The organism is Xanthomonas sp. Leaf148 (assembly GCF_001423585.1).
In the GTDB taxonomy this organism is placed as follows: Bacteria; Pseudomonadota; Gammaproteobacteria; order Xanthomonadales; family Xanthomonadaceae; genus Xanthomonas.
Genome location: NZ_LMOP01000015.1, coordinates 1 through 57671, shown reverse-complemented (window position 1 = coordinate 57671; position 57671 = coordinate 1). Strand labels below are relative to the sequence as shown.

39 protein-coding genes, 2 tRNA genes and 3 pseudogenes (1 of these 44 running past the window's edge) are annotated in these 57671 nt (G+C 63.0%); 19 read left to right on the top strand and 25 right to left on the bottom strand.

The genetic code is table 11. The features are described from left to right. Positions 1–3893: pseudogene (locus ASF90_RS21035) on the bottom strand (hemagglutinin repeat-containing protein); its annotated part reaches 7601 nt to the left of the window's first position; the annotation flags it as partial. 70 nt (positions 3894–3963) lie between these two features. Continuing rightward, on the bottom strand, positions 3964–5664 hold the full coding sequence (locus tag ASF90_RS21030) for a ShlB/FhaC/HecB family hemolysin secretion/activation protein (RefSeq protein ID WP_055854867.1): 1701 nt from the start codon (positions 5662–5664) through the stop codon (positions 3964–3966). 816 nt (positions 5665–6480) lie between these two features. Here ASF90_RS21030 and ASF90_RS21025 point away from each other — a divergent pair. From ASF90_RS21025 to pgaD, 4 genes are read left to right on the top strand one after another with little or no spacing between them, the layout of a single operon-like run. Then, entirely contained in the window at positions 6481–8439 is a 1959-nt protein-coding gene (locus tag ASF90_RS21025) for a tetratricopeptide repeat protein (protein WP_055854864.1), read from the top strand. Continuing rightward, positions 8421–10319 (top strand): poly-beta-1,6-N-acetyl-D-glucosamine N-deacetylase PgaB, encoded by a 1899-nt coding sequence (gene pgaB, locus ASF90_RS21020; RefSeq protein WP_055854861.1) that lies wholly within the window; start codon positions 8421–8423, stop codon positions 10317–10319. Before ASF90_RS21025 ends, pgaB begins: the two co-directional genes overlap by 19 nt. Positions 10320–10322: 3 nt before the next feature. Then, on the top strand, positions 10323–11576 hold the full coding sequence (gene pgaC / locus ASF90_RS21015) for a poly-beta-1,6-N-acetyl-D-glucosamine synthase (protein WP_055854858.1): 1254 nt from the start codon (positions 10323–10325) through the stop codon (positions 11574–11576). Continuing rightward, on the top strand, positions 11573–12019 hold the full coding sequence (pgaD, locus tag ASF90_RS21010; protein ID WP_055854855.1) for a poly-beta-1,6-N-acetyl-D-glucosamine biosynthesis protein PgaD: 447 nt from the start codon (positions 11573–11575) through the stop codon (positions 12017–12019). Before pgaC ends, pgaD begins: the two co-directional genes overlap by 4 nt. A gap of 91 nt (positions 12020–12110) precedes the next feature. On the opposite strand, the gene ASF90_RS21005 is transcribed toward pgaD, so the two are convergent. From ASF90_RS21005 to ASF90_RS20990, 5 genes and pseudogenes are all read right to left on the bottom strand, one after another. Next, positions 12111–12341 carry a hypothetical protein gene (locus tag ASF90_RS21005; RefSeq protein ID WP_055854851.1) on the bottom strand — a complete coding sequence of 77 codons (231 nt, stop codon included), beginning with the start codon at positions 12339–12341 and terminating at the stop codon, positions 12111–12113. 34 nt (positions 12342–12375) lie between these two features. Further along, positions 12376–13552: pseudogene (locus ASF90_RS21000) on the bottom strand (RHS repeat protein); the annotation flags it as partial. A gap of 79 nt (positions 13553–13631) precedes the next feature. After that, on the bottom strand, positions 13632–14069 hold the full coding sequence (locus tag ASF90_RS23740; RefSeq protein WP_153066544.1) for a hypothetical protein: 438 nt from the start codon (positions 14067–14069) through the stop codon (positions 13632–13634). 1 nt (position 14070) lies between these two features. Then, positions 14071–18648: a DUF6531 domain-containing protein gene (locus ASF90_RS20995; protein ID WP_330218882.1), complete on the bottom strand. Its 4578-nt coding sequence runs from the start codon at positions 18646–18648 to the stop codon at positions 14071–14073. Positions 18649–19230: 582 nt separating this feature from the next. After that, positions 19231–19307, bottom strand: a tRNA-Arg gene (locus ASF90_RS20990). Positions 19308–19450: 143 nt separating this feature from the next. Between ASF90_RS20990 and ASF90_RS20985 the strand changes: the two genes are divergently transcribed. The 8 genes from ASF90_RS20985 (at position 19451) to ASF90_RS20950 (ending at position 27729) form a co-directional block, all read left to right on the top strand. Beyond that, a complete protein-coding gene (locus ASF90_RS20985; RefSeq protein WP_055854848.1) occupies positions 19451–20983 on the top strand; it encodes an aldehyde dehydrogenase family protein in 1533 nt (510 codons plus the stop codon). 333 nt (positions 20984–21316) lie between these two features. After that, entirely contained in the window at positions 21317–21601 is a 285-nt protein-coding gene (locus tag ASF90_RS20980) for a DUF4190 domain-containing protein (RefSeq protein WP_055854845.1), read from the top strand. 2 nt (positions 21602–21603) lie between these two features. Next, positions 21604–22371: a class I SAM-dependent methyltransferase gene (locus ASF90_RS20975; RefSeq protein WP_055854842.1), complete on the top strand. Its 768-nt coding sequence runs from the start codon at positions 21604–21606 to the stop codon at positions 22369–22371. A 4-nt stretch (positions 22372–22375) separates the two neighbouring features. Continuing rightward, entirely contained in the window at positions 22376–23431 is a 1056-nt protein-coding gene (locus ASF90_RS20970; protein ID WP_055854839.1) for a quinone-dependent dihydroorotate dehydrogenase, read from the top strand. Continuing rightward, complete coding sequence (gene murB, locus ASF90_RS20965; protein ID WP_055854837.1) at positions 23428–24480, top strand: UDP-N-acetylmuramate dehydrogenase; 1053 nt, start codon at positions 23428–23430, stop codon at positions 24478–24480. The genes ASF90_RS20970 and murB overlap by 4 nt, the downstream gene beginning before the upstream one ends. Continuing rightward, complete coding sequence (locus ASF90_RS20960) at positions 24474–25385, top strand: DMT family transporter (protein WP_055854833.1); 912 nt, start codon at positions 24474–24476, stop codon at positions 25383–25385. The genes murB and ASF90_RS20960 overlap by 7 nt, the downstream gene beginning before the upstream one ends. A gap of 148 nt (positions 25386–25533) precedes the next feature. Then, positions 25534–26262, top strand: a complete 729-nt coding sequence (locus ASF90_RS20955; RefSeq protein ID WP_082473649.1) for an aspartate/glutamate racemase family protein — start codon at positions 25534–25536, stop codon at positions 26260–26262. A gap of 162 nt (positions 26263–26424) precedes the next feature. Then, entirely contained in the window at positions 26425–27729 is a 1305-nt protein-coding gene (locus tag ASF90_RS20950) for an MFS transporter (protein WP_055854830.1), read from the top strand. A gap of 133 nt (positions 27730–27862) precedes the next feature. Here ASF90_RS20950 and ASF90_RS20945 read toward each other — a convergent pair whose 3' ends face one another. Together ASF90_RS20945 and ispG are read right to left on the bottom strand one after the other, a co-directional pair. Then, positions 27863–28561 (bottom strand): phosphatase PAP2 family protein, encoded by a 699-nt coding sequence (locus ASF90_RS20945; RefSeq protein WP_055854827.1) that lies wholly within the window; start codon positions 28559–28561, stop codon positions 27863–27865. After that, positions 28542–29807: a flavodoxin-dependent (E)-4-hydroxy-3-methylbut-2-enyl-diphosphate synthase gene (ispG, locus tag ASF90_RS20940; RefSeq protein WP_055854823.1), complete on the bottom strand. Its 1266-nt coding sequence runs from the start codon at positions 29805–29807 to the stop codon at positions 28542–28544. Before ispG ends, ASF90_RS20945 begins: the two co-directional genes overlap by 20 nt. Before the next feature lie 120 nt (positions 29808–29927). Here ispG and ASF90_RS20935 point away from each other — a divergent pair, with 120 nt between their 5' ends. Together ASF90_RS20935 and ASF90_RS20930 are read left to right on the top strand one after the other, a co-directional pair. Then, entirely contained in the window at positions 29928–31154 is a 1227-nt protein-coding gene (locus ASF90_RS20935) for an ATP-binding protein (protein ID WP_055854820.1), read from the top strand. Further along, positions 31151–31717 carry a response regulator transcription factor gene (locus ASF90_RS20930; protein ID WP_055854817.1) on the top strand — a complete coding sequence of 189 codons (567 nt, stop codon included), beginning with the start codon at positions 31151–31153 and terminating at the stop codon, positions 31715–31717. The genes ASF90_RS20935 and ASF90_RS20930 overlap by 4 nt, the downstream gene beginning before the upstream one ends. A gap of 54 nt (positions 31718–31771) precedes the next feature. Here the strand turns inward: ASF90_RS20930 and ASF90_RS20925 are convergent, their stop codons facing one another. Then, positions 31772–32764, bottom strand: a complete 993-nt coding sequence (locus ASF90_RS20925) for a glycoside hydrolase family 5 protein (protein ID WP_055854873.1) — start codon at positions 32762–32764, stop codon at positions 31772–31774. Between the two features lie 426 nt (positions 32765–33190). Between ASF90_RS20925 and ASF90_RS20920 the strand changes: the two genes are divergently transcribed. Continuing rightward, on the top strand, positions 33191–35044 hold the full coding sequence (locus tag ASF90_RS20920; protein WP_055854815.1) for an EAL domain-containing protein: 1854 nt from the start codon (positions 33191–33193) through the stop codon (positions 35042–35044). A gap of 205 nt (positions 35045–35249) precedes the next feature. Here ASF90_RS20920 and ASF90_RS20915 read toward each other — a convergent pair whose 3' ends face one another. Together ASF90_RS20915 and ASF90_RS20910 are read right to left on the bottom strand one after the other, a co-directional pair. Further along, complete coding sequence (locus ASF90_RS20915) at positions 35250–36812, bottom strand: sodium/sugar symporter (RefSeq protein WP_055854870.1); 1563 nt, start codon at positions 36810–36812, stop codon at positions 35250–35252. A 259-nt stretch (positions 36813–37071) separates the two neighbouring features. Next, complete coding sequence (locus ASF90_RS20910; RefSeq protein WP_055854811.1) at positions 37072–39684, bottom strand: exo 1,3/1,4-beta-D-glucan glucohydrolase; 2613 nt, start codon at positions 39682–39684, stop codon at positions 37072–37074. Positions 39685–40119: 435 nt separating this feature from the next. On the opposite strand from ASF90_RS20910, the gene ASF90_RS20905 reads away from it, so the two are divergent. Next, positions 40120–42075, top strand: coding sequence for an alkaline phosphatase PhoX (locus tag ASF90_RS20905; RefSeq protein ID WP_055854807.1), 1956 nt, complete (start codon positions 40120–40122; stop codon positions 42073–42075). A gap of 1024 nt (positions 42076–43099) precedes the next feature. Here ASF90_RS20905 and ASF90_RS20900 read toward each other — a convergent pair. From ASF90_RS20900 to pcnB, 8 genes are all read right to left on the bottom strand, one after another. Beyond that, positions 43100–43726, bottom strand: coding sequence for an AAA family ATPase (locus ASF90_RS20900; protein WP_055854804.1), 627 nt, complete (start codon positions 43724–43726; stop codon positions 43100–43102). Between the two features lie 3 nt (positions 43727–43729). Next, positions 43730–44074, bottom strand: coding sequence for a type II toxin-antitoxin system prevent-host-death family antitoxin (locus ASF90_RS20895; RefSeq protein ID WP_055854802.1), 345 nt, complete (start codon positions 44072–44074; stop codon positions 43730–43732). A 287-nt stretch (positions 44075–44361) separates the two neighbouring features. Next, positions 44362–45876: a glucose-6-phosphate isomerase gene (gene pgi / locus ASF90_RS20890; protein WP_055854799.1), complete on the bottom strand. Its 1515-nt coding sequence runs from the start codon at positions 45874–45876 to the stop codon at positions 44362–44364. After that, complete coding sequence (gene panD / locus ASF90_RS20885; RefSeq protein WP_055854797.1) at positions 45873–46253, bottom strand: aspartate 1-decarboxylase; 381 nt, start codon at positions 46251–46253, stop codon at positions 45873–45875. Before panD ends, pgi begins: the two co-directional genes overlap by 4 nt. 177 nt (positions 46254–46430) lie before the next feature. Beyond that, on the bottom strand, positions 46431–47273 hold the full coding sequence (panC, locus tag ASF90_RS20880; protein WP_055854794.1) for a pantoate--beta-alanine ligase: 843 nt from the start codon (positions 47271–47273) through the stop codon (positions 46431–46433). Continuing rightward, positions 47270–48085, bottom strand: coding sequence for a 3-methyl-2-oxobutanoate hydroxymethyltransferase (gene panB, locus ASF90_RS20875; protein WP_055854791.1), 816 nt, complete (start codon positions 48083–48085; stop codon positions 47270–47272). Before panB ends, panC begins: the two co-directional genes overlap by 4 nt. A 35-nt stretch (positions 48086–48120) precedes the next feature. After that, positions 48121–48606 (bottom strand): 2-amino-4-hydroxy-6-hydroxymethyldihydropteridine diphosphokinase, encoded by a 486-nt coding sequence (gene folK / locus ASF90_RS20870; protein WP_055854789.1) that lies wholly within the window; start codon positions 48604–48606, stop codon positions 48121–48123. Positions 48607–48609: 3 nt separating this feature from the next. Next, positions 48610–49977 carry a polynucleotide adenylyltransferase PcnB gene (gene pcnB / locus ASF90_RS20865; RefSeq protein ID WP_055854786.1) on the bottom strand — a complete coding sequence of 456 codons (1368 nt, stop codon included), beginning with the start codon at positions 49975–49977 and terminating at the stop codon, positions 48610–48612. Positions 49978–50026: 49 nt separating this feature from the next. Between pcnB and ASF90_RS20860 the strand changes: the two genes are divergently transcribed. Continuing rightward, positions 50027–50101, top strand: a tRNA-Glu gene (locus tag ASF90_RS20860). A 443-nt stretch (positions 50102–50544) separates the two neighbouring features. On the opposite strand, the gene folE2 is transcribed toward ASF90_RS20860, so the two are convergent. Next, positions 50545–51468 (bottom strand): GTP cyclohydrolase FolE2, encoded by a 924-nt coding sequence (folE2, locus tag ASF90_RS20855; RefSeq protein ID WP_055854783.1) that lies wholly within the window; start codon positions 51466–51468, stop codon positions 50545–50547. Positions 51469–51504: 36 nt separating this feature from the next. Next, positions 51505–52656, bottom strand: a complete 1152-nt coding sequence (locus tag ASF90_RS20850) for an N-acetylmuramoyl-L-alanine amidase (protein ID WP_055854780.1) — start codon at positions 52654–52656, stop codon at positions 51505–51507. 231 nt (positions 52657–52887) lie between these two features. On the opposite strand from ASF90_RS20850, the gene ASF90_RS20845 reads away from it, so the two are divergent. Next, on the top strand, positions 52888–53109 hold the full coding sequence (locus ASF90_RS20845; RefSeq protein WP_055854778.1) for a hypothetical protein: 222 nt from the start codon (positions 52888–52890) through the stop codon (positions 53107–53109). Positions 53110–53311: 202 nt separating this feature from the next. Continuing rightward, on the top strand, positions 53312–53779 hold the full coding sequence (locus tag ASF90_RS23110) for a hypothetical protein (RefSeq protein ID WP_082473648.1): 468 nt from the start codon (positions 53312–53314) through the stop codon (positions 53777–53779). Here ASF90_RS23110 and ASF90_RS20840 read toward each other — a convergent pair. The 3 genes and pseudogenes from ASF90_RS20840 to ASF90_RS20830 form a co-directional block, all read right to left on the bottom strand. Then, on the bottom strand, positions 53718–55268 hold the full coding sequence (locus tag ASF90_RS20840) for an MASE1 domain-containing protein (RefSeq protein WP_055854776.1): 1551 nt from the start codon (positions 55266–55268) through the stop codon (positions 53718–53720). The two genes, ASF90_RS23110 and ASF90_RS20840, sit on opposite strands and share 62 nt — an antisense overlap. Positions 55269–55618: 350 nt before the next feature. Continuing rightward, positions 55619–57046 (bottom strand): sugar porter family MFS transporter, encoded by a 1428-nt coding sequence (locus ASF90_RS20835; protein ID WP_055854773.1) that lies wholly within the window; start codon positions 57044–57046, stop codon positions 55619–55621. Between the two features lie 256 nt (positions 57047–57302). Beyond that, positions 57303–57671: pseudogene (locus tag ASF90_RS20830) on the bottom strand (xylose isomerase); the annotation flags it as partial.

The window sequence follows — 57671 nt, the reverse complement described above, 5'->3', positions numbered from 1 at the left end:
AAGTACCGCTATTGTCCAGTGCGCCAGCGATCTCGACACGCAGATCGCGCATCGCACCCAGCGTCGCATTCGTCAGGTTTTCGGCGCTGGCCGCCTGCACACTGAGGTCGCGTGCGGCGACAACTTGCGCGCCATTACGCAATGCACCAGTAGCGGTCAGCGCGACGTCACGTCCGGCCTGAGCGATACCGCCCAATGTCAGATCGCCTGCGCTAACCACGCTCAGATCGGTCGCTGCATCGAGCGAGCCACGGCTATCGATCGCTGCGCCATCCAGGGTGATGTTGGCACCGCTCTGTAGGACAGCCGTGCCACCAGTGGCGATGGTTGCGCCCTTGAGGACGGCGCTGCCCGCGCTCGCTGCCTGGCCATTCAAGGCCAGCGTGCGCTGGGCCTGCAGATCCAGGGTGGATGCAGAATTCAGGGTGCCGCGGAGAGTGAGATCGCGGCCAGCCTGCAGTGCAATGGACTGCCCGTTGAGCACGCCGGCTTGCTCAAGAGCACTGCCGGCGGTAGCGCGCAACGTGGTTGCCGCGGCGACCACGCCGCCCAGCTGCATGACGCCCTGGCTCGCCAACGTGACATCGGCACGTTCGCTGCCCAATTGCCCGGTGCTGCGCAGCGTGCCTGCATCGATCTGCATCGCATCCTTGGCAATCAGCGTGCCGCGATTGTCCAGCGTGCCCGCTACCGCAACCGTCATTGCCTTGCCTGCAGACACGCTGCCGCTCTGGTCCAGTGCTGCCGCGGTGAGCTGCATATCGCCACCGGCCTGCACGCGGCCGGCGGTGTTGAGCTGCGCCGTGGTCGTCAGGGACACATTGCCCTCGCCTGCCAATACGCCAGCGGCGGTGTTGTCCAGTCGTTGCGCCTGCACTGTCAGATTGCGGCCTGCGACGACCTGCGCGGCATTGCTGACGGCGTTGGCCGCGCTTAGACGCACATCACGTCCGCTCTGTGCAATGCCAGCCAGGGACAGATCGCCATCGCTGCGCATTTGCAGATCGCTGCCTGCGTCGAGTGTGCCGCGGCTATCGATTGCGGCGCCGTCCAACGCGATCGCACCGCCAGCCTGCAACACCGCACCCTGGCTGTTAATCACGGTGGCTGCACGCAATGCAGCATCGCCGCCCACCTGACCTTGTGCGGCAAACGTCAGTGTGCGCTGCGCCTGCATATCCAGCGTGGATGCAGCACGCAAGGTGCCGGCCGCAGTAAGATCGCGACCGGCAGCGAGGACCATGGTTTGCGCGGTCGCGGAACCTGCTTGTTGCAGATCGCCACCGGCCGTGGCCTGCAGCGACGTCCCCGCAGCGACCACACCCTGCAATGCGATGTCGCCATCGGTGGTCAGGCGCACCTCTGCCGCTTCGCTGCCGAGTTGACCGGTGCTGCGCAAGCTACCGGCCTCGATCTGCAAGGCGTTCTTGGCCACGATGTTGCCAGTGTTGTCGAGCGCACCTGCTACCGACGCCGACAGCGTATTGCCCGAACCGACCCGGCCACTCTGGGTCAGCGTGTCAGCGGCGAGCTGGAGTGCATTGCCGGCATAGAGGCTGCCGGCGTTATCGAAGCTACCCGTGCTGCGCAGACGCGCATTGGCATCGGACGAAAATGCCGCACCCTGAGCATTACGCAGCGACGCAGCATCCACCTGCAGTGCACCTGCTGCAACCACGTTGGCGCGATTGTCCAGCAGCCCACCTGCCTGCAAGGTAGCAGCGCCTGCGCTCTGCACCGTGCCGCTCAGGGCCAGACCATTAGTGCTTGCAATCCGCAGATCGCCGCCTGCATCGATCACGCCATCATGATCGACCGTGGAGCCGCGCAATTGCAGCGCGCCGCCACTGCGCAGCTGCCCACGTTGACGCAATGCACCGTTCGCCTGCAGGTCGAGCACACCAGCCGACTGCACGATGGCATCACTGCTCAACGCGCCGCCGGTGGCGATACTCAGTGCACCACGCGTGCTCTGCAACGTGCCGGACACCGCCGCATCGCCGCCGCTGCGTAGGTTCACGCTGGCGGCATTCACCGCACCGGCAATCCGTGCATCCGTGCCGGCATCGAGTGCCAGCGTGCCGCCTGCCACCGTGTTGCCGCTCAAGCTCAAGCCAGCGCGGCTGCGCAGCGTGGCGTCGCCGCGTTGGCTACCAATGTCGCCGCGGCTTTCCAGCTGTGTGGCGTCCACGGTCAATGCATTGCCGGCGACGATGGTCCCGGCGTTGACCAGCCCGCTAACCACCGTTGCCTGCACGTCACGCGCGGCAGACACGCTGCCGGTGGTGGTCAGATTGTTGGCCTGAACACGCAAGTCGCGCCCCGCATAGCCGCTGCCGGCATTGCTCAACGCGCCGGCGCTGCGCAGATCCAGATCCGTGCCAGCCGAGACGGCGCCGCGTTGCGCAATATCGATCGCAGCGGCGTTGAGCACGAGCGTATCGGCAGCGATCAGCCGACCCTGCACATCCAGGCGGCCACCGGCCTGTATCTCTGCACCCTGCCCGGCCTGGGCCAAACCGCCCATGCGCACATCACCGCTGCCGACCGCACGCAGTGCGGACGCTGCATCCAGCGTCCCCAGCGCATCGATGCTGGCTGCGTTCAATGCAATGGCGCTACCGCTCTGCAGCGGTGCCGGACAATGCAATGCGATTCGCGCGCAGCGTTGCACCCGTGCCGCCATAGGCCACACCGCCGCTGCGCAACACGCCGTCAGCGCCAAGCTCCAGCGCGCCGGTGGTATGCAGGCTGCCATCGGCGGTCAATTCGGAGCCGAACAGGCGGATCGCCCCCGCGCTGCTACGCCCGGTATGGCTCAACGCACCGTCGGCCTGCGCAGTCAACGCGCCAGCGGCCACCAGGTCGCCGGCAAGACGCATGCCTGCGCCACGCAGGCTGACATCACCCTGCTGCGAGCCAAGCACGCCGCGCTGGTCCAGATCACCGCTTGCCCGCACGTTCAAGCCATCGCGTGCCACGGCGGTGCCGCTCAGACTCACCTGACCAGCGCTGTCGATCTGCAGATCGCCGCTCTGCGCGGCCAGGGTGCCGCGGCTGACCACGCCCACGCCGGCTTCGGTAGCGATCAGGCGGATGCGGTCGGCATACATGCCGCCCAGTTGCGCGACATCGATGCCGATCGACGGCGCAGCACCATCGGTACCAGGCAGCACGTCGAGCAACATGCCGTCGTAGTTGACGCGCCCTGCGCCCGCGCTCGCGACCAATTCCCTGGTCCAGATCGACCCATTGACGCTGAGCTGACGCGACAGCAGATCCAGACGATCCACATTGAAGGCGTCAAGACCATTGCTGCCAATGCTGAGCGCACCGCCGGTAATGGTGAAACCAGTCAATGCGCCATCGCCGCCCAGGTTGGGCGTGCCGGTGGTCAGCGTGACGCGCGAGGTATTGAGAAATCCGCAGCCATCGCAGGAAATGCCATTGGGATTGGCAATGACCAATTGCGCCTTGGCGCCGGCGATTTCGGTGTAGCCCTGGAGGCGGCTGCTGGCAGAGGTGACCTCGTTGAGGATCAACGATGCCGCACCACTGCGCTGCAGATTGTTGTTGCCGGCCACATAGCCGCCCAGCTCGGTCTTGGATATCTGCGCGCTGTTGTTGAGGATCAACCCGTTCGGGCCGACGTTGAAATTGCTATAGCGATTGTGCGAAATGCCGCGCGCATTGGGGGCGACGATATCCACCACCGGCACACCGTTGGCTGCTACCTGCTGGCCGGGTGTCTGACCACCGGGGTTGGCCGTCGGCGCAACCTGCGCCCACGTCGGAAACGATGTCCAGGTCACGGTGAAGCACAGCAGCAGCGCCAACGCGCGCTTGCTTTGTTCGGCTACGTAACCACGCACGCTCATCGCTTCGGTGTCCATCGTTTCTCTCTCGCCGCCCGCAGGCGTCATCAATCAACAAGCGCGCCGCCGGCTGGCAGCGCGATCCATGTCAAAACTGGTAGATCACACGCGCGCCGTAGGCCGGCTGCGCACTTCCAAATCCATCGGGCCGGTGGATCGCCCAACCGGCAAATGCATCGATGCTGGCGCCGAACCAGCCGCCGCGCAGCCCCACCGCGCCACCGACCAGACTGCGACTGCGCAGCCCGCTGGCGCTGGTGCCATCGATGCGTCCAGCGTCCAAACCCAGGTAAGGCGTGAGCCCGATCTGCTGCATCGGAAAACTCAAGGTATTGCGCCAATACGCGCCTTTTTCCGCACCCAGGGTCGCTTCGCCATCGAAGCCGCGCACGCTGTACCGGCCACCGATCGTGAAGAATTCCGAGCCAAGCAACAGTTCGCCTGCGGTCTGCGCGCGCAGGCTGCTTTCCCAGGCCATGGGCACCGACCCCAGTTTGAACGGCAGCGCAGTGCTCACATCCAGCGTGGTCACGCCATACCGAAAGCTGGGGAAACCGATTTGCGGGTCATAGCCGGTCCATTGGCTGTTGAACCACGGCGTGCCGCGTCGGTGTGCGATGCGCACATCCAGCTGCATCGCGCCCAGGTAACGCCGATGCGTGAAATAGAACTCGGCACTACTGGTATCGCGCCGCTGGATGCCGATCTCCACGCCGTCCAGATAGCTGCGCGCACGTCGCCGCCCCACTGTCACCCCAGCAGAAGTCTTGCTGGTGCCATCGCGATGCAAGACGCGCTGGATGTCCAGCTGGGCATTACTGGATTCGCCGCTGGACTGGAAGGTCTGCAAGAACCCGTCCACGCGCTGGTGATAGCGGTACGACGACGCCGAGAGCGCAACCGTCCACCAGCCCCACGGCAGGCTGTAGCTCAGACTGTTGCCGCGGGTGCCGCGCTCTTCATCGCGTGTCGCCAGATCGTGGCTGTAGCCGACACTGAGCAGGTCGTTGAGCCCCAACGGATTGTCTAGCGACACATCCAGCCCGCCCTGCACGCGGCCGGTGGCTTCCACGCCCGAATCCTCGGCGTTGACCACACCGCGCCAACGCCGCCCATGCTGCAAGGTGATGACCAGATCCGATTCGCCTGGCGCTTCGCCCGGTGCGATATCGATCTTGGCGTCCTGCGATGGCAGGCGCTTGAACTGCTCCACGGCTTGTTCGATCGCGCGCAAATCCAGCAGATCGCCAGTGCGCAATGGCAAGGCGGTCTTCCAGTGCGCACCGTCGGTATCAGACACCACACGTACCGCACGCAAACGGCCCGGCATCAGTTCGAAGCGCAACTCTCCGCGCGATAAATCCTGTTCGGGCACGCCGATGCGCGTTGTAACAAAACCGCGCGCGACCAGCCGATCCAGTGCGCGACGGCGCATGACATCAATGCCGATGCGGCCGATGCAGCGCCCCTCGTAACGGCGCAGCGATTTCCACAGCCAAGCGAACCGCGCAGCATCCTGGCCCGCGCCCGACAGGCGCACACGCGTGATCGAAAAACACAGCGCCTCTTCGGGAAGCACAGTACTGCGTACGTCCACGCGCTCGGCATCCTCGCGCGGGCCGGCGAAAGGCGCCTGGCGCTCCTGCTCCTGCCGACGCTGAATCTCTTCGGCTTGGCGCAGTTGCTCCTGCCGGTCCAGGCTGGTCGGTGCCGATTGTTGTGCAGCCGCCAGCCCGGCGACCGCCCATAGGCAAGCCGCCAGCGCCAACGGAGCCGATCGCATCCACATCTGTCATGCCCCCTGTGCAACGGTCAGACCTGGGCCTGCCGTTGCTCACATCGCCGCACCTGGCTGCCAAAACGGCAGCACAACCCTTGGGCACGGCGAATGCGGCGCCACTGTGCTGCAGCGTTAAGAGCAGGTCAACGCAGCGTGTAGGGGCCACCCTGTAAGAAAATGCCGACAAATGCATTTATGTGACGGAAATCACTTAAATACCGGACGCCACCGTAAGACGGCCGGCACGCCATCGTGCAGTCAATGCCGCTCAGGGGCGACAAGTTCCGCCAACGCGCATCTATTTATGCAATTACAGGGATGCCTTGAGATGCATATTAATGCGCGGTTGGCAGTTTGCTGGGCTCCGGGCTTACCAGCCCGCTTGCTCCAACGCGGCAACTGCGTCGGACTCAGCGTGATGCTCCACCTTGTACTTTAACCATGCGCTCAGCGCCGGATGTCCTTTCAACAGGCGAATCCGAGCGTTGCGTCGGCTCCGTGCTGCACGCGTGCACCCGCAACCTCCGTTTGTGCCGAACTGCGCATTTATGCCAACCGATCTCAAGTAATGAAGATCTCATCAACATAGTGATGACACTCGCTTTACACGGGCATACGCAGTATCGCCGCACTTCATAGCTGGATCGCTTGTGAACTTCTCTTCCCCCCTGTTTGCACATGCACGTGCAGCGCGGTCGTCCTGACCGTACAGGCGCACTCACTCCCCTGATCAGCCTTGCCTTGTTTGCCGCATGTGTGCCCCTGGCGCACAGCGGCGAAGTGCGGTCGACAGATGTGACTGGCGCCTCCATCGCCCTTACGCCCATGCAGCAAGCCGAGCAATTGCGCGGCCAGCAGCGCTATGCGGAAGCGCTTGCCATCTACGAGCGCGTGTTGCGTGCAGACCCGCGCGACAAAGGCGCGTACACGCTGCGTGCGCTCACGCTCAGCGATCTGGGCAGCGCGCAGCTTGCCGCAGAAGCGATGTGGCGCCACCCGGACTGGTTTTCGCAGCAGGAGCGCGAGCGCATCGACAACGATCGCGTCGCGCGCATGATCGGCTGGGCCAGCGCCGAGCCGGTCGATGCCGCGCACCGCTATGCCGAGACCGATCAGGCGTTGGTCAATGTGGCACGCATCGAGCGCGACGCACCACCACAGGTGGCCTGGGAAGCGACACGGTTGCGCATCGACAGCCTGGTTGCCCTCAATCAGCGTCAGCGCCATCGCGACGTGGTTGCCAACTATCAAGCATTGCGTGCGGAAGGCATTGAGGTGCCCAGCTACGTGCTGCCGACCGTTGGCGATTCGCTGATGGGGCTGCGTCGCCCTGCCGAAGCCGAAACCGTGCTGCGGCAAGCGCTGCAACACAGCCCGGACGACTTCAACACGCAACTACTGCTCGGCTACGCATTGCTGGAGCAAGAACGCTTCGATCAGGCGATGCCGTTGTTCGAGCAGCTGGCCGCGACGCAAGCGCCGTGGCCACGTCGCGCCGGCGCAACCAGCGGCTACGAAAACTGGGACCGCTTCAGCGCCGATGTCGCACTCGCCACCGCGCGCTCTGCAGCCAACGACAACCGAGGTGCAGATCAGGTATTGCGCGAGCGCATCGCAATTGGGTCCGATAATGCCGAGCTGCAAGCGGCACTGGCATCGATCGAATCGCGCCGCGGACACACCACGCAAGCCCTGCAACGCAATCAGATCGCGCTGACGCTGGACCCGCATCAAAAGCAGGCACGCAGCGGCGTGGTCGAAAACCAGCGCGATCTCGATCGCCTGGATCTGGCCGATGCGCAGTTCAAGACCTTGCGCACCGAGTACCCCGATGATGTCGGACTGCAACGGCTGGGTGCGTCGCTGGAGCGCCAACGCGGCTGGCAGGTGCATCTGAGCCATGCGTGGGGACGCAGCAACAACGACAACAGCGCCACCGCAACCTCGCCGCTCGGCAATCATTTCGGCAGCTCGCTGCTGGAAGCCGAATCGCCGCTGCTGGGCGAGCGCTGGCGCGTGGGCTTGCGCGCGCGCGACGACTGGGCCGATTTTCAGGACACCCGCGTGCGCTATCGCAGCTTCTGGCTGGGCACGCACTACCGCTACGACCGGCTGGATCTGAGCGCCTACGGTGGCCGTGCGCTCGATGATTTCGATCGCGATGGCACCGCCTGGGCACTGGACGCGGGTTGGCGATTCTCCAATGCGTGGTACGGCAGCGTTGCCTGGCGCACACGCGACCCGGAGGCATCGTTGCAAGCGCGTCGGTTGGGCATCACCGGCGACAGCATCGGCGCAACGCTGCGCTGGACACCCAGCGATGAAACGCGCTGGGACCTGCAGGCACGCCAGCTGCGTTACAGCGATGGCAATCGGCGTAACCAGCTCGATCTGTCGGGCAGCCAACGCCTGTGGGCACGGCCGCATGCACTGGTCGATGGGCTGATTTCCGCATCCGCCGGGCGTGCCGAAGACGACCGCGTGGTCGATTACTTCAACCCACGCCGCAGCACAGGCGTGGCTGCGGGTGTGCGGATCGAACAGATCGGCTGGCGGCGTTACGACTACGCCTTTCGGCAGCGTCTGGAAGTCACCGCCGGCCCGACCTACCAATCCGGCTTTGGCAGCCAATGGGTGCCCGCGCTGGCCTATCGGCATCTGTGGTCGCTCGGCGATGGCAGCGCGTTGACGTATGGCGTGAGCTGGTCGCGCCCGGTCTACGACGGCCGGCGCGAACAACAACTTGGATTGGACCTGGATTTCCGATGGGGAGGTACGCCTTGATCCGCCTGCCGCTGTTGCTGCTCGCACTGCTGCTGATGACCTTCGCGTCGTCGGCGCATGCGGGTCTGCTGGTGCTCAGCTACCACGATATTCGCGACGACGTCGCCGCCAAAGGCGACCCGGATCGCTACGCAGTGTCCACCAGCAACTTCGCCGCGCATCTGGATTGGCTGCGCTCGCACGCGTATCACCCGGTGAGCGTGCAGCAGGTGCTGGATGCACGCGCCGGCCGGCGCGCCCTGCCCTCGCGGCCGGTGTTGCTCACCTTCGATGACGGCTTGCGCAGCGTCTATACGCGAGTATTTCCGCTGTTGCAGGCCTACGGCTACCCCGCCCTGGTCGCGCCGGTAACCAGCTGGGTCGAACTGCCTGCGGGCAAGGTGGTGCCGTACGGCCCGCGCGATTTCACCCGCGACGACTTCGTCACCTGGGCACAATTGCGCGAGATGCAGGACAGCGGCCTGGTCGAGATCGGCTCGCACAGCGACGACCTGCACCAGGGTATTGCCGCCAATCCGTTCGGCAACCAGACCCCTGCGGCAGTCACCCGGCTGTGGGATGCGAGCAGCGGCTACGAAAACGAAGCCGACTATCGCCAGCGCATCGAAACCGATCTGCGGCATAGCCGCGATGCCATCGTGGCGCATCTGGGCAAGCCGCCGCGCACGATGGTGTGGCCGTATGCCGCCTACAACCGCGCCAGCAACGCCATTGCCGCGCAACTGGGCATGACGCTCAGTTTCGATCTGGAAGGCCGCTCGCACGAAGCCGATATCGGCCAGCAAGGCCGCGACCGCGTGGATGGGCAATCTCTGGCCAGCCTCGGGCGCTTGTTGTTGTTCAACAACCCCGACGTGCGCGACCTGGCCGGCGAACTGCGCCGCGATCTGTCGCGCGATGGGCTGCGCGCCATCCAGATCGACCTGGATTACGTCTACGACCCGGACCCCGCACAGCTGGCGCGCAACCTCGACATCCTGGTTCAGCGCGTCAAGGACATCGGGCCCAGCCACGTCTTCCTGCAGGCCTTTGCCGACCCGGATGGCGATGGCGCGGCCGATGCGCTGTATTTCCCCAACCGGCATCTGCCGATGCGTGCGGATCTGTTCGGGCGTGTCGCCTGGCAGTTGCGTACCCGTGCAGGCGTGCGCGTATTCGCCTGGTTGCCGGTGCTCGGCTTCCATCTACCCGACGCGCAGCAACAGGCCGCATTGCAGATCCATGCGAACGACCCGAAGGATGTGCCGCGTCTGGACCCGGGCAACCCGCGCACCCGCCAATTGGTGGCCGACGTCTACGAAGACCTTGCCGCGAATGCCTACTTTGAAGGCCTGCTGTTCCATGACGATGCCTACCTGCGCGATGACGACGTGCCGGCCTACGGCGGCGGCGATCCGGCCAAGCGCACGCAGGCGCTGATCGACTTCACTCAGCAGCTCAAGGTCGCCGCAGAGCGCTGGCGCCCCAAGCTGGTCACGGTGCGCAATTTGTTCGCGCAGCCGGTGCTGGAGCCGCACAGCGAAGCGTGGTTTGCGCAGCGTCTGGACGCTTTTTCTGCCGCCTACGACTACACCGCGCTGATGGCGATGCCCTACATGGAAAAAGCCGACGACCCGCAGCAGTGGCTCACGCAACTGGCCACGCGCGTCGGTCAGCAGCCACATGGTTTCGACAAGACCATCTTCGAACTGCAGACCGTGGATTGGCGCAGCGGCAAGCCGCTACCTGATGGCGTGCTACTGGCGCATTCCAGGTTGCTGCTGGCGGCCGGCGTGCGTCATCTGGCGTATTACCCCGACGATTTCATTGGCGGCCATCCGTCCCTGCCCGAAGCGCGCGAAGCCATCTCGGCCCGCCAATTCCCCTATATCGAGCGATGACCGATGACGACCAGCCTCTTACTGGCCGCCCTGTTCAACTTCGCGTTTTACTACCCGATCATCATGGCGTTTTTCTGGATGATCGGCGGTATCTACTACTACCTGCGGCGCGAACGCGGCACGCCAGGGCCGTCCAAGCCGCCGCCGATGGCCAGCGAGCCGTTCGTGTCGTTGCTGATGCCTTGCTACAACGAGGCCAAGCATGTCGCCGAAACCATCGCAGCGATGAGTGCGCAGCACTACGCGGACTTCGAGATCATTGCCATCAACGACGGCAGTACCGACCGCACCGCCGAAGTCCTCGACGACCTCACGCATCATCATCCGCGCTTGCGGGTGGTGCATCTTGAGCAGAACCACGGCAAGGCCAACGCCTTGCGGGTCGGCACGCTTGCGGCGCGGTCCGATTATCTTGTGTGCGTGGATGCCGATGCGATTCTCGATCCGCATGCAACGCGCTGGATGGTGGGTCACCTGATTTCCGGCCCCCGCGTCGGCGGCGTTACCGGCAACCCGCGCGTGCGCAATCGCACCACGCTGATGGGCCGCATGCAGGTCGGCGAGTTCTCCGCGATCGTGGGCCTGATCAAGCGCGCCCAACGCGTGTACGGCCGCCTGTTCACCGTGTCCGGTGTGATCTGCGCGTTTCGTCGCTCGGCCCTGCACCACGTCGGCTTTTGGTCCGACAACATGGTCACCGAAGACATCGACATCTCCTGGCGCCTGCAGCTCGATGGCTGGGACATCCGTTACGAGCCCAACGCGCTGTGCTGGATCCTGATGCCCGAAACCTTCGGCGGCCTGTGGATGCAGCGCCTGCGCTGGGCGCGCGGTGGCGTCGAGGTACTGCTGAGCCATGGCCGCCGCGCACTGGCCTGGCGCAGCCGGCGCATGTGGGCAGTGCTGCTGGAATACACGCTGAGCCTGATCTGGGCCTACGTGATGTTGTTCATCATCGTGCTGTGGGTGCTCGGCAAGTTCATCGCGATGCCGCCTGCGTTGTATGTCGACACCATCCTGCCGCGTTGGCACGGCCTGGTGCTGGCAGTGGTCTGCCTGCTGCAGTTCGGCACCAGCCTGATCATCGAACGTCGCTACGAAAAAGGCCTGGCACGCCAGTTTTTCTGGGTGATCTGGTACCCCGCTGCCTTCTGGATGATCGGCATGCTCACTGCCGTCATCGCCTTCCCCCGCGCTCTCATCGCACGCCGCAATAAACGCGCGCGATGGAAGAGCCCCGACCGAGGAATCCAATGACCCCGCCCATCATCAACCTGCCGCAACGCCTCGGCCGCTCGCGCCGTCTCGCCTACGGCGCCGCCACCGCCGGCGCCTGGATGGTCTATTTCTATCTCTGGGCACCGCTGGCCACGCTGATCGCCTGGTTCTTCGGCCTGCGCAGCGCGTACACCGAGCTCTATCTGCAGCACAACGCCATCGACCCGTTCGCCCTCGGCGCACTGCCAGTTATCGCGCTGATGGCCGCCATCACCACGGTCGGCTGGGCCGAATACAACCGCCTACGCTTCGCCAATGCCGACAAGCGCAAACGCCCCCGCACCGTCGCCGAACTGGAAGTGGACCAGCGCCTGGGCGCCACCGAACAACTCGGCACCCTGCTCCGCCACAGCCGTATCTCGTCGGTGTCGATGGATAAGTCCGCACGGCCGGTGGGGGTGCGGGTGTTGAGGCATAGGTGAGAAAGGTAGCGTTTGCGTAACGACAAACGAGCTAGTGCCTATTTTGCGCGGGCAGGCCCTGCCTCCCAAGCACTCCTCAGACAAGCACTACTCAGAAAGGTATCGGAATGCCTTCACCGGTGACGCCCCGAATCTTGGCAATAACACGCTCAGCGTGTTCTCTCGCCTCACGTTCACTGCGAAATTTGAAGCCACGCAGCCAGAGTATGTGACGTGTCCGGCCTTCGATGCGCCTACTCAAAATGCCGGCCAAGGACTTGCCCTTTTCATCAGTCTCCACATGGGCGGTCACCGTCCATCCATCAATTTCGCGCATGGTCATATCAATCTCTCCTTAGATGTAGCGGAGGCTGCTTGGCCGCACCATCGCCATCAGGATCCTGATTCGGCGCGGTGTTGCCGAAGGCCTCGCCCTTCAAGCTCCAACTCCACACCGCGACATCGCGGGTGGGGTCGATCACCACGCGTGGGCGGCCTAGGTGATCGGGTTCGATGTAGTGCAGTTTGTTCGCGTTGGCAAGCAGGCCGACCGGCAGGTCATCCTGCCAGATCGCCTGTCTTTCGAATGCGCCGTTGCTGTCACCCAGCCAGTGGCTGGCTTCATCGTAGAGCGTGTACGTGTTGGTGGTGCCGAGGAAGCGGCGCACCTGCTCGCCACGGCCGTTGTGGCGGTAGTTCATGGTCACCGCGCCGGCGCGGCGGGCCTGGGTCATGCGGCTGGTGGTGTCGTAGGTGTACTGGCGGGCGGTGCCGCCGATGGCGGTGGTGCTGCCGGTGGCATCGTAAGTCCGGACCACACTAGCGACGGCGTTAAGGCGACAACTGTCGGTCGGATAGGCGTAGGTCTGCGTGGCAGTACCAACTTTGGCACTGAGGCGGTTACCGGTGGCGTTGTAGCTGTAGCCTTCTATCACCATGACGACCGGGCCTTCCTTGAACGCGGTCAGTCGGCCCAGTGCATCGTAGTCTAGGCTGACCACCGGAGCGGTATTGCCTGCTGCGGTCAGGGCGCTGAAGTTACCGGCCGGGTCGAAGCTGAAGCCGGTGCTCAGGCTGCCGCTGCTGGTGTCGTTGATGGCTAATGGGCGATAGTCCTGGTTCAGCACGCGCTGCATCGGGCGGCCGTTGCCGTAGGACCAGCTCGCCACCGGACCGAACGGGTAGTGTGGCATTGCCCAGCACCACCTGGCGGCTGCCGCCAGCCGGGGTGACGCCCACTTCCGTGGTCTGGCCCTGGGCGTTGCGAACATGATCCACCGCCGCGGCGTCGGGATAGGTAAGGCAGCTCAGTTGGCCGGCTTTGGTGTAGGCATAACGCAACACGAATACCTTGCCGTCGGTGGTCTGTACCTTGCACACCAGTATTACCGAAGCGGGCGTAGCAATAGTCGATGCTGCCGCTACGGTCTTGCATGCCGACCAGGCGGCCTATGGCGTAGGTCTGACCGCTAGCGCACGTGGCCTGGCTACGTCATAGGCATAGGCATAGGCATAGGCATAGGTGACGCTAAGGCTGCTGGTCGGATGGGCTACATAGTCAGCTGGCCCAGGGCGTTGTATCTGCATGAGATATCCCCACAGCTTTTTCCTTGATCTTTCCCCAGGCGAATTGTCAAAACCAATTACTTTTTTCCGGCGGGCTTTCAATTATTTGCAGAAGGTCATCGTGCTTTCTAGTGTACTTTATTGTTGCAAACGTCCCCATATAAGTCATCGCACCAGAATCAGGACTTGCGGAAAATATAAAAAAATTCCCCTTTTCTGGCTGAACTCCAATCTTCCCCAGAAATAGCTGAACATCAAGTATTTGTGAAATTTTCGCTCGCGGGCTAGCTAGAATCACAGTCTTACGGGCACAATTTTTGAAAAAAACATCGAATGACTCTCGCCCTTTGACGGGACGTTCGTTCACTTTCATAACCTCAACCCCTTTAACCAGGTCAAGTTCCACTATAACCAAATCCCTGGAATCGCAAGAGGTTGAAGCTGCAACACATGAAGCGTAAAGAATCCCAGCAACGCCAATAGCTACAGCAGCCAAGTGCCTCATTTTAGTCTCCCGTATAACGTAAAACGGTCGAGCCTTCGGGGAATTGATCAACTCCGGCAGGTCCAACGTATATGTCGTGCGCCCCCATCGTAGTGACGCCGCCATTCGTTCCTGGAACTACTATAGCAGTATGCCCCGTCGAGTTTGGACCCACATTTCTGTTTGCTGCAATGTCCCCGGGCATTCTTTCTTCGTACTTGCCCAGCCGCCTCCAATCTGGAATGTATCCTTTTGCCAGTTCGGCGGCAGTGGCGCACCTATCTGTCTGTTGATCATTTTTACTTCTGATCGCAACAGTCGTTGGCGCTCCTGCAGCCGAGGCCGCATCACAAACAAATGACGAGCACTTCCAAGACTCTGCGGGATATTGGATAGATCTAGACTGGTAAAAACCGTAAACAGTTGATCCTACCTTTTGCATCGCCCAACTCGATATATTGTTGCGCTTCTGCAAATTGGTTGAGCTTCCCTCAACAAGACCAAGCACGTCAAATTTTTCCAGGGAACTACCACCAGCATATGAAAAAGTACTGAGTCCGCCCAATAGACCGATTGGGTCACTCTGCACGTATCGACCAGTCCCCGGCTCATAATCCCGGAAGTAGTTCTGATTCAAGCCACTCGCCGCATCGTACCGCTGCCCCGGAAAGCGCGTATCCAACACCAACGCCGCACCATCCCCGTCAGGGTCCTGATTCGGCGCGGTATTGCCAAAGGCTTCGCCCTTCAAGCTCCACGTCCATACCGCCACATCGCGCGTGGGGTCGATCACCACGCGCGGGCTGCCCAGGTGATCGGGTTCGATGTAGTGCAGTTTGTTAGCGTTGGCGAGCAGGCCGACCGGTAGATCGTCCAGCCAGATCGCTTGTTGCTTGGGAGTGCCATTGGTGTCGTAGTCGCCCAGCCAGTGGCCGGACTCGTCATAGATGGTGTAGGTGTTAGCTGTGCCGAGGAATCGGCGGACTTGCTCGCCCTTCCCGTTGTAGCGGTACTCGCGAGCCACCGCGCCATTGCGCTTGACCTGACTCATGCGGCCGGTTACGTCGTAAACGAATTCGCGCTCAGTTCCGTTGATCGAGGTTGTGTCGCCTACGGCGTTGTAGACACGTGGTATTGCACCCACTTTCGTTAGCCGATGGCTGTTCGCTTCATAGGTGTAAGCGACCTCGCCGGCGGCCGACTTACTGCTCTGCCGGTTGCCGGTCTTGTCGTAGCTGTAGCCATCCAGCACCGTGCCGGTCACGCCGTCCTTGAACTCGGTCAACCGGCCAAGCGGGTCATAGCCCAGCGTGACATCCGCAACAGTGCCGCCGGCAGGGGTCAGCTTGGACAAATTGCCGACCGGATCGAAGCCAAAGCCGACATCCAGACCTCCGGCGCTGGTGTCCTGAATTGCTTTCGGGCGATAGTCCTGATCATAGGCGCGTGTCAGTACGCGGCCATTGCCATAGGTCCAGCCTGCGATCGGGCCAAGCGGCAGATAGCTGATGTTCTTCAGCAGGATCTGGCGGGTACCTGCCGCAGGCGTATAGCCCACTTCTGTGACCTGCCCCAGCCTGTTGCGGACATAGTCCACCTTGGCGCCATCGGGATAGACCACGCTGGTCAGGCGACCAGCTGCGGTGTAGGCATAGCGCAGCGCCAAGGCCTTGCCATTGGTGGTCTGCAACTTACGCACAACCTCACCGAAGCGGTTGTAGCAATACTCTGTCGTCCCGCTGCTGTCCTTGATGGAAGCAAGGCGGCCTGTTGCAAAGGTCTCTCCTGACTGGCAACTGGCGGGCGCGGAATCGTAGCTATAAGTAATGTTGAAAGCGCTAGTCGGATAGCTCAGCTTGGTCAATCGTCCCAACGCGTCGTAGCTTGAACTGATTTTGACCCCGCGGGCAGTCGCTTCGAGTGTACGGTTACCGGCAGCATCGTAGCTGTAGGTCGTTGCGCCGGTATCCGGACTAGTCAGCTTGCTGAGGTCGCCGAGGCTGTTGTAATCGTAACGAGTAGTCAGGCCCTTAGGATCGATGAAAGCGGTCACGCGGTCCAGCGCATCCATTTGTTGCGTTGTTTCCACCGCCAGCCCGCCTACATCCTGAAGCGTATGTGCGATACGGCGCAAAGGATCGGGATCCAATTGTGTCTTGCGACCCAGTGCATCGGTCATCAATTTTAGATCACCGTTGAGATCATACGAAAAATCAGTCGGATTAGCAGACGCATCCGCCTGTGTCTGCAATTGCCCTAGCTTGTTGTAAATGCGAGTTAGAGTTTTCTTGACATTGCCGGATGGATCTTTGACATCTTCCTTCAGCCGATTTCCTGCAACATCCAGCGAATAATGCAAATTATTACCAGCACCGTCAGTTATGTCTGTCAAACGGTGCGCCGCATCATAGTCATACGTTACTATGTCGCCATCAGGCCCGATAACCTGACTGACGTTGCCTGTCTCGTCATACTTGATCATCGTTACACGATCCTGGGCAGAAGCACCGCCACTGGCATCGGACCTGGTGATCTTGGACGTCAGCCATCCGCGAGGCGAGTAGCCAAAGTCAGTCGTGACCCCGTTTGAATCGAGAACCCGTGCCGGCCTCCCATTGCTGTCATATGACGCATAAGTGGTGACCTGCCCTAACGCATCTGTGATTTGAAAGATGTCACCAACCCGGTGGCATTGCCCGCCTACCGTGCCACATCCAGATTCATCACTAGAGCTGAAATAGCGGTATGCTTTGACATCGCTCACATCTGTACGAGGCCCGTCTACCGAGAGAACCAAACCGACCTGCGGACAATTGACTGCGTCGACTTTTTCACAGTAGCTTGTGCGCCACTGACGGACGCCAGCAGGTGCATTTGCCGCGCTTCCACACACGTATGAAACAGCTGTCGTCACAGCGGTGTTGATCTCGCAGCTGGCGGTCTGCAAACCGCTGACGCTGTAAGCCCATTTCGATTTCGCCTTGACTGCATTACTAGCGTCAAGAACAGTTCGTTCAAGCGGTTCACGGATAGTCGTGTCCCAGACAGTATTCATAGTTCTCTGTTGCGCAGAGCCTACCGCATCAATCTGCTGCTGAAGCAAACCATTGGTATCGAAGCTGGTCTGCGTCTTGTTACCCTGAAAATCCATCGTAGACGCGATGTAACCATTCGCATCATATGTAATGGCCTTGTACGGTTGATTGCATTGCGTGCCGCACGGCAAACCAGAGCTTGCAAAGCGGATTGCGCCAGTCGCAGCATCAACAAACTTCAAGTAACTACGCACACCTAAGGGGCCAATCACAGAAGAATTGACTATTCCGTTAGTGGAATATGCGTCGTAATCAATTTTCGTAGTGTCAACTCCACCAGCAAATGATGCAGAGGTTGCTTTTCTCGATGATTGATATGTGATCGTTTCATACCTAACACCTTTTTCATCAATTACGCCAGTCAGCACGCCAGGAAGCTTATTCCCCGCCGTAAAGCTGCTCTCATTGTAAAGATAGCCGATCGATTTCCCATCTGGGTATTTCACCGAAGCAAGGTATCCATTTGCGTCATATGAGTAAAATATCCTGCCTTTATCAGGTAGCGTTACTCCTGCCAATTTTGACGCACTATCGTAATCAAAGAGAATTTGCCGACCGCTTCTATCGGCCACACTCAAAAGAATTCCGCCGCCCACACCTGTAGCATCAGGGAGGCTGTAGGTCAGTAAATACACCCTCTGACCTGCCTTATCGTAGACCTCCTGCAAGAGACCCTTTGCGTCATAAATCTCTGTCTGCTGCGTCGCTGAAATCGCCAATGCGAAGCCTGCTCCGTCGGGCCGTTCGACAAGCGTCTCTGAGTAATCGGCACTAGCCTTCCATACTCCGTTAGTCAGCTGGAACGTCACCGAGCTTCCATCTGGACGATAAGCATTGATCGCTTGAGTGTCAGTTACCGCGCTCGTGGAGCGCTGAATCTCCAGACTCCGATCAAAGAAATGGCGCCACTGCTGTCCCATTGAAGTCGAGGAAACCGACAACGAGCTATTGTAAAATCGACGAAACACAAGACCACTCGGGTTATCGTAGTCTGTATCTTGACGATAAAAATTTCCTGTCGCGGTATTGATTGGATCGCCTTCAAAAACTGATCCAGGTTTGTTCGCGACGGCAGCACTATCACGGCTACCGCGTGGGCCAGTTCCGTCCCTGCCAGCGCCAAGACCGCCGCTACAGGGCATGCTGCAGCTGCCAAGATTTTTCTTTGGCGAGCCGACGGCATACTTTGTCGCTTCCACGAAATAGCCCAGTCCGGTTGGGTCATTGGGCCACATCACAAACGCGCCTGTTGTGGTTGCGCTATATTTGACAACTGGCCAAGACGAACAACCCTGAGGTTTCGACATGCAACCTTTGGTCATTTGCCCAACCAGCCACTCGGCGCCCGCGCTCGCTGAACCAAATGAACGATTTCCATAGATCGAATTAACGTAATACGGCGCGCCGTAGTAAGACGCAGCACTCACGTCAACTGACGTTACCGATAACAAACCTATTAGCATTAGAACGAACAGGCGAAAAGCCTTAATACCTTCCGATGGCATGATATTCACATCACTCTCCCTGTGATTAAAATTTTATTTTATTGTTTGCTCGATACTACCTAGGATAGATGTCGGAAATTTGACACTACTGTGTACGCAGCCTACTGACCCGCTTGGCGCGCGTCAATGCGTGCAGCGATGGTTAGGCAGATGCAGACATTCACTCCCCCACTGCGTTAGCTGTTTCGACGAAACCGGCCTGGTGCAGTTAGGCACCCGGCATTTCCCGAACGTCGTTGCCCTAAACTCGCACGATAGTGCCTTTGCTGAGGAGCCTGCGCGACAAACCTGCCCCCGAGTAGCAAGCCAGGTACGCAACGAGCGCCTTCACCCTCTCCACCGTGCACTACAAAGATCGCGAGCGCACCAGCCTTGCCAACGACCTAAAATTCTTGGCCAAGCGCAGACGTAAGGTGTAGAAGCTGAGAGCTATGCGGCGCGTAATAGTATTTCGCGCCGCGAGGTCATGATGGGCGGATTGGCAAAAACTGCGTGTACGAGACACGGAGGCGTGCGCAAGCTAGTCAGTCCCATCCTAACGTGACCAATGTTGCCGGTGCAGCGCACCAAGTGCTTGATTCCTGGTGACCCCGGCCCGATTCGAACGGGCGACCTTCCCCTTAGGAGGGGGACGCTCTATCCAGCTGAGCTACGGGGCCAAGGGCGGCATTGTCGCATGTTCAGCCAGCTTGCCAAGCCGGCCGGGGGTGGGTGGGTGGGTGGAGCCTGCTAAAATCGGCGGCTACCCGTGTCGCTGCAGGCCTTGGCTGCCGCGCGACCGCCACCGTTTCCAGGAGATTCCATGTCCGCTGACCTGCTCAAGGCGCTCGACCTCGCTGCGTCCAATTCCGGCACTTACCTCGGCGAGGCGACCTGGTCGCAGGCCACCGGCGCCGGCGTGCTGCAGCCGCTCAATCCGACCACCAATGCGGTCATCGCCGATGTGCAGGCGACCACGCCGGACGACTACGAGCTGATCGTGGCGCGCGCGCAGGCGGCCTTTAAGGTATGGCGGACCACGCCTGCGCCGCGCCGTGGCGAAGCCGTTCGCCTGTGTGGCGAGGCGCTGCGCAAGCACAAGGATGCGCTCGGTTCGCTGGTGGCCTTGGAAATGGGCAAGAGCAAGCCCGAAGGCGATGGCGAAGTGCAGGAGATGATCGACATCGCCGACTTTGCCGTGGGCCAGAGCCGCATGCTCTATGGCTACACCATGCATTCGGAGCGTCCCGGTCACCGCATGTATGAGCAGTACCAACCGCTGGGGCTGGTGGGCATCATCAGCGCGTTCAACTTCCCGGTGGCGGTGTGGGCGTGGAATGCGTTTTTGGCGGCGATTTGCGGCGATATCTGCATCTGGAAGCCGTCCAACAAGACGCCGCTGACCGCGATCGCCACGATGAAGATCTGCAATGCGGCGTTGAAAGACGCCGGTTTCCCGGACATCTTCTTCCTGATCAACGATGCCGGCACTTCCCTGTCGGAAAAGCTGGTCGAAGACACCCGCATCCCGCTGATCAGCTTCACCGGCTCGACCCAGATCGGTCGTGTGGTGGCCGAGAAGGTTGCGCACCGCCTGGGCCGTTGCCTGCTGGAGCTGGGCGGCAACAACGCCATCATCCTGGACGACACCGCCGACCTGAAGCTTGCGATCCCCGGCATTGTGTTCGGCGCGGTCGGCACTGCCGGGCAGCGCTGCACCACCACGCGCCGCCTGATCGTGCATGCGTCCATCTACGACAACGTGCTGGCCACGCTGGTCAAGGCGTACAAGCAGCTCGACAGCAAGATCGGCGACCCCACCGACCCGGCAAACCTGATGGGCCCGCTCAACAGCCGCGGCGCGGTGGAGCAGTTTCTGGCCTCGATCGCCAAGGCCAAGGCCGCTGGCGGCACGGTGGAAGTGGGCGGCACCGCGATCGATCGCCCGGGCAACTTCGTGTTGCCGGCGATTGTCACCGGGCTGCAGAACAGCGACGCGGTGGTGCAGCACGAGACCTTCGCACCCATCCTGTACGTGATGAAGTACAGCACGCTGGATGAGGCGATCGACCTGCAGAACGGCGTGCCGCAGGGCCTGTCGTCGTCGATCTTTACCCAGGACCTGAAAGCGGCCGAGAAGTTCCTGTCCGCTGCGGGCAGCGATTGCGGCATTGCCAATGTCAACATCGGCACCTCCGGTGCGGAGATCGGCGGCGCGTTCGGTGGCGAGAAGGAAACCGGCGGCGGTCGCGAGTCCGGCTCGGATGCGTGGAAGGTCTACATGCGTCGCCAGACCAACACCATTAATTACTCCGACTCGCTGCCGCTGGCACAGGGCATCAAGTTCGATCTGTAATCGATCACATCGCAGCGCGCCCGGCCATGGCCGGCGCGCTGCAGGCGTCGCATGGACACCCTCTGCTACGGGCGGCCTGCAATCGCGATAGAGAGAGCGGTACGCGCCACCCCGCAGCGGTTCGCCAAGGGCCGCTGACGTCTCGGCCGGGACCGGAGCCCATTCGGTAACGCCTCCCTGCCCCACGCAATCAGACAGTTCAGGCCCCTCTTCCCGGCCACTGATGGCCCGACGATCGCGTTTCCGCCGCAGACGGCACGCCATTCGGGCGGCCGCTCTGGGATAATCGGGCCACGCCAGCCCTCTGCTGCCGCCAATCTCTAGGAGTTCATGATGAACGTTGTCGTTCGACAGACCAGTGCCATGGCGATCGTCAGCCTGGTCGCAGGCATTCTCGGCTGGACGCTGATCCCGTTCCTCGGCAGCGTGTGCGCCATCATCACCGGCCACCTGGCGCGCGCAGAAATCCGCCGCAACCCGCAGGGGCTGGAAGGCGACGGCTTGGCGATCGGCGGGCTGATCCTCGGCTGGCTGGCAGCGGCCATGTGGCTGATCGGCATTGCAATCTTTGTCCTGTTCTTTGGCGGCATGGCCTGGCTTGCGGCCGCAAACAGTTGAGCATGGCCGCGCCCTCCTCGGCCCAGCGTTTCAACGACCGCGTGGCGGCCTATGTGCGCTACCGGCCCAGTTATCCGCCGCAGTTGCTGCGCTGGCTGCATGACGAACTTGGCATCACCCCAGCGACCGCGGTGGCCGATATCGGCGCCGGCACCGGCATTTCCAGCCGGCTATTCCTGGAAGCCGGCTATGCGGTCACGGCAGTGGAGCCGAATCCGGCCATGCGTGAAGCCGCGCAGCAATGGCTGGCGGGTTTCCCCAAGTTTCAGGCCATCGATGGCACGGCCGAAGCCACCGGGCTGGCCGATGCCAGCATGGGTCTGGTTTCTGCCGCGCAGGCCTTTCATTGGTTCGACACCCAGGCCATCCGTGCCGAATGGGCGCGCGTGCTGCGGCCCGATGGGCTGGCGGTGATCTACTGGAACTCGCGCGAGCTGGATACCACCGCCTTCTTGCGCGGCTACGAGCAACTATTGCTGGACTACGGCACCGACTACTCGGCAGTGGCAGAGCGCTATCAGGACGATGCGACCATGCAGGCGTGGTTCGGCGATGGGTTCCGTGCGATGGCGCGCTTTCCCAATGTGCAACGACTGGATTTCGACGCACTGCGCGGCCGCCTGTTGTCGTCTTCGTACGCGCCGCTCGCACACGACCCACGCCATGCGCCGATGCTCGCCGCGCTGCGCACGCTGTTCGACGCGCATGCACAGGACGGGCAGATCGACTTCCAATACCAGACCCGCGTGTTCGCAGGAAAATTGAACTGACCCCATGTATTCGCTTGCCCGCCCCCTGCTGTTCACCCTCGACGCCGAGCGCGCGCATGCGCTGGCGCTGCGCTCCATCGACATCGCCTACCGCACAGGCACCACGTCGCTGCTGGCCAAGCAACCGGTCCCGCTGCCGACGCCGGCATTCGGCCTGATGTTTCCCAACCCGGTCGGCCTTGGCGCCGGCCTGGACAAGAACGGCGAACACATCGATGCGCTGCTGGCGTTGGGCTTCGGCTTCATCGAGATAGGCACGGTGACCCCGCGCGCGCAAGAGGGAAACCCGAAGCCGCGCATGTTCCGGTTGCCGGAATATCAGGCGGTGATCAACCGCATGGGCTTCAACAATCTGGGCGTGGATGCGCTGGTGGCCAATGTGCAACGTGCGCGCCGACGCGGCGGGTTGCTCGGCATCAACATCGGCAAGAACAAGGACACGCCCAACGAGGACGCGACCAGCGACTATCGCTATTGCATGGAGCGCGTGTATCCGCTGGCCGACTACATCACCGTCAACATTTCCTCGCCCAATACCGCCGGCTTGCGCGAGCTGCAGGAAGAACAGGCGCTGCGTCGGCTGATTTCCGATCTGCGCGAAACCCAGGAAGCGTTGGCTGCGCAACATGGCAAGCGCGTGCCGATGCTGGTGAAGGTGGCGCCCGATCTCAACGACCGCGACATCGATGCCGCCGCACGCGTGTTGGCCGATCTGGCGGTGGATGGCGTGATCGCTACCAACACCACGGTGACGCGCACCTTGATCGCCAATCATCCGTTGGCTGGCGAGGCCGGCGGCTTGTCCGGTGCGCCGTTGCTGGGGCAATCCACCCTGGTGCTACGACGCTTGCGCGCACGCCTGCCCGAGTCGATTCCGTTGATCGGCGTGGGTGGCATCAATTCTGGCGCCGATGCATTAGCCAAAATGGCGGCCGGTGCGAGCCTGGTGCAGTGCTATAGCGGCCTGGTGTATCGCGGTCCGCCGCTGATCGGCGAGTGCGTCGATGCCATCCGTCGTCGCCGCGAAGCGCCCAGCGGTGGCGCGGTTTCGCCGCTATGAGCGATGCAGTGCAGACCGGCTGGAGCTTGAGCGCGCATGCGCCGCTGCGTGCGCTCAACACGTTTCATGTCGAGGCAACGGCGCGCTGGTTACTGAGCATCCACACGCCCGAGGCATTGCCGCAGGCGCTGGCCGCGCCTGAGGTTGGCGAGCTTCCATTGCTGGTGCTTGGCAGCGGCAGCAATGTGCTGTTGGCCGGCGACCCGCAAGGTTATGTGCTGTGTTTCGAAAATCGCGAGATCGCCATCATCGCGCACCATGCCGACCACGCCATCGTGCGCGCCGGGGCCGGTGTGAACTGGCATGCGTTGGTGCTGTATTCGTTGCAGCAAGGCTTGTCGGGTCTGGAAAATCTGGCATTGATCCCCGGCACTGTCGGCGCCAGCCCGATCCAGAACATCGGTGCCTACGGCGCGCAGGTGGGCGACTTCATCCACGTGGTGGAGGCGTTCGATCGGCTTAGCCAGCAGTTTGTGCGGATGACCGCGGCCGAGTGTGCATTCGCCTACCGCGACAGCGTGTTCAAGCAGCAGCCAGAGCGTTATCTGATTGTGGCGGTGGAATTCAATCTGCCGTTGCTGCATGAACTACGCCTGGATTACGCCGGCATTCGCGAAGAATTGGCCAGCATGGGCGCCGAGCTGGCAGGCGCCGCCGACGTGGCGCAGGCGGTGATCAACATCCGTCGACGCAAGCTGCCGGACCCCGATGTGCTTGGCAATGCCGGCAGCTTCTTCAAGAACCCGCTGCTGCCCAGCGAACAGATCGCCGCGTTGCAGGCCACCTTCGCCGACATGCCGGTGTATCCCGGCGAGCAGCCAGGCCAGGGCAAGTTATCGGCCGCGTGGTTGATCGAGCAATGCGGCTGGAAGGGCCAGCGCGAAGGCGATGCCGGCGTGTCCCCCGACCACGCGTTGGTGCTGGTCAACTACGGCACTGCCAGCGGCGCGCAGTTGCTCGACTTTGCGCGGCGCATCGCCGAATCGGTACGCGAGCGTTACTCGGTGATCCTGGAACCGGAGCCGCGCATCATCGGAGCGCATTGGTGACTGCTGCATCGGCGCCCGTGCGCGCCGCCGTCTGGATGCTGATCAGCACACTCGCGTTCGGCCTGATGGCCATCACCATCCGGCTGGCATCAAAGAATATCGCCACTACCGAGATTGCATTCTTCCGCAATGCATTCGGGTTGCTGGCATTGCTGCCACTGCTCATCGGCCCCGGCAAGACGCTGCCGCGTACACGCCAGCTGCCGCAGTATCTGGCACGCACGTTGATTGGCCTGGCCTCGATGTTGTGCGGGTTCTGGGCCATCGGGCATCTGCCGCTGTCGCAGGCAATTTCGCTGTCCTATTCCACGCCCTTGTTCGTCACCGTGCTGGCGGTGGTGTGGCTGCACGAGCAGGTGCGCATGCGGCGCTGGCTGGCGGTGGCGGCCGGGTTTATCGGTGTGCTGGTGATTTTGCGCCCGGGCTCATCCACCTTCAGTCCGGGGCTGTTGATTGCATTGCTGGCTGCAGTGATCAGCGCCATCGTCGCGATCCAGATCAAGCAACTGTCGCGTAGCGACGACTCGGATACGGTGGTGTTCTACACCTATGTGTTCTGGGTGCCGATGTCGCTGATTCCGGCGCTATTCCAGTGGACCTTGCCGCACGGCATCGACTGGTTGTGGCTGGTGGCGACCGGCATCTTCGGCACTGTCGGGCAGTTGTTCTGGACGCGTGCGCTGAAGATGGGCGAAGTGTCCGCGCTGCAGCCGATCAGCTTCATGCAGCTACCGCTGGTGGCCTTGCTGGGCTGGTGGTTGTTTGGCGAGGCCATCGAGCGTCACACCTTGATTGGCGCGGCCATCATCATCGGTGCCAACGTCTACATCGCCCATCGCGAAGCGGTACTGGCACGTCGTGCTGCCACGCATGCCCCGGTGGAGGGCGCAAAGCCGGGCGAGTGACGCGACAGCGATGGGCAGTACGCGCGCAGTGCGCTTGGTCTCACGCGTCATCATGCGCACCACACCCAAGGCAGTGACATCGCGGCACACGAGCAGGTCCCGGCGGCCATCTGGCATTGCTGTCAAGCGACTGAGGTCGTATGCGACCATGCAGGCGAACCCGGTTGCACCCAGGAGACCGCTCGTGAAAACCATCGGGATGATCGGCGGCATGAGCTGGGAGTCCACCCTGCCCTACTACCGACATATCAACCAGGCCATTCGCCGCGAACGTGGCGGGCTGCATTCGGCCCGATTGTTGCTGTACAGCGTCGACTTCCACGACATCGAACGCCTGCAGCACGCCGGCGACTGGGAAGGCGCAGGACGCGAGATGGCGGCTGCCGCGCGTGCTCTGCACGCTGGCGGCGCGGACTTCATCGTGCTGTGCACCAACACCATGCACTGCGTTGCCGATGCGATCACCGCCGCAACGCCACTGCCGTTGTTGCACATCGCCGATGCCACCGCCGATGCTTTGCTCGCGGCAGGCATCACCCAGGTCGGCCTGCTCGGCACGCGCTTCACCATGGAGCAGCCGTTCTATCGTCAGCGTCTGGAAGCACGTGGACTGACAGTCGTCATACCGCCTGCCGATGCACGCGCGGAACTGCATCGGGTGATTTACGAGGAGCTGTGCCAGGGCGTGATCGATGCCGGGTCGCGCACGTATTTTCGTCAGGTCATGGCCGACCTCGACCGGCAAGGCGCGCAAGCGATCGTGCTTGGCTGCACCGAGATTTCATTGCTGGTGGATGCCGGCGATGCAGCGCGGCCGATGTTCGATACCACCGTGCTGCATGCCGAAGCAGCGGCGTTGGCAAGTCTGCGCGCTTGATGCGTTACCACGGGCGCAGGCACTACGCGTTTACCGAAGCCCGCATACGTGCCATCCAACACAAGCATGCAAGCTGGACTCTCTTGGCGCGCTAGCATTGCCACCTGCACTTGTACTGCTGCCCACACGCATGCGCTATCACCCGCTACAGGATGTCACGCCTTGAAGACCCAGCCATCCACAGGCATTGCACCGAAGCCGCACCTGAAACGCGGCGACTACAAAACGCTGGCCTTGTCTGCGCTGGGCGGCGCGCTGGAACTGTACGACTTCATCATCTTCATCTTTTTTGCCGCGGTGCTGGGCGAATTGTTCTTCCCTCCCGGCATCCCGGAGTGGATGCGGCAGCTGCAGACCTTCGGCATCTTTGCCGCCGGTTACCTGGTGCGTCCGCTCGGCGGCATGGTGATGGCCCATTTCGGCGACCTGCTCGGTCGCAAACGCATGTTCGGCCTGAGCCTGCTGCTGATGGCGCTGCCAACGCTGTGCATCGGCCTGTTGCCGACCTACGCGCAGATCGGCATCGCTGCGCCGCTGCTGCTGTTGGGCGCGCGCCTGTTACAGGGCGCCGCGATCGGCGGTGAGGTGCCCAGCGCCTGGGTGTTCGTCGCCGAGCATGTCCCCGCGCACCGCACCGGACTCGCCTGCGGCACCCTGACCGCCGGCCTGGCCGGTGGCGTGTTGCTCGGCTCACTGGGCGCCGGCGCCCTCAACCGCCACTTCAGCCCTGCCGAGATCGCCGACTATGCCTGGCGGCTGCCGTTCCTGGCGGGCGGCGTATTCGGGCTGGTATCGGTCTACTTGCGGCGCTGGCTGCACGAGACGCCGGTATTCGCAGAACTGGTGGCCATGCGAGCGCTGGCGCGCGAAACCCCGCTCAAGCTGGTGCTGCGCGATCATCGGCCTGGTGTGCTGCTGTCGTTGGCGTTGACCTGGATGGTGGCCGGCGGCGTACTGGTGGTGTCGTTGATGACACCCGGCCTGTTGCAGAGCAGTTACCACTACCCGGCGGCAGTAGCGCTGCAGGCCAACAGTCTGGCGATCGTGCTGCAGGCTGCGGGGTCTGTGGTGGCCGGTGCGTTGGCCGACCGTTACGGCAATGGGCGCGTACTGCTCATCGGCAGCGTTTTGCTGGGCGTTTCGGCATGGTCGTTCTACCGCCTGGCCGGCGATCCACAGCTGGTGTTTCCGCTGTATGCGCTACTGGGCGCCGCACTGGGTGTGCTTGGGGTGATCCCCCGCATCATGGTCGGGGTGTTCCCGCCGGAAGTGCGCCTGTCCGGCGTGTCGTTCGCCTACAACCTGGGCTATGCCGTATTTGGTGGGCTGACACCGCTGCTGGTGGTAATGCTGGCCAAGCAACATCCCATGGGACCGGGCTATTACATGGTGTTACTGGCAGTGATCGGCACGACGGTTGGATTGCAGCTGTGGCGCCGGGACCATGCCGGCCATCCGTCTGCGTAGAGCGGCATCTGACAGAACGAGCAATCGTTGACCGAGGCGGCCAGCGCGGAGCAACCGAATACAACGTGCACATGCCCCACCGAACATCAGCCGCGCATGCCCGCCGATTGCGCAGTCGCCTGGTTACCCTCGCTTAGCCCGACACGACCGGACGACGCCAATGCGGCCGCCGTGCGCCGCGGAACATCACCAGATACAACCCCACTACCCATACCAGTGCCGCCGACCAACCGCCGAGGATGTCGGAGGGATAATGCACGCCCAGATAGATGCGCGAAATGCCCACCAACGCGGCGAATAGACTAGCGACGATGGTCACCGGCCAACGCCAGCGCGTGCGCCATGCCAGCGCGATGACCACGGCGGCGAGCGTCATCGAGCCCATTGCGTGGCCACTGGGAAAGCTGAACGTGCTTTCCGGCGCGATCGACTCCCACAAACTGGGCCGATCGCGTTGAAAGAACTGCTTGGCGCCCATGTTCAACAACGCCGAACCAGCAAATCCCAGCGCCGCAAAGGTACCCTCGCGCCAGCGCCGTAGCGCCAACAACACAAGCACGATCGCGATATCGATCGGGATCACGCCGTACTGGTAGCCCACCTTGGAAATCACGCCGAAAAACGCATCCAGCCCGGGCGTTGCGATGCTACGCATGCTCCACAGCAAGGGTTCGTCGAAATAGAAGTTTTCCAGCTCATGCACTTCATCGGCCAGGTCCACGAACAGACCCAGCGGCAGCAGGACGCCGGCAAACAACAGCGCCATGCGCCATGCATTGTTGCGCAGCCAGACGCTGAAACCGGCCGGCGATTCAGCCGGCGCGGCGGACATACGTGCGTTCGACGTACTGATCGATCAGATCGATGAATTCATACGCGATATTTTCGCCACGCAAGGTGACGCTTTTTTCGCCATCGATGAACACCGGCGCCGACGGCGCTTCGCCCGTGCCCGGTAACGAGATGCCGATATTGGCGTGGCGCGATTCGCCCGGGCCGTTGACCACGCAGCCCATCACCGCCAGGGTCATGTTCTCGGCGCCGGGGTTGGAAATCTTCCACTCCGGCATCTTGGCGCGTACATGGTTCTGCACCACGCCGGCCAACTCCTGGAAGAACTCGGAGGTGGTACGGCCGCAGCCCGGGCACGCAGTGACCATCGGAGTGAAGGCGCGTTGGCCGGTGGTCTGCAGCAGCTCCTGTGCGACCACCACTTCCTGGGTGCGCGACTGGCCCGGTTCCGGCGTCAACGAAATGCGGATGGTGTCGCCGATGCCTTCCTGCAGCAGCACGCTCAACGCCGCGGCCGAGGCCACGATGCCCTTGCTGCCGATGCCGGCTTCGGTCAGGCCCAGGTGCAACGCGAAATCGCAGCGCGTCGCCATGTCGCGATACACCGCAATCAGCTCCTGCACGCCGGATACCTTGGCCGACAAGATAATGCGCTCGCGCGACAAACCCAGCTCCACCGCACGCTCGGCCGAATCCACCGCAGACCGGATCAGCGCCTCACGCAATACGCGGCTGGCATCCCACGGCGTGTCGCGCTTGGAATTTTCGTCCATCAGCTGCGCGGCCAGCGACTGGTCCAGCGAGCCCCAGTTGGCGCCGATGCGCACTGGCTTGTCGTATTTGATTGCGAATTCGATCAGCTGCGCGAATTGCAGATCCTTCTTCTTGCCGAACCCGACGTTGCCTGGATTGATGCGGTACTTGGCCAACGCTTCGGCACAGGCCGGCTCGGCAGCGAGCAGCTGGTGGCCGTTGTAATGGAAGTCGCCGATCAGCGGCACTTCGATCCCCATCATGCGCAGCTTGTCGACGATGCGCGGGATGGCGGCGGCGGACTCGGCGTTGTTGACGGTCAGACGCACCATCTCCGAGCCGGCGCGCCAGAGTTCGGACACCTGTTTGACGCTACCGGCGATGTCGGCGGTATCGGTGTTGGTCATCGACTGGACGACCACCGGGTGGCCGCCGCCCACGATCACGCTGCCGATCTTGACGGCCTGGGTGATGCGGCGCGGCCAGGCGGTGGCGTCGGCGGGAGGGGTTGGGCGGGTCACGGCGTCATACATGGCGCTATTTTAGCCTGTCCGTCGTCCGCTCACAGCTGAAGCGTCGTGCGGGCCGCCATCCCGGCCGATGCGACGGTTTGTCGCAGGCCATCACGTCCCTGAGCGCATAGCATTGCCGAGATGAACAGCTCCGACGCTTCCTTCCTGCGGACCCTGTGCAGCCTGCGCTGGCTCGCCACTGCCGGCCAGGCCGCCACCATCCTGGTCGCCTCCGGCCTGATGGGCTTGCACCTGCCGCAACAACCGCTGTGGGCCGGCGTCGCCGCGCTGGCGGTGTTCAACCTGTATGCGCAGCTGCGCGTAGCGCATCGCGGCGCGGTGAGCCCGGCCACCGAGTTCGGCCACATCCTGGTCGATGTGACGGTGCTGACCTGGATGGTGGGCTGGAGCGGCGGCATCGCCAACCCGTTCGGCTCGTTGTTCCTGGTATTGATCGCGCTGGCCGCGCTTGCCCTGCCGCTGAGCTGGGCGATGGCCGTGGCGGCGTCGTGCGTGACCGGCTATGTGGTCAGCGCCGCGTTCGGCCTGCCGCTGCCGTACGGCAGCTTCGACCCGCTCAGCCTGCACATGTGGGGCATGGCCGCCAACTTCCTGCTATCCACGGTGGTGGTGCTGGCCTTCGCCACCCGGCTGGCGTTATCGATGCGCGAGCGCGAGCGCGAAATCTCCACCCTGCGCGAGCGCTTCGCCCGTAATGAGGGCATCGTCGCGCTGGCAACGCATGCGGCGTCGGTGGCGCACGAACTCAACACGCCGCTGGCCACGATGACCTTGCTGGTCGACGACATTGCCGACCAGTGCGATCAGAACGAACTGCGCGAAGATCTGGACACCTTGCGCGAGCTGTTGGTGCAATGCCACGAGCGCGTATTGGCGCTGGCCGCGCCAGCCGACAACGGTCATTTGAGTCGCGAAGTGGCAGTGAAGGATGTGCTGGAGCAATGGCGGCTGGTGCGCCCTACCATCGAACTGCGTCGCAACGACGACGCACCGATGCGGCTGATGCTGCAGCCCGGCGTCAGCCATCTGCTGATGGTGCTGCTCAACAACGCCGCCGATGCCGGCGAACGCGCCGGACGCCCGCAGATCGATCTGACCTTGCGGGTGGAACATGACCATCTCAGTGGCGAAGTCCGCGATTACGGGCCCGGCTTCGACACCGCGCAAGCCATGTTGCCGGGCACCTTGTTCAACAGCGGCAAGCACGATGGCATGGGCGTCGGTCTGGCGCTGTCGCACGCCACCGTCGAGCGTTTGCAGGGCGAGTTGTGGATGCTGCCCGCCGAAGGCAGCGGCGCCCGCGTCGGTTTCCGCCTGCCGCTTTCCGAACACGAGGCCTTGGCATGACAAGCACTCCGATCCGCACCGGTCTGTTGATCGACGACGACACCTTGTACCTGCGCACCTTGCAACGCAGCCTGGCGCGACGCGGCGTGGAAACCCTGACCGCCACCGACGCGGCAAGCGCGCTATCGATCGCGCGTAGCGCCTTGCCGGATTTCGCGCTGGTCGATCTCAAGCTTGGCCACGATTCCGGTCTGAGCCTGATCCAGCCGCTGCGTGAGATCCGCGCCGACATGCGCATCCTGCTGGTGACCGGCTACGCCAGCATTGCCACTGCAGTGGAAGCGATCAAACTCGGCGCCGACGACTACCTGCCCAAGCCGGCCAATATCCCCACCATCATGCGGGCGCTGGGCGAAGAAGACGACGACCTGCCCGAGCCGAACGAAGAAGAAACCGCGCAGGAAATGATGACCCCGCTCAGCCGCCTGCAGTGGGAACACATCCAGCAGGCGCTGCACGAAACCGGCGGCAACGTCTCCGCTGCCGCACGCTTGCTGGGCATGCATCGGCGCTCGCTGCAGCGCAAGCTGACCAAGCGGCCCAGCCCGGGGCCCTTACGCTGACCGGGCGCTGATGGCGCCCCGTTCAAAGCGCACACAGTTGCCGCGACCATTGAGTCAGCGCTGCCTTGCACCAAACACGCTGGCCCTGCGCGACGTTGCACGGATGCCGTCGGGGCCTTGAATCAGCGTGCGACCCCAGCTGCTGAGCCGCGTCGGGTCCCAGCCCAGCACGATATCCAGCGATTGTGTGCTGCTGTCGTTGCCCGACCACGACCAGCCCATGTAGCCGACGTTGTACTCGCGCGCACGCCGCATGATCGACGCTTCATCGACCTGCGCGCCACGATGGTCGGCGCCGAATTCGCCCACCACTAATGCAAGCCCATTGCTGCGAAACGCACGCAGATAGCTGTCCACGGTCGCATCGTTAGCGAACACTTCGTACATGTGCACGCTGAAGACCAGATTGCGGCGGCTATCGAGCGCCAGCAATGCCGCAGCGTTGTCGCGCATGTAGAACTGCCAGTCCTGGCCCCAGTTGGGGGCATCCACCATCAACGCGTGGGTGAGGCCGGCATTGCGCAGCGTGGCGATCGCACGCGCATGGCCGGTGACCCATTCGCTGGCACTGAGGCGGTTGCCGAACGGTTCGTTGCCGATATTGAGGATGACGTAGTTCTCCTGCCCCACCAGCGCGCCACGCACGCTGGTCCAGTAGTTGGCGGCATCGGCCAGGGTGCCTGCCGCGCCGTCTTCGCCGTAGCCGGTGGTGTCGTGCACTTCCAGGACGGCGATCAGGCCCAGTGCCTTGCAGCGCGCGATGATGCGCGCCACCTCCGCCTCTGGGGTGCGGTTCCAGCGGTGGCCGCTGCTGAGCACTACGCGCACGCTGTTGGCACCGGTGGCGGCAATCTGCGCCAGCGCCGCATCGGTGCGATCGGCAAACCAGGCATGCGGCAGGTTGATACCACGCAAGACCAGCGTGTTGCCGTTGGTCTCTCGCAACTGTGTACCGGACACGGACAGGCCGGCGTGCGCGGCCGAAGCCAGCGCAAGACCGGCGACCAGCAGCACCAGGCGCTGCGCCAGACGATTAAAGATCTTCATGATCGGCTCCAGGAGTGGGTAGCGCGGGCGCGCCGACACGCACTCGCATGCCCGGCCCACGTGCGCCCAACCGTGCCGGTGGCCGGCGGGCGCGATCTGCGGCTGGTTCACAGATCCGAAAAAATTGCGGGATGCAGACCGAGCGCGCAGACCAGGCACCAGCCCGCTGGTAACGTTAACTTCCGTGTGTTCAAGCGACTTGCGGTGTCGGCATGACGACGCGCCCAGCCTGACAGCGCAACGCACTGGTGACACGCGGCAGTGCGCACTCGCGTGCTGCAGCGCGAAAACCGGATCTGCCGCGTGAGCAGCAGCAACACCGCGCGTGCTCCATCCGCCGCGCTGCAACATGCCATTGCGCTGCTGGCAGCTGAATAAGCCAGCACGGTCACGTCAAGTGGATACGGCCGAGGCCGATAGAGCCACATGCAATCCGTACCCACCTCCGATACTGAAGCGACCTCCATGTCCGACGAAGCCACCCGTCTGGCCGTTCTACGCGGCCTGTGCCTGCTGGATTCGCCGCCGGACCCGATGTTCGAAACCATTGCCGCGATGGCAGCGCGCAGCCTGGGCGCGGAGATCGCGCTGGTGTCGCTGGTGGACGAACATCGCCAGTGGTTCAAGGCGCGTGTCGGTCTGGATGCACCGGAAACTCCGCGCGACCAGGCGTTTTGCGCGCATGCGATCCGCTCGGACGAGGTGATGGTGGTGCCGGATGCGCAGCTGGATCCGCGTTTCTGCGACAACCCGCTGGTGCTGGGCCCGCCCTTCATCCGCTTCTACGCAGGCGCGCCATTGCGGCTGCGCGATGGTCACCGCATCGGCACCCTGTGCGTGATCGGCACCAGCCCGCGCGAAGGTCTGGATGCGGACGCCTTGACGCATCTGCAGGACTTGCGCGATCTGGCCGTGCTGCGGGTGGAAAACCTACGCAGCACCACCTATCGCGACGGGTCGACCGGGCTGCCGAATCGTTCGCGCTTTGGCGAAGATCTGGATGCCTGGCTGTTGCAGCGCGATACCGCATCGACCACCACTGCGGTGGCGGTGGACATCTGCGGCAGCGACTATTTCCGCGACATGGTCAAGGCGCTGGGCTGGGACTACGCCGACGGGTATGTCGCGCTGGCGCAGCGCCGCCTGGCCGCCTACCTGCCTGCCACAACGGTGCTGTACCGGCTGGACCCGACCACCTTCGGCTTCCTCACCCAGGCCGAAACCCAACGCCTGTCCAGCCTGTGCAACAAGGTGTCCAAGGCGTTTGCCGAGCCGCTGGATCACCAGGGCATCCCGCATACCGCGGTAGCCTCGATCGGCGCGGTGTCGCTGCAGACCAGCTACGGCGCGGCCGACACCATCCGCTCGCTGACCACTGCGGTAGACGTGTCGCGCGAACGCTGCTTGGCGTGGAGCATGTACGAGCGCAAGCACGATGTGGCACAGCGCAACACCTTTCGCCTGCTTGCCGCCCTGCCCGCCGCGCTGGACAGCGCCAGCCAGCTGCGCCTGCATTACCAGCCGCGCGTGGACTTGAACGATCACCGCTGTGTGGCGGTGGAAGCGCTGCTGCGCTGGCAGCACCCGATGATCGGCCCGGTGATGCCATCGGACTTCATACCGATGGCCGAAAAGACCGCGCTGATCAACCGCATCACCGCCTGGGTCATCGATAACGGCATCGCCCAGGCCGCGCGCTGGCAGCAGCAGGGCCTGGACTTCAACCTGGCCTTGAATGTGTCGGCGGCCGATCTGGACCGTCCCGGCTTCGCCGGCATGCTGCGACGCGGGCTGGAACGTCACAAGCTCGACCCGCGCCGGCTGGAAATCGAATTCACCGAAAGCGCGATGATCCGCCACCCCGATCATCTGGCCGAACAGCTGGCCGATGTGGCCGCGTTGGGCGTGCACATCGCCATCGACGATTTCGGCACCGGCTACAGCAATTTCAGCTATCTCAAGCAGCTGCCGGCCAGCTCGCTGAAGATCGATCAATCCTTCATCCGCTCGCTGCCGGACAACCGCACCGACCGCACCTTGGTGCCGGCGATGATCCAGCTCGGCCACAGCCTGGGCCAGCGCGTGGTGGCCGAAGGCATCGAGTCGGCCGAGGCGTATGCGCAGTTGCGCGCGTGGGGCTGCGACGAAGGCCAGGGCTACTGGATCGCCAAGCCGATGCCGGCCGCCGCCCTGGAAACCTGGCTGCAGACGCCGTGGCACGCGCAATTCAACGCGCCGGCCACGTTGCTTGCAGCAAGCCTGGCTGCGGCGCGGGTGTAAGCACGCGCACCCGATGCCTGCACCATCGCGCGCTGCCGCTACGCAGCCGCTCGCCCTGCAAGCAACGTGACTGTCGCTGGTTGCTACGCCAGCGAAGAACGCTATAACGCAACGCGGCGCGACACCGAAGTGTCGCGCCGCGTTGTTTTTCAGCCCTGGAGCAGCCGACAGACGATGCGTCGGCAACTCAATACAACTTCCTGACTTACCAGAACACCGTGTACAGCACGATCAGGATCGCGATCACGCCAGCTGCGCCGATCTTGAAACCCAGCGTGGTGCCGTAGGCCACATCGTCGGTACGGATCAGGTCACGTGCCTGGGTGGGTGCGGTCATCAGCGACACCACCACCGCCAGCACCAGTGCGGCCAGGAACACCACGCCGATGCGGTCCATAAACGGCAGTTCCGGCCAGGCGAATTTCAGCGCGAACGACAGCACCACCGAGCCGATCGCTGCGGTCAACGCGCCGGCTTCGTTGGCGCGCTTCCAGAACAGGCCGAGCATGAAGATCACCACCACGCCCGGCGTAAAGAAGCCGGTGAATTCCTGGATGAACTGAAAGCCCTGATCGAAGTTGCCCAGCAATGGACGCGCGGTGAGGATGCCGATCAGCACCGACACTGCAGCCACGATCCGGCCCACGCGCACCAGCTGCTTCTGCTCGGTCTGCGGGCGGAACTTGGCGTAGAAATCCAGGGTAAAGATGGTGGCCACCGAGTTGATCTTCGATGCCAGCGACGCCACGATCGCCGCGACCAACGCCGCAAACACCAGACCCAGGATGCCGGTCGGCAGCAACTGCATCATGGTCGGATAGGCCTGATCGGGCTTGGCCAGATCCGGCGCCAGCACCACTGCGGCAATGCCCGGCACCACGATCACCAGCGGCATCAACAGCTTCAAAAACGCCGCAAACACCATGCCCTTCTGCGCTTCGCCGATGTTCTTGGCGGCCAGCGCGCGCTGGATGATGTACTGGTTGAAGCCCCAGTAGCTGATGTTCATCACCCACAGCCCGCCGAGCAGCACGCTCAGGCCCGGCAGATCCTTGTAGAACGGGTTGTCCTTGGTCAGGATCATGTGGAAGTGCTCGGGGTGCGCGGCCCACAACTGCTTGAAGCCAGCCAGCACGCCGGCGCCATCGCCGATCCGCGCCAGCGTCAGCCCGGCCACCAGCAGCCCGCCCAGCACCAGCAGGGTGACCTGCACGATATCGGTCAGGGCAACCGCCTTCAGCCCGCCATACAGCTGATAGACCAGCGCAAACACGCCGATCAGCGTCAGCGCCAGGGTCTGGTCCATGCCGGTGACCTGGCTGACGGCGATCGAGCCCAGCCACAGGATCGAGGTCAGGTTGACGAACACGTACAGCAGCAGCCAGAACACCGCCATCAGCGTGCGTATCCACTTGCCGTAACGCTGCTCCAGGAACTGCGGCATGGTGTAGATGCCGTTGCGCAGGAAGATCGGCAGGAAGAACTTGCCGACGATCAGCAGCGTCAACGCCGCCATCCATTCGTAGGACGCAATCGCCAAGCCGATCGCATAGCCGGAGCCGGCCATGCCGATGATCTGTTCGGCAGAAATATTCGCGGCAATCAGCGAAGCGCCGATCGCCCACCACGGCAACGACTTGCTGGCCAGGAAGTAATCCTCGGCGCTCTTGCTGTGGCCTGCCTTCTCGCGCGACACCCACTGCGCGAGCACGAAGATGCCGGTCAGATAGACCAGCACAATCACGATATCCAACGTCGCCAAACCCACTGCACTCTCCTGTCTGGCTCTGGGGTATGCGCCGACGATCAGGCAGGGCTGCAGAATGCCGCCGCCGCGCACCAGGTGCGCAATGGCAGCGCGGCGAACCGCGTCTGCAGGCCATCCCGGCCGATCGACAACACCGCCCCCGCGGCGGCTGATGGCACCACCGCAATCGGTGGCCGCTTTGAGACGTCGCCGGAAGCGGCGACGCACCTGTTTCGCTTGACCTGCACCGTGCCCGGAAGCGTGCCTCCGGGCATGGGGATTACTTGACCGCGCAGTCCACCGCGACGTCGGCTTCGTTGAGCGCGCCCAGCGCGATCTTCGACACCGCCAGATCCAGTGCCGCACCGCTTTCGATGCTGGCGACCTGGGTCAGTTTGGTGACGTCGGCACCTGCCTTGGCAAAGCACTTGAGCGGGATTCCGACCACCTTCCACTGGCCTTGCGGCAGTGCGGCCAGGGTCTTCTGCGCATCGACGCGACCGCCGCACTTGTCGCCGCAGCCCACGCCCAGCCACACCGGCGCGGTCACTGCGCTGTCTCGGCGCATGGTCAGCTGCAGCTGCACATCGCCGTTGCTCTCACGCGAGACATCCACCGGCTTGCCGGACACCAGCAGCACGCTGGCAGTCTTGGCACCGGACCACACCAGACGCCGCGCGTCTTCCTGCGCCTTGTGGTCGACCGCGCTCATCTTCAGGCTGCCGTCGGACAGGCCCACCGGCAGCGTGGTCGCCGGCATGTTGGCCTGGCCCGCGTTGGACAGCTGCATCGCAATGCCGAGCGCCGGCTTGCCGCGCACGAAGTACACCCCGCCCACCGACTGCTCGCCGGACACGCCGGAGTCTTCCGGCAGTGCGGCCAGGTCGCCCTTGTCGGCGTAGGTCAGGCCGAAACCGAACTTGAACTGCGGGTCGTAATCCTTCTGGCCCACGTTGTTGGCGAACTGCACTGCGGTCTTGGGCCAGGAGAAGCTCAGCTTGCCCTTGAAGTCGTTCTGCACCGTGCCATCGGCCTTTCGCAGCAGCACGTCAGCCAGGCCTTCGCCTTCCGAACCCGGCAGCCACGCAGCGACGAACGCATCGGCCACGTTGATGTACTGGTTCATCCACAGCGGACGGCCGCTCAGGAACACCGCCACCACCGGAATGCCGTCGGCCTTGAACTTCTTCAGCAAGGCCAGCTCGCTGTCGTCGCCCGGCTTGTACAGCAACGTGGCGATGTCGCCCTGGAACTCGGCGTACGGGTTTTCGCCGAACACCACCACCGCCACATCCGGCTTGGTCTTGTAGGCGCCATCCACGGCCAGCTCGGCGGTGCCGCCGGCGGCCTTGATCTGCTTGTCCAGACCTTCCCAGATGGTGTTGCCGTTGGGGTAGTCGCTGCGCTTGGTGCCGGTGCCCTGCCAGTTCAGCGTCCAACCACCGGACTGCTTGCCCATGTCGTTGGCGCCATCGCCGACCACCAGCACGCGCTTCTTCGGATCCAGCGGCAGGATGCCGGCCTGGTTCTTCAGCAGCACCAGCGACTCGCGCACCGCCTGACGGGCGATCGCGCGATGTTCCGGCGCGCCCAGCAATTCGTACTTGCCGCCGAGCGGGCGCTTGGACGGCTTGCCGGCTTCGAACAGGCCCAGGCGCAGCTTGACGCGCAGGATGCGGCGCACCGCATCGTCCAGCCGCTCGGCCGAAATCTGGCCGGACTTCACTGCCGCCAGTTCGGTTTCGTAGATGCCCTTCCAGCTGTCGGCAGCCATCGCCATGTCGACACCGGCAATGAACGAGGCCGGGCAGTTGTCGTTGGTGCAGCCCTTGACCTGGCCCTGGCCGTTCCAGTCGCCAACCACGAAGCCACCGAAGTTCATGCGACCCTTCAGCACGTCGGTCAGCATGACCTTGTTGCCGTGCATCTTTTCGCCGTTGAAGCTGTTGAACGAGGCCATCACCGTCTGCGCGCCGGCCGCAATCGCCGGCGGGTAACCGGCGGCGTGGATGTCGCGCATGGTGGCTTCGGACACCTTGGTGTCGCCCTGATCCTTGCCGTCGGTGGTGCCGCCGTCGCCGACGAAGTGCTTCACCGACGAAATCACGTGGCTGCCGTCCAGAAACTGCGGAGTGCCCGGAATGCCTTGCACGCCTTCGACCATCTTGCCGGCGAAGCTGGCCACCACATCCGGCGACTCGGAATAGCCTTCGTAACTGCGGCCCCAGCGGTCGTCCTGCGGTACCGCGACGGTGGGCGCGAAGGTCCACTCCATGCCGGTGACGCGGGTTTCGGCAGCGGTGACTTCGCCAATCTTCTTGATCAGCTCCGGATTGCGCGTGGCCCCTAAGCCGATGTTGTGCGGGAACAGCGTGGCGCCGACGATGTTGCTCTGGCCGTGCACCGCATCGATCCCGAAGATGATCGGAATCGCGTTGCCGCCCTTGGAGGTGTCCATCGACGCCTCATAAAAGGCGTCGGCCAGCTTAAGCCACTCGGCCGGGCTGGCGTTGTACTTGCCGCCGGGATCGGAGTTGCCGCCGGCCAGCACTGAGCCGAGGCGGTACTTGCGCACATCGTCCGGGGTCAGGCTGGCGATGTCGCCCTGGATGGTCTGGGCGACCTTCTCTTCCACGCTCATCTTGGCCATCACGTCGGTGACGCGCTGCTCCAGCGCCGCATCCTGCGCAAACGGCCACTTCGGCGACGGCCACTGGTCCGGATGGATGGTGGTAGACGCTTCGGCAGGCGCTGCGGCCGGCGCGGTCTTGCTGGCCTCGGCAGTGGCATCCTTGCCTTGGCAGGCGGCCAGCATCAGCACCGCCGCAGCGGTAGCCAGAGAGAGGGCGCGGCGCGCGACGGGCGCGGCGGTACGGCGAAGCAGCATGTCCAAGATCCGGGTCTCCAGGGTGGTTCTCCCACGGCGATGCGTTACGCCGCAGGCCATTAGGCGGCGTACGCTTGCGTGATTCCCCTACCCTGTCAACCACGCCCGCCCGTATGCCGAATGACGGCCAACTTATTGGCCGGGGCTATAGCCTTGGAATACCGACAGCACCTGTCAAACCACGGAAAATCGCCAAATCCGGCGCGCCGCTTGGCCTTGGCCCATCTCGCACTTTGCTGCATCGCACCACCGGGCTCGGACCGCACTGCGCAGGCGCCGCGCCTCGCAACGGACTGGCCGCGCCCGCTTTGCGCGCGGCATCCGAACCGACGCCAACGGGTGAGCTCGCCGTCAAACAACTGTCATATCCCGGGCCTAGCGTGACCCGCTTGCCGATGCGCCACCGGCCATCGTTGATCGTTGTCTTTGCCTGGAGTTCCGATGTCTGCCTCCCCCGACCCCTCCCGTCGCCGCCTCATGCAACTGCTGGCGGCCGTTCCCCTGTTGCCGCTCGGCAGCGCCAGCGCCGCCGCGCTCCAGCAACTTGGCGGTGCCGCCATGGCCGCGCGTGGGTTGCGGCCATCGGAAAACCCCACCCGTCTGGTCTCGGCCACCTTCCATGGCATGCCTGCGCCCAGCCTGGCCAACCCGGCCGCGATGGCCACCACCACGGTGGGCTCGGCACTGACCGTGGCCCGCAGCGACGGCAGTACCCAGCGCTACGCATTGGCCTACCACCCGTTCTTCGTCACCGGCGATCAGGTGCCCGACGGCAAGGGCGGCACCGTGCTGGCCGGCGGCTATTACGACATCCAGCATCGCCCCATCATCGACCGCTCCAAGCCCGGCGCCGAGCGCCCGTTCTTTTCCGACTGCCCGGACGGCTCGTCGCTGCTGACCCTGCCCAATGCCAAGGTAAACGGAGTCAAGGGCAATCACGTGTTTGCGGTGGTGCAGTTCGAATACACCACCCGCGACCAGGCCGGCAACGACACCAATCGCCATCTGCCCGCGCCGATCGCGGTGCTGACGCTGGACCAGGACCCAGCCACCGGCAAGCTGTCGCTGGTGAAGTACCACAACGTCGACACCGCGCCGGTGCACGGGCTATGGACCACCTGCGGCGCCAGCCTGTCGCCGTGGAATACCCACCTGTCCAGCGAAGAGTACGAACCCGACGCCACCGCGCTGGCCGGCAATACCCAGTTCCGCAGCTACAGCACGCATCTCTACGGCGACCCGACCAAGGCCAACCCGTATCACTACGGCCACCTGCCGGAGATCACCGTGCACCCGGATGGCACCGGGAGCGTGCGCAAGCACTACTGCCTGGGCCGCATCTCGCACGAACTGGTGCAGGTGATGCCAGACCAACGCACCGTACTGATGGGCGACGACGCCACCAACGGCGGGCTTTTCATGTTCATCGCCGACCGCAAGGCGGATCTATCGGCTGGCACCTTGTATGTCGGCAAGTGGCACCAGACCTCGGGCATTGGCCCGGGTGCGGCCACACTGAGCTGGATCAAGTTGGGTCACGCCACCAGCGCCGAGATCCAGGCGATGGCCGACCGTCTCACCGCCGACGACATTCTCGACGTGCATCTGAGCGACCCAGGCGATGCCAGCTTCACCAAGATCCCGTTCAACGGCACCTTCAACTGGATCCGCATCAAGCCCGGCATGGAAAAGGCCGCCACGTACCTGGAAACCCACCGCTACGCGGCATTGGCCGGCGGCAGTCTGGGCTTTACCAAGCTCGAAGGCACTACCGTCAATGCAAAGGACAAGGTCGCCTACATGGCGATGTCCTACATCGTCACCAGCATGCTCAACGGCTCGGGCGACGTGAAAGTGCAAGGCCCGGAATCCGGCGCGGTGTACGCCTTGAATCTACGTGGCGGGCAGCGCGACAGCCACGGTGCGACGATCCACAGCGACTGGGTACCGATCGACATGGCCGCCCCGGCCGCGCTCACCGGCCATGACCTGGCCAGCGCCGATGCACTGGGCAATCTCGCCGACCCGGAACGCCTGGCCAACCCGGACAATCTCAAGTTCTCCGAAGCGCTGCGCACCTTGTTCATCGGCGAAGACAGCAGCCTGCACGTCAACAACTTCCTGTGGGCCTACAACGTGGACAGCGGCGCACTGACACGCGTGCTGTCGGTGCCGGCCGGCGCCGAATCCACCGGACTGCATGCGGTCGACCAGATCCACGGTTGGACCTACGTGATGAGTAACTTCCAGCACCCCGGCGATTGGGAAACCCCGCTGCACGACACCGTGAAGGCCACCCTGGACCCGCTGGTGCGAGCCAATTACAAGAACCGCTTTGGCGCCGCAGTGGGGTATCTCACCGGCGACCCGGTGGCAGTGCAATTGAGCAAGGCGTAAGCGCAGGTTGTCGTCGCTCGCAGTGCTGGCAAAGCGCTGCGAGCGACGCCGTCTTTCTGTCGTTTCAACTGGGCGATGGACGACGGACGCTTGCACGAGGGCGCGCTGGTGTACGGCTATCTCTGGTGTAGGGCTATCTCATGCGGACAACGCAATGCGTTGAATCCAATCCATTTGCATTTTTGCAATTCGGCAACCTGCATTTCTGCAATTCGGCAACGCGTTTGTTCTGCAACACCGATGCCTGTCGAGGCTCGGAGATCGGCGCCCGTCTGTGCAATCGCGGCCTGCCTGCGGCACAGATGTTGAGCGACTGACACAACGTAGCGAGCACTCGCCTAATAATGAATGCAATGGTGTTGCACGCTGCAGATTATTCGCTCTGTTTTTGATCCATCCGACTGTCTCATTCCATCTAGACACAAGATGAAAAAGCAGCCACGGATCCAAGTGGTAGAGGTGTCTAGATACAGTCAAAAGCTGAGTGAGTCGAGGGCACGGTGCCCTTACCGCTCGCGGGACACGCCGTGAACCCGTCCCTGGGGGCTCGGTGGCGGCATCCATGCCGCCACACGGTCCCGCAAGCGGTGAGGACACCGCACCAGAAAGTTAGTCGGTTGCTTCTTTGAAAGCTTATTGATGGCTCGGCTTGCGTTGGAAAGCTAACCGAAACCACGATGATCCAAACAACATACATCACGCATTGCTTGCACCATGCGGACCGACATTCCCGACCGGTCCTTGCCCGCCCACCGTCGCGGGACCTTACGCGGCATGGATGCCGCGTAAGAGCCTACACAGATGTACTTGCGGCGTGTCCCGCGAGGGTGGGCGGGCAAGGGCCCTGCAGCCAGGCTGTAAATCATTCGCTCTGCATCTGATCTATCCGAAATATCTAATTCCATCCAGACACAAGATGCAAAAGCGGCAAAGGATTTGAGTCGTAGAGGCGTTTGGATACAGTCAGAAGCGGAGTGAGTCGGGCGCGCGGCGCCCTCACCGCTTACAGGACCGGATGCACGCTTCAAAACACGCGATGCTTTTCCAGTGCTGCCATCACGATGGGCTTGGACCATTCCGGTACCTGTGCCAGCTCTGCGGGCGTCTGCGGATAATGCAGACCGGCCCGATCCAGTTCCAGTACCAGCAGCGGCTCGGCCTGCCCCGATGCATCGGCAGCGGCGCTGTTGTCGTAGACGTGCAGCACCGACAGATGCGGCAGCAAGGCGATCAGATTGGCGCGCGAGGCATCGAAACGCTCGCGGATCTTGTGCTCGGCGATCGCATGACCTCCGCCGGCGACCCGTGCCGCAACGCGTTCGATATGCAGCTCCACCGTCGACAAGCCACAGAACCAGACTGCCACCGTGTGCCGTTCACAGGCCTCGCGCAGCAAGCGCGGGATGGTGGTTGCGCCCAATGTTGTTTCGAAGGCGTAATCGCTGCCGTCCGCCATTGCCTGGCGAAGCCGTCGCACACCTTCCTGCCAAGCCTGGGCATTGGCCTCTTCCAACGTCCAGCCCTGCTCCACCAGTTGCCGGGTGAAGGCATCCGGGTTGAACCAGGTGGCACCGTCTTCCTGCAGCAAGGTGCCCAGCAGCGAACTCTTGCCGGCGCCGTTGACGCCGGCCAGTACCAGAATATGTCCCATCGATCAGAGCGACGGACCCAAGGGAATCTTGCGGCCACGACGTGCGGGCTTGGCGATCACCTGTCCCAGCACCGCGCCATCGGTAACCGCGGCAAGATGCGCGTCGAATCTGACCTGCAAGGCCTGCAGCGACTGCGCGCGCGTGGCCGCATCGGCAAGCGCGCTGGCCTGCCGCACCAGATGCCGGTATTCCTCCGCATCCACCACCACTGCTTCGGGGTGATTGTGATTGGTGATGACCACCGCGCCGTGGGTGCGCACCTTGCGCATCAGGCTGGGCCAGCCCTTGATCTTGATGTCGGCCGCTGGCGCTTTTTCGAGCTCGGGCAAGTCCTGATGACGGGACATGGGGCGGTCCTGCGAAGTGAGTGACCCCAGGCTACGCCCAAATGCCCATTTTGGGAAATTTGTCCATTTTGGACTATTCCACGCCAAACCCTAAACGAGAGCGGCTAAAAACCGTAGTGGGCAATCATCAAGTGGGTGCAAACGGCGCACTCAGAACTTATGAGTACATACGCCGTACCCAGCACCGGCCGCGCCCACCTGGCGGCGAGCGCCGTCGTTTTGTTAGCCGCCCAAACTGAAACGGGGCCCGCAGGCCCCGTCGTTTGACGCTACAGCTGTGCGGCGGCTCAGCCGCGCAACTTGCTCAGCAGCTCGCGCGTCACCGGGTCGGCGACGTCGGCCGACTCGCCCTTCAGTGCCGGCAACAGCTGGCTGGCCAGCTGCTTGCCCAGCTCCACACCGAACTGGTCGAACGCGTTGATGCCCCATATCACCGATTGCACGTAGACGCTGTGCTCGTACATCGAGATCAATGCGCCCAGCGCCTGCGGAGTGAGCGCATCGAGCAGGATCACCGTGCTCGGACGGCCTCCCGGATAGCTACGGTGCGGATCGCTGCTGTCCTGACCATTGGCCAGCGCTTCGGTCTGCGCCAGCACATTGGCCATCAGGGCCACGTGGTTCTCGGCATACGGGTCGTCGTTGTGCACAGTGCCGATGAAATCGGCCGGCACCACGCTGGTGCCCTGATGCAGCGCCTGGAAAAAGCTGTGCTGCACATCGGTGCCCGCGCCGCCCCACCACACCGCCACGGTGTCGCTGTCGACCGCCGAGCCATCGAGCTTGACGTGCTTGCCCAGGCTCTCCATCACCAGCTGCTGCAGGTACGCCGGCAGCAGGGCCAGGCGCTGGTCGTAGGTCATCACCGCATGCGTGGCGCTGCCGAGCAGATTGCGGTTCCACACTGCAGTCAGCCCGTGCAGCACCGCGACGTTTTCTTCCAGCGGCGTGTTGAGCGCATGCGCATCGAACTGCGCGGCGCCTTCGAGCAGCTGTTCGAAACGTTCGAAGCCGATCGCCAGCGCAATCGGGAAACCGACCGCCGACCACAACGAATAGCGCCCGCCGACCCAATCCCACATCGGCAGCACGCGGCTCGGTGCGATGTCGAATGCCTTGGCCGCGCGCTCGGGGTTGGCGCTCACGGCAAACAGGCGCTCGCTGCCGCCCAACCAGGCATGCAGGATGCCGCCGTTGAGCAGCGTTTCCTGGGTGCCGAAGGTCTTGGAAATCAGGATGCCGGCGGTGCGTGCCGGGTCCAGCGTGGCCAGCGTGCGCTGCATGGCGGCGCCATCGACGTTGGACACGAAATGCACGCGGAAGCGTGCACCGGTCACCGGACGCAATGCATCGGCCACCAGACGCGGGCCCAGGTCCGACCCACCAATGCCGACACTGACGATATCGGTGACGTCGGTGGCTTCGAGTTGCTCGATCAACGCACCCATGCGCTGGCGCACTTCTGCAGCGGTGGCATAAGCCTCAGAGGCCACCGGCGCGTCGGTCAGATCGCCACGCAACGCGGTGTGCAATGCAGCGCGCTGCTCGGTGACGTTGACCTGCTCGCCACGGAACAGGCGCTGGAATGCACCGGCTAGATCGCGCTCGCGCGCGATGGCGAACAGTGCGTCGAGCGCGGCGCGGTCGTACTTCTGACGCGCGAAATTGAAATACAACGGACCGACTTGCCTGGCGTACTGCGTCGGCCGTTCCGGCTCGGCGGCAAGCAATGCGGGGATGGCAGCGCCGCGCAGGCGCTGGGCGTGGGCGTGAAGCGCGTCGAATCCGTTGGTCTGTGTCATGCGGCCTGCGTGGGGATGCTGTGGTTGGTGTGGGAGATTGCGTTGTGCGCGTCCACATATACCAGATTGGGCTTGAAGGTCTTGGCTTCGTCTTCGCTCATGCTGGCAAACGCAGCCACGATGATCAGATCGCCCACTTGCACGTGACGCGCAGCACCGCCGTTGAGCGACAGGATGCCGCTGCCTTCTTCGGCACGGATAGCGTAGGTGCTGAAGCGCGCACCGTTGGTGACGTCCCAGATGTGGACCTGTTCGAATTCGCGGATGCCGGTCGCTTCCAGCAGCAGGCCGTCGATGGCGATCGAGCCTTCGTAATTGAGCTCGGAGTGAGTGACGGTGGCGCGGTGGATCTTGGCTTTGAGCAGGGACAGGTGCATGGACGCAGGCAACAACGAAAGGAAAGATGGCATTTTAGCGGAAAGCGCCCGCGCTCACCCGGGTGCCGCGCGGCCGCTGGTGAGGGCTTCAGGCGGCGGTGAGGCAGGACCTTTGGCCCTGGATCGCGCGCTTGCCGCCACCGCTCAGCGCGGCAGCACGCGGCGATCCGGGCAGTCTCAGAATTCCAGGTTGTCGATCAGCCGCGTCGCGCCCAGACGCGCGGCGACCAAGGCCACACGCGCACCGGCATTGCTGTCGCCCGGCTCGTTCAGATCGGGCAGGCGTACCACCGCGTAATCGACTCGGAAACCGGCCTGTTCCAGCGCCTGCACGGCGCTTTCTTCAACCTGCGCGCGTGGCGTGCCGGCGGTGTACCTGTCGCGCATCTGCAGCAGCACCTTGCGGATCTGTGCCGACACGGGCCGATCCTCGGCCGACAGATACTGGTTACGCGAGCTCATCGCCAGGCCGTCGGCTTCACGCACGATGCTGCCGCCCAGGATCTCGATCGGAAATGCGAGGTCGGCCGCCATCTGCCGGATCACCGCCAGCTGTTGGTAGTCCTTCTTGCCGAATGCGGCTACATCCGGCTGCACCTGGTTGAACAGACGCGCCACCACCGTGCAGACGCCATCGAAATGCCCCGGCCGGCACACGCCTTCCAGCACATCGCTGACGCCCGGTGCGTGGACCGGCGTGGCCAACGCGGTGCCGAGCGGATACATGGTGTCCACGTCCGGCAGCCACAGCGCATCGCAACCGGCGTCCTCCAACCCACGCAGGTCGGCTTCGGGCGTGCGCGGGTAACGGGCGAAGTCTTCATTGGGCCCGAACTGGGTCGGGTTGACGAACACGCTCGACACCACGCGGTCGGCATACTGGCGCGCCAGCATCACCAACGAATAATGCCCTGCGTGCAGGTTGCCCATGGTCGGCACCAGTGCCACGCGCAGGCCTTCGCGCTTCCAGCCGGTGACCAGGGCGCGCAAGGTGGAAAGATCGGTAATGGTCTGGATCATGCGGCGTACGCGTGCTCTGCATCGGGGAAGCTGCCATCGCGAACGGCCTGCGCATAGGCACGCACCGCGCCGGCCACCGAACCGCCTTCGGCCAGGAAATCCTTGACGAACTTGGGCCGGCGATGGCCGCTGTCCAGACCCAGCATGTCGTGCATCACCAGCACCTGGCCATCGCAGCCCGGGCCGGCACCGATGCCGATGGTGGGCACGCTGAGGTCGGCGCTGATCTGCGCGGCGATCGGCGTGGGCACGCATTCCAGCACCACCAGGCTGGCTCCTGCATCGACTACCGCCTGCGCATCGCGGCGCAATTGCTCGCCGGCTTCGCCGCGGCCCTGCACCTTGTAGCCGCCAAACCGCAGCACCGATTGCGGGGTGAGCCCCAGGTGCGAGCACACCGGAATCTCGCGCTCCACCAGGTAACGGATGACGTCGAGCTTGTGCCCGGCGCCTTCGATCTTGACCATCTCCGCACCGGCTTGCAGCAGCTGGGTGGCGGCATTGAGCGCACGCTCGGGCGTGGCATCGGCCTGGAAAGACAGATCGGCCACCAGCAAGGCCCGCTCCAGCACGCGCGCGACCGCGGCGGTGTGGTAGACCATGTCGGCGGTGGTGACCGGCAAGGTGGAATCGTGCCCCTGCACCACCATGCCGAGCGAGTCGCCGACCAGGATCAGGTCCACGCCATTGGCGTCGAAGCTGCGCGCAAACCCGGCGTCGTAGGCGGTCAACATCACCAGTTTTCGACCCTCGCGCTTGGCCTGCGCCAAGGCGGGCACGGTCCAGGGCTTGCTGTCGGCGTGGCTGCTCATGAAGTCATTACGTGGGGTGATAAGCCGGCCATTATCTACCCAATCGGCTCCAGCCCGCAGACATCGATCGCCTGCAATACGTGCCGCACTGTTCCATGGCCTGGAATGATCGCCTCCGGCGCCAGCTCGGCAAGCGGCAGCAGCGCGAAGCCACGTGCGTGCAGATGCGGGTGCGGCACCTGCAGCTGCGGCAGATCGATCACTTGATCGGCGTAGAGCAGCAGGTCCAGATCCAGCGTGCGCGGGCCCCAGCGCTCGCCGGCCCGACGCTCGCGGCCGAACGACTGCTCGATGCCGAGCAAGCCCTCCAGCAGCGGCAGCGGCGCCAGCTCGGTGCGCAGCTGCGCCACGGCATTGATGAAGTCGGGCTGGTCTTCGCGGCCCCAGGCCGGCGTGCGGTACAGGCGCGAAGCCGCAATCAGCGCGGACTGCGGCAGCGCGCCAAGCGCAGCGATGGCCTCGCGCACGCTGGCCTCGGCCGGGCCCAGGTTGGCACCCAGGCCGACAAAGGCGACATGCATGCCCTACTCGCCTGCCGACGCGCCAGTGCGACGACGACGGCGGCGACGCTTGCGCGGTGCACCCTCGTCGCCATCGTGATCGGCCTGCGCCGATTCGATCGCATCGACCAGCTCCTGGCCGGACGACTTTTGCGCCTCGCGCCAGAACTCCACATCGGCCGCATGATCGGCCGACGCGAACTGACGCAACACCAGAAAATCGTACGCCGCGCGGAAGCGCGGATGCGACAAGGTACGGAACACGCGCTTGCGTTGACGCGACGAGAAGCGCGTCTGCAGCAGCCAGATTTCCTGCATCGGCAGCGAGAAACGACGCGGCAACGCCACCCGCTCAAGCTGGTGCAAGGTGACCCGGTCGGCGGCGCGCCGCTGCGCATCTTCCGGCTGCACGCCCTGCGCCTGCAGCCCCATCAAGGTGCGGCAGAACGCTGGCCACAGCAGCAACGCGAACAGAAAGGCAGGCGACACCGGCTCGTCGTTGGCCACGCGCGCATCGGTATTGCGCAAACCTTCCAGCACCATCGCGCGCAACGCGCCGCTACGGTTGGATTTGAGCGCCGCTGCACTCTCGGGGAACAACGCGCCGAGCAGGCCGTAACGCTCCAGGCCTTCGAAACTGGCCACGCCGTGCCCGGACAGGAACAGCTTGAGAATTTCTTCGAACAGGCGTGCCGGCGCGGCTTCGGACAACAGCCCGGCCAGACGCGGGATCGGTTCGGCGCTGCCGGCTTCGATCTCGAAGTTCAACTTGGCCGCCAGGCGCACTGCACGCAGCATGCGCACCGGATCTTCCTGGTAACGCAGCTCCGGGTCGCCGATCAACTTCATCAGGCGTGCCTGCACGTCTTCGAAGCCGCCGCAGTAATCGCGCACCGAAAAATCTTCGATCGCGTAGTACAAGGCGTTGCAGGTGAAGTCGCGGCGGATCGCGTCGTCTTCGATGCTGCCGTAGACATTGTCGCGCACCAGGCGGCCGTTATCCAGCTCGCGGTCGCCGCTGCCATCGTCGATGTTGGCGCGGAACGTGGCCACTTCGATGATCTCGCGGCCGAACACCACGTGCGCCAGACGAAAGCGACGGCCGATCAACCGGCAATTGCGGAACAGCGCCTTGACTTCTTCCGGCGTGGCGCTGGTCGCAACGTCGAAATCCTTGGGGTGGCCACCGACCAGCAGGTCGCGGACTGCGCCACCGACCAGATAGGCACCAAAGCCGGACTCGCGCAGGCGATACAGCACGCGCAGCGCGTTGGGGCTGATGTCCTTACGCGAAATGGTGTGCTGATCGCGTGGAATGACGCGCAGCGTGAACGGGGATGTAACTGAGGGTTCGATGATGGCGCTTCCGTCTTGTGTTGCAGGATTGCCCAACGGCTATTACCTCACTATACTAGCGCGCTGCACAAGACGCGACAAAAACGCTCCCTTCGTCTAATGGTTAGGACGTGGCCCTCTCAAGGCTAAAACAGGGGTTCGAGTCCCCTAGGGAGCACCACGTTCGTCCTGCTGCAGACCACGCCAAAGCCCCGCATTGCGGGGTTTTTGCATTGTGACGCAGGTAGTTTTAATGGGTGGTGCAGCTGCAGCGGCGGGCAGCGAGACCGCACAGGCCGTGACGTTCGGCAGTCCTCCCGTCACCAGCACTCTCCGGTCAATCGAGTCATCTGGCCGAGTCCGGTTGAGCGCCACACCATTGGCCGACCTGGAAGCAATCGAGATCGCACCCCGCCGAGCTATCTGCTGCACTGCCCGCGTGCGCGGCGTGATCCGCAGGCTGGTCGATCACAGCAACACGATGAGTGCCAACAGCACAGACAGATCGATCCCTGGCGCGCAGCGCATGTTGTATCGCCCCTGCCCCATCGCGATAGCCGACATGCCGTACTTGCGCGCCATCCGCGCGACACGCCTTGGATACTTGCAGTGCATGGCCTCTCCTCAACTGGCAAACGGGGATGTGCGATCTTCATCGCTGCCGGTTTCGGCAACGGCGTCATGGGCATGCAAACTTTCCAGGTGGCGCACTGCCACGTCGAAGGACGTGTAGCGCTCAGCCAACGCCATGCGCAAACGCCGCGCGGCATCTTCCACATACATCAGGTTGGCGCCGTTCAAACGTGCGAATGCCTGCTCGTCGATCCGCCGTACCGCCGCCTGCACCGGCGTCGCCAATGCCTGTTCGCAGACGCCGATCAATGCACGGATATCCAGCCGCTGCAGGCAGGCCAACAGATCCACGCGCACCTGCGCCAGGCTGCGCTGACTGTGCGGTGTGGCGTACGAACCGTGCACCTGCAGCCACTGCGCAATGTCGTCCAACGGCACCGCAGCGCGACTGGCGTGCTGCTGCACAAATGCCTCGCTCAACAACTGCCGGGACAATGCCGCCGAACACGGGCAGGTCGAGGCATACAGCACGTCGATCTGCAGCTGGACCTGGCTGCGCCCTGCCCTGCACTGCGCATCGATGCGCACCGGGTATGCGCGCCAGCCGGCCAGGCCTTCGCTGAGCAAAGCCGGCGTGCGCAGCATCACCTCGAACGACAGCGTCACCCGCGCCGCCCGGCTGCCGCAGTCGGCATGGCTGTCGATCAAGGCCTGCAGCAACTGCGACAACATCGCTGGCGAGACCGGCTGCTCCAGATATCGGTCCAAGAGGCGGTACAGCCGCGACATATGGATGCCCTTGATCTCGGGGCGCGGCAGATCGACCTGCACGCTGGCGCGAGCCGAGACGGTACCGCTGGGCTCGGCCTCATCCAGGCGTACGGGGATGGCAATATCGTGCATGCCCACCCAGCGCAGCGGTGCGCTCAACGCGGGCGGTTCGGTAACGGCAACATCGGGAAGCGTGGCGGACATCGGGAACTCGTTGATGATGAAGATGACAGCCGCGTATCAGGCGCGGCCAGGAAATGCCTGGAAGTAGTCGTCGATGCCCGCATGCAGGGTCTGCGCGAGCTCGTCTTGATGCGCATCGCCGCATAAGCGATAGCAATCGTCGCGGTTGCTCATGAAGCCGGTTTCCACCAGCAACGAGGGAATGTCAGGCGACTTCAGCACCGCAAAACCGGCCTGCCCCACCTGAGGCTGATGCAGCCGGGTCACGTGCTGCAGGCGGCCCAGCATCAAGTTACCGAACGCAACGCTGCTGGCGATGGTTCCGCTCAGCGACAGATCGGCCAGTACCTGCGACAGCACCGGATTGCTCGGCACGCGTAGCCGGCGTGCGTTGTCGCCCATGTCGTCTGCGGCGTTCTCGCTGTCGGCAATCCAGCGCGCCAACGCCGAGCTGGCACCATTTTCGGACAAGGCAAACACCGACGCGCCGCTGGCCTGCGTGTTGGGCGCGGCGTCGGCATGGATGGACACGAACAGATCGGCGTTGTGGCGATGGGCGATCAACACCCGTTCGTGCAGCGGCACGAAACGGTCGTCGCTGCGGATCATGGTCGGTCGGTAGCGCGTGTCGGCAGCGAGCCGCTGATGCAGACGCCCGGCCACCGCCATGGCGACATACTTCTCGTAACGCGCATCGGCACTTACCGCACCGGGATCCTTGCCGCCGTGGCCGGCATCGATGGCGATCACGTACGGATGCAGGCGCGAGCGCATCGCGATGACCGGCGCGTCTGCAGCAACGACTGTCGGCAGCGGCACCGCGCTGGATGCGGCAACCAGGTCCAGTAACAAAACATTGCCGTCCCAGTGCTTAGTGACTGCGACCGGCTGGGCCAGATCGAGCACCACACGCATCCCATCGGCGTGTGGCCCGCTGCGGATGCGTGTGACCGCAACATCGTCAGCTGGCGGCACGATGTGGGGCGGTTGTGCCGAGACACCGGATAAATCGATCACAAAACGCTCAGGACCCGACAAGCCGAAACTGCGATAACCAGCCTGTCCACTCAAGGCCAGCCGAAGACGCAGTACATCGCCTTGCTGCTGCACGCTGCACTCAAGCAAGGAAGGAAGATCTTGCGTATAGCCGGCGACGGGCGACAGCAGCAACGCAGCGCTAGCGCCTTGCAATAGGTGTCGCCGGTTCATCGTTGGCACCCGCGCCTGCCCGAGCCATCAGCTCGCCACGACAGGGGAATCCGTGGAGGGCGACGCACGATCGAACAGCATTTAGACAGAGGTAGGGGGTAAGACACGAGAGGCAGGAAGCGCGCGAAGATCCGTAATTGTTATAATATAACACAACGCTGTCGCAGCACTAGGGAACGTCCAACCCTGTGCCTCGACGTTCATCTAACAACCCGCCCTGGAGCCCGCCCGATGCCTGCCCACCTTCCTGATAGCTACTCTGCCTGGCGTCACTGCATCGAGATCGCCTGTGCCCAGCCGCTGACGCCGGTCTTCATTGCGCAGCGCCTCATCGAGCTGCGCGACACCGCCAACCACCACACCCAACAATTTCTGCGTCTTTGGGGTCTGGCACACCATCGGCAAGTGATTGATTGGTTCGAGCGTGCCGGCAGCGAGTGCTCGGCTAAGTAAGCACCTCTCAAAGCCGCGACGCTTGGTGAAGAAGATGGGTCTGGGATGCGTACCGTGGTTGACTACGCTTATTTATCACCTGTGATATCTGGCCGCGTTTTTATGCGACAAACAATCAACAAAACGTCTCTATCAACACGTAACGTATAAGCGCCTGAATTGCAGGCGGAGTTGCCCCACGCAGGGGGAAGGCAAAGACATTATGGACGCGAAAAATAATGCACTGAAAGCAATTCTTGTGCTAACGGGATTTCTGGTGATGGGTCATGCGATCGCTCAAACATGTTGTCCTTCCGGAGGCGTAGGAGTGAGAGCAACCGGACTCGGCGAAAACCATCCGAGTGCCACTAACCTCGCATTAGATGCCGCTTGGTCCATTTACGAATTTCAACGTGATGGCGTCACCTACCTGCAGATCAACGACACCGCAGGCACAGTACGGGCCGTGGTCGCGCGTGTCGACAATGCGCTTTGGGTAGTCCCAATGGGCAAGGATGTCGACCGCGTTTCAGTACCGATCACTAACTCCATTTCGGAAAACGCGGTTTCTTTCAACGTGAATAGTGCAATCAGCAACACGTCTCGCATGGTCTATCGGAATGCAAATTTCACTGTGCACGTCGAGTCGCAAGCCAACGGGGAACACTGGAGAGTCTCTCCTTCGAAGTAACAGCAGACGCCTCCGCGACAAGGAAGGTGAGTACTAACGCATGGCGGCGACGGAACATGCCGCCATGCGATTTCAATCGGGCGCGAAACTCGGCTTCCGCTTCGGGCGAGTCGCGCCGCACGGAGTCCACCAAAGATGTATCCGCGAACACACGTATCACAACACCTTGCCCACCCCGGCCCCGCCATGCGCGGGCTTGGATAAAATGCTTGTTTGCATGGGGCAGCAACTCGATTGCACTAAGCGTGCAGCGATAGGCAGCCAACTGAAGACCGAGTGAGAGCTGACGGCAATCCCCTCGCAAAAGATACTCGAACCCTGTGGATTTGAATCGCGCCAAAGCTGGCGAACGCAGCGATTGAAACAAGCCGTGCGTTTCAATCTCCAGAGGGTACAAATTGGCGACATACTCCTGAAGAAGCCGAGATTCAATCACAGCGACACGAGTAATTTCCATCGCAGCCGCGTGATGCCCCCTCGAACGCAAATCCGCCACAATATCTTTGCGCATTCGATTGATCTGAGCATTGACATCCGAATACTCCAACACTTGATTGCGCAAGGTACGTTCGGCACCTAAATAACTATCTTTTACGGCCTGTTGCGAGTCCGCCCTGATTCTGCGGATCGTATCGAATCGCTCAAAAGGAATGGTCAGACGAGCACCAAAAATGAAAAGCGCGGCACTTACCAGGACATGGAACAACTGAATCAAAAAAAGATTCGGATCATAGAATCCAATTTGATAGACCTTTGGAATACTGATAGCAAGCGCCACCATCGCCAACAAGGTACCTAGAGCAGTCCCCGTAATGCCGTGACGTCGAGTCAATAAAACTGCGGGCCCTATCAATGCGATCATCAAGATGTTGCGGGGAAGCGCATCGTGCGTGTAATTGAGCATATAAAACAACGCAACGATGGCGACTACCGAAGCACCAAGATCACGTGGCAATTCAGCCCTGATCGGCTGCGACTGCTTGGGCGACCAAAGCATCACTGGAAGCAGGAACATCAAGATGCCGAGATAGCTACCTACCCAATAACGGAGTAGGAACTCCAAAAAGTTAACTGTCGCCGGGCCATCCAGCAGTGCATTGATCACAATGCTCCACAATGAATTACAAAAAGCGACAGCGATGGCAAACGGGATCAACCAACGAACTTGGTAGACCTGCCCGCGCGAATGATGCCTTGCTAGCCATATAACGTACGCAATCATTGGCGCGTGCAAAAACGGACTGAGATAGGCCCATATCAAGCTGTAATCCTGGCGCAGTGCCAGTGGGACGCGCAGCCAGAGCATGGCAGCAGCGTCACCCGCCAACAAAAACGGCCACTCTCGGTACGGCCGAAACAGCAAGGTGATGACGCGCAAGCCGACAGGCAGGTACCACTGGTCTATCGAGCAGAACCAAAGCATCACAAACGTAAGTCCGTAGCACACGCCGATCAGCGTGCCCCTGAGGACTTCCCTGGCTGAAGCCATACCACCACTCCTTGGTTCCACGATTCACCCTAGTCTGGAGGGAACTGCGGATTGGAGTATAGCGGTGGCGCACAATTCGCTAGAAGAGGCAGTTGCTCTTCACTCGGCAAATTCATTCGAGGACACGCTTTGCACTTTACTGGTGCGTCACCCAACTCAAGGAAGTGCGCTAGCCGGCATCGGGTCGCCTGACCGGATCAGGTGCAGGAACACTCAAGCCATCAACACTCATCTTGATGCGCTTATGCAGCAGTCGTCTTCGACGCCGCATGCGCTAGGACATAAAAGAAAGCCGCGCTGTTGCGCGGCTTTCTTCTTTTTTCATGCCGAAAGTTGCATAGCAGGCTAAATCAGCCCTCCATCTGCTCCAACTCCTTGCCCTTGGTCTCGTAGACGTACTTGAGCACGAAGAACACCGAGATGAAGGCGGCAACCGTGTAGATGCCATAGGCGCCGGCGAGACCGATGCTGCCGAGCAGGATCGGGAAGCTGACGGTGATGGCGAAGTTGGAGGTCCACTGCGCGGCACCGGCGATCGCCAAGCCTGAGCCGCGGATCTGGTTGGGGAACATCTCGCCCAGCATCACCCACATCACCGGGCCCCACGAGGCGTTGAAGAACACCACGTAGACGTTGGCGGCCACCAGCGCCAGCATGCCCATGGCATCGGACATCGCCAGCTTGCCTGTGGCGTCCAGCGACGCGGTGGCGAACGCATAAGTCACCAAGGCCAGCGACACCGCCATGCCGACCGAGCCGATCCACAGCAGCGGCTTGCGGCCGATCTTGTCGACCAGCATCACCGTGACCAGGCAGGCGCCGATGCTCAGGCCGCCGGAGAGCACGTTGATCAGCAGTGCATCCTGTTCGGAGAAGCCCACCGCCTGCCACAACACCGCGCCGTAATAGAACACCACGTTGATGCCGACCAATTGCTGGAACACCGCCAGGCCGACGCCGATCCAGACGATGGGGCGAACCTTGCCGGTGGCCTTGCTGATCAGGTCGGAGAACTTGGGCTTGTGCTGGTCGGCCGACATGGACGCGGAGATCTCGGTCAGCTTGGTCTGCGCAGCAGCGTTGCCGTACAGCCGCTTGAGCACCACCAGCGCCTGCTCGCGACGGCCCTTGACCACCAGGTAGCGCGGGCTTTCGGGGATGACCAGCAGCAACAGCAGGAACGCCAGCGACGGAATCGCCTGCATCCAGAACATCCAGCGCCAGGCGGCCTGCCCGGCCCACAACGGTTCGGTGGAGGCACCCGCCGCGTTGGCGAGCAGATAGTTGCTCAGGAAGGCGCAAAACAGCCCGCTGATGATGGCGATCTGCTGCATGGTGGCGAGGCGGCCGCGATAGCGCGCGGAGGCGACCTCGGCGATGTAGGCCGGTGAAATGACGCTCGCCGCACCGACGGCAAAGCCGCCCATGACGCGCGCGAAGATGAAAAAGCCGGAGCTGTGCGAGGCACCGGCACCGATGGCCGAGAGCAGGAACAGCGCCGCAGAAATGATCAGGACCGCGCGGCGGCCCCAACGGTCGGCCAGGCGGCCGGCGAAGAAGGCGCCGATGGCGCAACCCAGCAGCATCGAGGCGACCTCGAATCCGGTCTCGGCGGCACTGGAATGGAAGGTCTGCTTCAGGCCATCGACAGTGCCGTTGATCACGCCGCTATCGAAACCGAACAAAAAACCGCCGATCGTTGCAACGCAACTGATCAGGACGATGAAACGGGTGTTCTCACCGGCATCGGGGGCGCCGTTTACGGAGACACTGGACATGGGTTCACCTGGAAACATGCAAGGGAGCGGTCACTGGTGTGGCCGCCGTCGGCCGGCGACGCGATGCGCCGCCGGCCACGGGACATCAACGCGTCAGGTACTGATTGATCAGGTTTTCGTAGGCTTCCTGGCGGCCGCTGATCTGGGTCGGCACATTGCCGGCCGCATGCTTGGCCACGTCCACCAGCGTGCTGGANTCGCAAAACCGAAGATCCGTTCTCAAGGAGTTGTGCACTGCGACCGATGCAATGAAACATCAACGCGTCAGGTACTGATTGATCAGGTTTTCGTAGGCTTCCTGGCGGCCGCTGATCTGGGTCGGCACATTGCCGGCCGCATGCTTGGCCACGTCCACCAGCGTGCTGGACCCATTGGCGAACGCGGCACCGGCACCGCTGTCGAAGCTGGCGTAACGCTCGGCGCGCCAGGTTTCCAGCGGCGAGGACGTCAGCAGCGCATTGGCCACTTCCAGACCGCGTGCGAACGCGTCCATGCCGCCGATGTGGGCCATGAACAGGTCCTGCGGATCGGACGATTCGCGACGCACCTTGGCATCGAAGTTCAAGCCGCCCGGTGCCAGCCCGCCCTGCCGCAGCACTACCAGCATCGCGCCGACGGTGTCGTA

Coding starts and splice junctions, on each gene's coding strand:
- ASF90_RS23110 (WP_082473648.1), top strand. CDS start 53,312: ATGGACGCGAAAAATAATGCACTGAAAGCAATTCTTGTGCTAACGGGA.
- ASF90_RS21030 (WP_055854867.1), bottom strand. CDS start 5,664: ATGTGGATGCGATCGGCTCCGTTGGCGCTGGCGGCTTGCCTATGGGCG.
- ASF90_RS20955 (WP_082473649.1), top strand. CDS start 25,534: ATGCAGGCGAACCCGGTTGCACCCAGGAGACCGCTCGTGAAAACCATC.
- ASF90_RS20895 (WP_055854802.1), bottom strand. CDS start 44,074: ATGTCCCGTCATCAGGACTTGCCCGAGCTCGAAAAAGCGCCAGCGGCC.
- panC (WP_055854794.1), bottom strand. CDS start 47,273: ATGATCCAGACCATTACCGATCTTTCCACCTTGCGCGCCCTGGTCACC.
- ASF90_RS20995 (WP_330218882.1), bottom strand. CDS start 18,648: ATGCCATCGGAAGGTATTAAGGCTTTTCGCCTGTTCGTTCTAATGCTA.
- panB (WP_055854791.1), bottom strand. CDS start 48,085: ATGAGCAGCCACGCCGACAGCAAGCCCTGGACCGTGCCCGCCTTGGCG.
- ASF90_RS20975 (WP_055854842.1), top strand. CDS start 21,604: ATGGCCGCGCCCTCCTCGGCCCAGCGTTTCAACGACCGCGTGGCGGCC.
- ASF90_RS20845 (WP_055854778.1), top strand. CDS start 52,888: ATGCCTGCCCACCTTCCTGATAGCTACTCTGCCTGGCGTCACTGCATC.
- ASF90_RS20925 (WP_055854873.1), bottom strand. CDS start 32,764: ATGAAGATCTTTAATCGTCTGGCGCAGCGCCTGGTGCTGCTGGTCGCC.
- pgaC (WP_055854858.1), top strand. CDS start 10,323: ATGACGACCAGCCTCTTACTGGCCGCCCTGTTCAACTTCGCGTTTTAC.
- pgaD (WP_055854855.1), top strand. CDS start 11,573: ATGACCCCGCCCATCATCAACCTGCCGCAACGCCTCGGCCGCTCGCGC.
- ASF90_RS21025 (WP_055854864.1), top strand. CDS start 6,481: ATGCAGCAAGCCGAGCAATTGCGCGGCCAGCAGCGCTATGCGGAAGCG.
- ASF90_RS20920 (WP_055854815.1), top strand. CDS start 33,191: ATGCAATCCGTACCCACCTCCGATACTGAAGCGACCTCCATGTCCGAC.
- ASF90_RS23740 (WP_153066544.1), bottom strand. CDS start 14,069: ATGAGGCACTTGGCTGCTGTAGCTATTGGCGTTGCTGGGATTCTTTAC.
- ASF90_RS20980 (WP_055854845.1), top strand. CDS start 21,317: ATGAACGTTGTCGTTCGACAGACCAGTGCCATGGCGATCGTCAGCCTG.
- folE2 (WP_055854783.1), bottom strand. CDS start 51,468: ATGTCCGCCACGCTTCCCGATGTTGCCGTTACCGAACCGCCCGCGTTG.
- ASF90_RS20970 (WP_055854839.1), top strand. CDS start 22,376: ATGTATTCGCTTGCCCGCCCCCTGCTGTTCACCCTCGACGCCGAGCGC.
- ASF90_RS20900 (WP_055854804.1), bottom strand. CDS start 43,726: ATGGGACATATTCTGGTACTGGCCGGCGTCAACGGCGCCGGCAAGAGT.
- ASF90_RS20840 (WP_055854776.1), bottom strand. CDS start 55,268: ATGGCTTCAGCCAGGGAAGTCCTCAGGGGCACGCTGATCGGCGTGTGC.
- ASF90_RS20945 (WP_055854827.1), bottom strand. CDS start 28,561: ATGTCCGCCGCGCCGGCTGAATCGCCGGCCGGTTTCAGCGTCTGGCTG.
- ispG (WP_055854823.1), bottom strand. CDS start 29,807: ATGTATGACGCCGTGACCCGCCCAACCCCTCCCGCCGACGCCACCGCC.
- ASF90_RS20985 (WP_055854848.1), top strand. CDS start 19,451: ATGTCCGCTGACCTGCTCAAGGCGCTCGACCTCGCTGCGTCCAATTCC.
- ASF90_RS20935 (WP_055854820.1), top strand. CDS start 29,928: ATGAACAGCTCCGACGCTTCCTTCCTGCGGACCCTGTGCAGCCTGCGC.
- pgaB (WP_055854861.1), top strand. CDS start 8,421: ATGGGGAGGTACGCCTTGATCCGCCTGCCGCTGTTGCTGCTCGCACTG.
- ASF90_RS20905 (WP_055854807.1), top strand. CDS start 40,120: ATGTCTGCCTCCCCCGACCCCTCCCGTCGCCGCCTCATGCAACTGCTG.
- pgi (WP_055854799.1), bottom strand. CDS start 45,876: ATGACACAGACCAACGGATTCGACGCGCTTCACGCCCACGCCCAGCGC.
- ASF90_RS21005 (WP_055854851.1), bottom strand. CDS start 12,341: ATGACCATGCGCGAAATTGATGGATGGACGGTGACCGCCCATGTGGAG.
- panD (WP_055854797.1), bottom strand. CDS start 46,253: ATGCACCTGTCCCTGCTCAAAGCCAAGATCCACCGCGCCACCGTCACT.
- folK (WP_055854789.1), bottom strand. CDS start 48,606: ATGCATGTCGCCTTTGTCGGCCTGGGTGCCAACCTGGGCCCGGCCGAG.
- ASF90_RS20850 (WP_055854780.1), bottom strand. CDS start 52,656: ATGAACCGGCGACACCTATTGCAAGGCGCTAGCGCTGCGTTGCTGCTG.
- ASF90_RS20835 (WP_055854773.1), bottom strand. CDS start 57,046: ATGTCCAGTGTCTCCGTAAACGGCGCCCCCGATGCCGGTGAGAACACC.
- ASF90_RS20930 (WP_055854817.1), top strand. CDS start 31,151: ATGACAAGCACTCCGATCCGCACCGGTCTGTTGATCGACGACGACACC.
- murB (WP_055854837.1), top strand. CDS start 23,428: ATGAGCGATGCAGTGCAGACCGGCTGGAGCTTGAGCGCGCATGCGCCG.